The sequence below is a fragment of the Kitasatospora sp. NPDC001175 genome (genome assembly GCF_053598215.1).
On the sequence record NZ_JBSFJU010000042.1, the window covers coordinates 1 to 55,573 of the forward strand.

Consider the following 55,573-nt stretch of genomic DNA (forward strand, 5'->3'; position numbering starts at 1 on the left):
CTTCGGCGCTCTTGGAAATGATCTCCGAGAGCGCGGACTGAAGTATGCCGCCGATCCCGTCGTGGACGAGGCGTTCACCGCCGTCGAACACGAGCTGGGCACCACGGCCGCGTGTCGGCTGACCGGCCGCTCCCGCGCGACCCACTACCGCAGGCTGAAGCCGCCGCCCCCGCGTGGGCCCAGGTCCCCGCAGGTCCAGCCCTCCGCCCTGACGGCCGAAGAGCGTGATGCGGTACTGGCGTTGATGAACAGCCCCGAGTACGCCGAACTGCCGCCCGCGCAGATCTGGGCCCGCGAGCTGGACACCGGGCGCTACCACTGCTCGGTCTCCACGATGTACCGGATCCTGCGCGAGCGGGGCCAGTCGGGTGAGCGCCGCCGCCAGGCCACCCACCCGGCCAAGACGGTGCCCGAACTGGTCGCCGACGGCCCCTCCCAGGTGTTCACCTGGGACATCACCAAAGCGGCCGGCCCCCGCAAGGGCATCTGGTACCACGCCTACGTCATCATCGACATCTTCAGCCGCTACATCGTCGGCCACACCGTCGAACTGGCCGAATCAGCCGAACGGGCCGAGGAGTTGATCCGCGAAACCATCGCACGCAACGGCATCGTCCCCGAGACCGTGCACGCCGACCGGGGCACCTCGATGACCTCCAAGAAGGTCTCCCGGCTGCTGATCGATCTCGGCGTCACCAGGAGCCACTCGCGCCCCAAGGTAAGCAACGACAACCCCTACAGCGAGGCCCAGTTCAAGACCACCAAGTACATGGCCGACTTCCCGCAGCGGTTCGACTCCCTGACCCATGCACGGGAATGGTTCGACGCCTTCATCTCGTACTACAACCACGAGCACAGGCACTCGGGCATCGGACTTCACACGCCCGCCAGCGTCCACTTCGGCACCGCCGAGGAGATCCGCGATCAGCGGGCCGTCACCCTCGCCGAGGCCTACACGCGCCATCCCGAACGCTTCGGCCGCCGCCCCAGAGCACCCGAGATCCCGAAGACAGCGTGGATCAACGACCCCGCCAAGCGCAGGGAACCCGCACCACAAACCTCATAGCGTCACGACCGTCTCACTGGACTTGAAATCTTCCGGGCCGGGGTTCTCGGCCCCGCGGGGCGGGCTGTGCCGGACAGGACGGCTCGTCGTTGAGCAGGATCGAGCGCCAGACCCGTTCCTGGAGCTCGCGGATGCAGGGTCCGCAGGCGTACATGGGCGCCTGGGCGCCGGCGACGTGAGCGGGGCCGATCCACAGGACACGGGTCCACTGCTGGCCGCAGTACAGCCAGCAGAAGCCGTCGACCCAGGCGTTGCCGTCGTCGGTCGCCGGTGGGTCGGGCACGTCGCCGCGGGCGAACCCGGCGATGCCGGGGATCACGATGTGCGGCTCGGGCAGCATGGGATCACCTTCCCGGGCTGTGCTCGCCATCGGATTCAGCGGCCCCGTCCGCTTCCAACCCGTCGATTGGTGCCCACTCGTGCTCCAGGATCGAGTAGGTGATCGAGTCGCGCCACGCCCCGTGGACGAAGACGTGGTCGCGGATGCGACCGTCCTCGGTCATGCCGGCGCGGAGAAGCGTTCGCGCGGAGGCCTCGTTGAGCGGTGATCGGGCGGCCCAGATGCGGTGCAGGCCGAGGGTGTTGAAGCCGAGGGCGCACAGCAGGTGAACGGTCTCCGTGCCGAGGCCCTTGCCCCACGCGGTCGGGTGGAGGGCGAAGCCGATGGTGGCGGCCTGCTGCGGCTCGGTGGCCAGGCGCGCGTAGCCGATCAGCTGGTGCGCGCCGCGTCGGGTCACGGCCAGGCAGTACTCGGTGCGCGGGGTGGCGCGCGCGGAGTCGATGGAGCGGGTGGTGATCGCTTCGACCTGCTCGCGGGTGCGGGGTTCGAAGCTGAGGTGCCGGGTGGCCTCGGGGTCACCGTAGATCGCCAGCAGGTCGTCGGTGTCCTCGGGTTCGACTTCGCGCAGTGCCAGGTTGGGGCCGGTCAGGTGGAGTGGGGTCATGGCTGCGGAGCCTATCCGCGGGGTCACCGGACGAGGGCCGAGGTGGGGGTGGCGGTGAAGGCCTCGATCTCCTGGCGCAGACCGGCCGCCGCGCCGCCGCTGCTGCGACGGCCGGCGCCGTGCAGGGCGGCGTGGACGCGTTGGGCGCTGCTGACGATGCCGAAGTTCCGTTGTTCGACGGGGAGGTCGAGCACGGGGCGGACGGCTTCGGCGGCGCCCTCGATCTCGCCGCGGGCGATGCGGGCGAGGGCGAGGTCGGTCTGGGCGCCGGCCTGGTCGCCGAAGGCCCACTCGTCCTCGGTGGCGTCGCGGTAGGCGGAGACGGCGGCTTTGGACTGGCTCTCGCCGAGGGCCGCGTCTTCGCCGAGCTGCACGGTGGCCTCGGCGACGTAGTAGAGCTGTCGGGGGATCGGGAAGGTCATGATGCCGCCGAAGGCGTCGAGGTCGTCGGGTTCGACGGTCGCGCGGGCCTCCTCGGCCTGCTGGATGGCGGTGCGGGTGGCCTCGCCGTCGCCGAGGAGGGAGTGGGCGCGGGCGGAGAGGCAGGCCAGCCAGACGCTGGTGGTGCCGCGGACGTCGCCGATGGCGCCCTGTCCGAGGGCGGCGTAGTCGGCGGCCTCGCCGGGGCGGCCGGCCCAGTAGGAGATCAGCGACTGGAGCGAGCGGACCCAGGCGCGCATGGCGTGGTGGTCGGCGTTGTCGGCGCAGACGAAGGCGGTGCGGGCCTGCATCATGGCGGCGCTCGGGTTGCCCAGGTCGTGGCTGGCCTTGGCGAGCATGCCGGAGGTGATTCCGGCGAGCAGGTACAGCTCCCGGGCCTGCGACGGCTTGGCCCGTCCGTGTTCCAGCAGTTGGAAGGTGAGGTCCTGGACCTCGACCAGGTCGCCGAGCAGGGTCGGCAGTGCCAGCTTCGGGTAGGCGACGGTCAGTCGCCGTACCTCGTCGTTGATCTGGCCCAGGGTCTCCGAGCCGATGCTGCTGCCCTCCGCCATCGCGGTGAATCGAAGTGCACGACGAGCCGCCATCGTGACCTGCCTTTCCAATTCCGTGGTGCCCGCGTCGAAGCGGGGCTCGCTGCTGAACGGGCCACCGACAGGCAGTGCCGCTGCCTGCTCGGGTGGGAGGAGGACAGGGACCGGCCGTGGTGGCGGGACGGCGAACGAGGCGGTGGTGGCGGGCACGGATACGGGGCCGGCCGGTGCGGGCGCGAGGAGTTGGTCCACGCCGACGCCGAACATGGCCTCCAGCACCCGGCACTGGTCCGGGTAGGGGCGGGTCTTCACCGCGCCGCCGTACCAGCGCTCGAACTGCCGCTTGGAGACCGACAGGCCCCGAAGTCGGGGGTCGCGCTCCTGCTCGGCGGCCGAGTTCGCCGTCGCCTCGAACCGGAGACGGAAGGTCTCGTAGACCTGCCAGTGTCGCTGAAGCGTCAAAACCCTTAGGAGTGTGGGAGTTTCAGCCACCGCGGATCATCTCCGTCCCCGTTCGTCTGTTCTGACGATAGCCATGGTCGCTCGACAGGAAACCCGTTCGAGGTCGTCTCAGCCCAGATGACGGCGGCCGTGACGGCAGTCATGACGCGTACCGACATGGTTCGCCTTTCGGGACGGCGGGACGGTGACGGCAGCCGCGTCGTATCGGTGCCGCACCTGGCGCCGCCATCCTGAACGCCACCTCGCTGTCCGTGCATCACCGACAGCGAAGCGTGAGATCAAGGGCGCTGGGATCCGCGCCTGATCGACCCCATCCAGCACCACGTGCATTCCGGTTCGCCATGCCGCGAGCCGGCAACGGGAGGGAACCGATGGACAACACCCTGACCGCTCTGGCCGGGCAGATCGCCCAGCTGGACGCCGTGGACTCCGCCCACCTGGAGCGGATGCGCCACGAAGCCCTGACCGCCCAGGCCCCCTGGAAGGCGGAGTACGGCGCCTACCAGTCCGGCGGCTGGTGGACCACCTCGCTGATGAACGCCTCCGGCGACGCCGCCGACGTGACGATCGGCGACTGCGCCGCCCGGCCTACCGACCTGCTGGGCCGGATGCCGGCCACCGCCGCATTCCTGGCCGACCTCGGCCTGGACTTCATGTGGGTGCGGCTCGCCCGGCTGGAGGGCAACGCCTTCCTCTGGGAGCACCGCGACTACGACGACCTCGACCAGGTCGAGCGGCACCGGCTGCACGTCCCGCTGCACACCAACAGGTCCGCCTTCCTGGTCACCGGCGGCACCAAGGTGCACATGACGGGCGGGCGGATCTGGCGGCTGACGCCGACCTACGCCCACGGGGTGTGCAACCTGCTCGGCCCGGACCGGATCCACCTGATCGCCGACGTGTACGCCGACGACGCCTACCGCCACCTGGCCCGCCGTCCCGCGCTCAGCCCGGTGGTCGCGGAGCCGTTGCCCGTCGCCGACCAGACGGTCCTCGCCGCGCGGCTGGAGAGCGCCCGCAACATGGCCACCCTCGGCTACACGGAGGCGGCCGAGCGGATGCTGCTGCGGCTCTTCTACACCTACGCCCTGCCGGAAGGCACGGTCTACGACCTGATCGCCGAACTGCACACCTCCCTCGGCGACATGGAGGCCGCGACCCGCTGGGACACCGCCAAGCGCCGCCTCCTCGCCATCCCCGCCTGATCCCAGCCCGCACCCACGCCCGGAAGGAAGAAGCGCATGCCCACCCTGCAACTGGCGGCGATCACCCAGGCCAACCGGCCCGCGCAGCTGCCGCTGCTGTCGAAGCTCGCCGACATCCTGGCCACCTCCCCGGCGGTGACCCACCTGATGGTCCGCGGGTCGCTGGCCCACGGCACCGCCGACCGCCTGTCCGACGTCGACTTCGTCGCCGGCGTCCACGATGCCCACTTCCCGTCGTTCGTCGAGGCCCTGGACACCCTGATGCCGGTCGAGGCCGGCGCCCTGCTGCCCGGCTGGCGCGACACGATCGTCGCCGACCTCGGCGGCGTCGGGATGGTCTTCCTCGTCCCGGACGAGGGCAAGCTCCACCAGATCGACCTCTACGTCGCACCGGCCTCCCGGATCCCGCGGCTGCAGGAGACGGTCAGCACCGCCGTCCTCCTCGACCGCCGGCCCGGACCGGTCACCGCGCCGGACGTCGCGGCGGCCGAGAGCTTCGCCGCCGCCTTCCTCGCCCGGCCGCGCTCCTGCGCCGAGCTGCTGATCGAACACCTGGTGCTGGCCGTTCTCCTGCACAAGCGGATCAAGCGCGGCCAGCGGTTCGTGGCGTACTCCGAGTGGCACCGGCTGCACACGGCCACGAAGGACCTGATCAAGACCGCCCTGGCCCCCGCCTCGCGGTTCTGGGGCTGGTACCAGCTGCGCGAGGAGATCGCCGTCACCCCGATCGGCCGCGCCTGCCTGGGCGACCTGGACGCCGCGATCAGCGGCCCGGCCATCCCGGAGGCGGCCGACGTCACCGAGGCGATCGAGCGGGTGCTCGCCCTGGCCGAGCGGGCCTGCCCGCAGGCGCTCGACGGCCTGCACGACGCCGTCGCCGCCTACCGCACCTACCAGGAGCTGGTGTGAACGCACTCCACCTCGCGGGCCCGGCCGCCAGCCGGGCCCGCGAGGGCCTGACCGCCGTCTTCTTTGGCGGCGTCGTCCCCGCCTCCGCCCAGGAGGAGACGCTGGCTGAGGAGATCGGCCGGGCCCTCGCCCAGGCCGGCTACCAGCTCCTGCACGGCGGCTACAACGGGCTCATGGAGGCCGCCGCCCGCGGAGCCGGAGGCCAGGGAGCCACGGTCACCGCCGTCACCCTGACCGGCAAGCACGACGAGTGGGGCGCGTTCAACCCCCACACCACCCTGTCCGTCCACCTGCCCGACCCCGGCGCCCGCCTCAACCACTACCTGGAGAACGCCGACCTGGTCGTCGCCATGGGCGGCGGAGTCGGCACCCTCCACGAGCTGACCGCCGCCCTCTACTACGCGACCACCATCCGGCCCGTGTCGGTCTGTCTCGCGGGCGCGTCGGCCCTGCGCCTGCTCGCCTTCCTGCGCGAGGAGCGGTGGCTGTACGAGACCCCGACCCGGCCGCTCGGCTTCCTCGCCACCGCCGAGTCCGCCGACGCCTTCCGCGCCCACCTGGCCTCGCTCGACACCACCTCGATCGGAGGAGCATGACCACCCGCACCCCGTCGGCCGGCCTCGCCGCCCGACTCGCCGAAACCGCGTGCGTCAACGCCCCGTTCAAGCTCGCCGACGGCGGCCGGCTCGACGTGTACTTCGACGAGTACCGGCTCGCCTCCGACCCCGCGCTCCTGCGCGACACCGCCACCGCCATGGCCGACCTCGTCCCCGACGACGCCCAGGTGCTCGCCGGCATCGAACTCGGCGGCGTCCCCCTCGTCGTGGCGCTGTCCGCCGCCACCGGCCTGCCCGCCGTCTTCGTGCGCCGCAAGCCCAAGAGCTACGGCTCGCGCCACCAGGTCGAAGGCCTTCCCATCGACGGCCGCCGCATCGTCCTGGTCGACGACGTGGTCCGCTCCGGCGGCCAACTGCTCCACATGGCACGCATCCTGCGGATGGTGGGCGGACCGGTCACCCACGCGCTCTGTGTCCTGGAGCGCCCGCTCGGCGGCCGGACGCTGCTGGCCGAGCACCGTGTCACCCTGAACTCGCTGTTCACCGAAGCCGACCTGCCGTCACCCCGGGCGGGCGGTGCCGCGTGAAGCGAGCCGTGCTCTTCGACCTCGACGGCGTCCTCGTCGACAGCCGGGACGCCCAACTCGCCACCCTGGCAGGCTATGCGACCGCCGCGCTCGGAAGGCGCGTCACCGTCGCCGATCTCCCGCCCGCCGCCGCGACCACCCCGCGCGAGTACGTCCTGTCCGACCTCGGACTGGACGGATCGATCAGCGAGGCAGGCTGGGCCGCGGCGAGCGCCACGGCCACCCTGACCGCCGAGGTGTTTCCGTACGTCGCCGAGACCCTTGCGGCGCTCCGCGAGGCCGGAGTCGGCACCGGTGTCGTCACCCTGCGAAGCCGCGAACGGGTCAACTGGCTGCTGCCGCAGGACATCCTCGACCAGCTGGACACCGTCGTCTGCTACGAGGACGCCCAGCCCAAGCCCGCCCCCGACGGCGTCCTGCTCGCCCTCGAACGGCTCGACGTCACCCCGAGAGCGGGCATCTTCGTCGGCGACACCGAGACCGACATCCACGCCGCCCACGCCGCGGGCGTCACCGCCGTCGGCGCCGGCTGGGGCTTCGCCGGCCCCGAAGCGCTCACCCGGGCCGGAGCCCACCTCGTGATGCCCCGTGCCGACCACGCCGCCTTCGTCCTCCCTCTCCTGGTCGGCATCGGCCGACAGGAGGACAACTCCAAGCGATCTTGACTCCCGACCCGCTACTGTTGGTGGCGCAGTCGCAGCGCACCGTTGCGTCGCTGTCGGCTGCGCCACCTCAGAGCGACGGATACCGGAGTCATGGTCTACACCGTGGGGGCGCGAGCTATCTGCGCCGAGCTGGAGAACTGAGAACCACTCAGTCCTCGTTCTCGGCCCGGCTCGGCGTGTGATCACCCCCCCACCTCTCCGCGACTCTTCCGTGAGGGCCCTACCGCCATGCGCTCGACGCAGATCCGCTCCACCTTCCTGGACTTCTTCACTTCGCGCGGCCACCGCCACGTCCCGTCCAGCCCGCTCATCCCCTCCGACCCGACCCTGCTGCTGGCCAACGCCGGCATGAACCAGTTCAAGCCCTACTTCCTGGGCGAGGTCACCCCGGAGTACCCCCGCGCCACCACTATCCAGAAGTGCGCCCGCACCTCCGACATCGACAACGTCGGCCGCACCAACCGGCACGCCACGTTCTTCGAGATGATGGGCAACTTCTCCTTCGGCGACTACTTCAAGGCCGACGCCATCGCCTACGCCTGGGAACTCCTTACCCATGGCTACAACCTGGAGAAGGACCGCCTCTGGATCACCGTCCACCAGAGCGACGACGAGGCCGAACAGCTCTGGCGCAAGATCGGCGTCCCCGCCGAGCGCATCCAGCGCCTCGGCGCGGACAACTTCTGGGACATGGGCGTCCCCGGCCCCTGCGGTCCCTGCTCCGAGGTCAACTACGACCGGGGCCCGGCCTTCGGACGCGAGGGCGGACCGGCCGTCGACGGCGAGCGCTACGTCGAGATCTGGAACCTCGTCTTCATGCAGTCCATGCGCGGCGAGGACGACGACAACGGCACCTTCCCGATTCTCGGCGACCTCGCCCAGCAGAGCATCGACACCGGCCTCGGCCTCGACCGCCTCGCCGCGATCCTCCAGGACGTCGAGAACGTCTGCAGCACCGACCTCCTCCTGCCCACCCTGACCACCGTCCAGGAACTCGCCGGCCGTGACTACCCGGGCAGCGGTTCCGGTGGTGAGGAGAAAGTCTCGTTCCAGGTCGTCTCCGAGCACGCCCGTTCCATCGCCTACCTCATCGCGGACGGCGTGCTGCCCGCCAAGGACGGCCGCGGCTACGTCCTGCGCCGTCTGATGCGCCGGGCGATCCGGCACGCCCGCATGCTCGGCATCGACCAGCCCGTCCTCGCCCCGGCCACCGCCAGCGTCATCGCCAACCTCGGCGACGTCTGGCCCGAACTCACCGGCCAGGCCAGCCTCATCGAGCAGGTCGTCACCGCCGAAGAGGAGTCCTTCACCCGCACCCTCACCCAGGGCACCCGGTTGCTCAACGCCGCCATCACCCGCAGCCGCTCCAGCCGCTCCACCGCCCTCACCGGAGACACCGCCTTCGAACTGCACGACACCTACGGCTTCCCCGTCGAGCTGACCATCGAGGCCGCCCGCGACGCCGGGCTGACCGTCGACGAGGACCGCTTCACCGACCTGCTCGCCGAACAGCAGCAGCGCGCCAAGGCCGGCGGCAGGGCCAAGACCGCCGAGGCCCTGCGCCGCCAGGACGCCTACCGCGAACTCTCCGCCCGCCACGGCCGAACCGACTTCACCGGCTACGACCGCCTCGACGCCGAAGCCACCGTCCTCGGCCTCATCTCCAACGGCACCGCCGTGTCCGGCGCCGATCAGGGCAGCACCCTCGAACTCGTCCTGGACCGCAGCCCGTTCTACGCTGAGTCCGGCGGCCAGGTCGGCGACACCGGCACCATCCGCACCGCCGGTGGCGCGCTCCTGGAAGTCCTGGACACCCGGCTCGGCCTGGAAGGCTTCCACGTCCACACCGTCCGCGTCCTCGAAGGCGAGATCCGCACCGGCGAGCAGGCCGAAGCCCTCGTCGACGGCCGCCGCCGCGACGCTGTCGCCCGCTCCCACTCCGCCACCCACGTCCTGCACGCCATGCTCCGCCGCACCCTCGGCGACCACGCCCGCCAGCACGGCTCCCTCGTCGGCGCCGGCCGCCTCCGCTTCGACTTCGCCCACTTCTCGGCCGTCGACCGCACCCAGCTCGCCGCCATCGAGGCCCTCGTCAACGACCACCTCCTCGACGACCCCGAGGTCCGCATCTGGCACGCCACCCGCTCCGAGGCCGAAGCCGCCGGAGCCACCGCCCTGTTCGGCGAGAAGTACGGCGACCACGTCCGCATCGTCGACATCGGCGACTTCTCCCGCGAACTCTGCGGCGGCACCCACGTCCCCCACGGCTCGAACGCCAGCCCCGTCCGCATCCTCGGCGAAGCCTCCATCGGCTCCAACCTCCGCCGCATCGAAGCCCTCACCGGCCGCGACGCCCTCACCTACCACGACACCGAACGCCGCCTCCTCGAAGAACTCTCCACCCTCCTCGGCACCCGCCCCCAGGACGCCCCCGACACCCTCCGCAAGCGCCTCGACGCCCTCACCACCGCCCAACAGGAACTCGCCCGCCTTCGCGACGCCGAGCTCCGCACCCGCGCCCAGCAACTCGCTGCCACCGCCCGCACCGTCCCCGGCGGCCGGATCGTCACCGAGAAGGTCACCGGCCTCGGCCCCGACGAACTCCGCACCCTCGCCACCAACACCGCCGACCTCCTGGGCAACGGCCACGCTGTCGTCGTCTTCGGCACCGAACACGATGGCAAGGCCCTCCTCGCCGCCGCCATCACCCGCAGCCTTCTCACTGCTGGCACTCAGGCCAGTCAGCTTCTCGCCTCCGCCGCCCGCACCGTCGGCGGCGGAGCCGGTGGCAAGGGCCCAGTTGCCAGTGCCGGCGGACGCCGCCCCGAGGCCCTCGACGAGGCCCTCACCATCGCCGCGCAGGACGCTGCCCGAGCCCTCGACCAGTAGCGTCGGCCGCCAGCGCGTGCGGTCGGTGCCTTCCAGTTGGGGAGGCACCGACCGCACGTTTTCACCGTTCCCGGCCAGCTGCGGCAAGGTCTTTCAGCAGGACCACGCTCTCGTAGTTGGTCACGTCCCACCGCCACGTCCCAACGGGGACGTACCCCCGTCGGCGATACCAAGCGACCAGCTCAGTGGCCTCGGCCGACGTATCGATGACCGCTTCCGCGGCCCCGAGAGCGACGATGCGGTCCTCCGCCATGGTCAACAGCCGTTGTCCGAGGCCCGTCCCCTGACACGCGGGATCCACCGCGAGCTGCCAGAATGAGCCCGCATCGGCTGGTGCCGGATACCCCACGGGCACCGTGTACGGTGCCGCTACCGTCACCGACCCGACCAGCTCAGCGCCTTGGAAGGCGAGCCAGCACTCCCCCCTCCCCATCCGGGTAGCCGTGTCCTGCACGGACTGGTACGACGCGAAGAAGACCCTGCCAGCCGCTGCATGAGCGGCGTATGCGCGGTGCAGGAGCAGGGTGAGTTCCTCGGCTGAATCACCATCGGTGAATCGCCGTATCGAGATGTCTCTTTCAGGGCCAGCCGACCGGCCGTGAACGTTGCGCAAGATCACAACGAACAGTTTCGCTCCGATGCAGCTGGAGGGCCTCCGGGAACGCCTACCTGCCGGCCGGTGAGTGGTTGGCACGTAGCGACGGGACACCAGCAGGGCATGGCCGCGAAGGCCTCCTGCACGTCCTCTCGCCGCTCCGTTCACCAGTCCAGGAAGTGTTCAGCGGGCAGGAATAGGTGGTCGCAGGGGTTGTTGTCGCGGTCGCAGTGGAAGACCAGCTGCCAGGAGTCTGCCATGCGCTTCCACCACAGCCGCTCCATCGCGTCCGCCAGGGCTGGCATCGGGATCGGCACCACCGGCCAGTAGCCAGCCATGAACGCCGAGGTCCGCTCCAGGTCGAGGCGGCGTCCACGGCCACCCCGAGTAAGCTCTGCAGCTTAGACTCGCCTGGTCACAAAGAATCCGCTGTTCTCAACCTGCTAGATCGGAATTTCGAGCTCGACCAATTGGTATAGGTGGTCTCCATTTTTCGACCATTCGATCAGGATGTCGCGGTCGATCAGTTGAATACCGTATTCGGTGCCCCATTCGAGGGCGTCTCGCGTGAAGAAGCCGTTGGTCACGATGATCGAGTCTTTTGCCCCGTAGACTGTTTCGGATGTTCCTTTCACCTCGTACAGGACCCGACTGGGGACCTTGGCGCCGATGGTCGTATGCTTGCACTGGACTGCGATTGGCTGGCCATTGGCGCTGTGCGCCAGAATATCAACTGCTTGATCTCCGCGTCCTCCGATAACCTCGCCCGTTAGGCCATCGCGCACCATTAGCTGTAGAACTGCCCTCTCGAATTCGGCGGGCGAGAGTTTGTCGATTTCATCGATTGTTGGACTGTAGGAAGCCTTCCTCGCTGCTCGACCCGATTCTATTCCTGCAACCCAGGCTTCTCTTCTCTCCGCCTCCTGCTGGGCCTGAAGTAGGAGCATCTTCTGCCTTTCTTCCTTGAGCGACTGAACTTCTCGCTCATACTGCTTCAGCTGGCGGCGATGAGAGTTGGAGACAATGATCTCGACCGGAAGTGCCAGCAAGAGGCCAATGGTTAGGGCAATGGATATGTCCTGGATTCTCATGAATCCGTCACCGGGGTCTGCTACTGCTGGCGGAAAGCCTTTCGCCAGATTGTTAATGATGGGAAGTCCGAGGGAGCCAATTATTACTAGGAGAAGCTTCCAGGAGGTAACCTTGCGGTGCGGGAATTCTGGCTTCTTTGGCAAATTTCAACCGCCCTAATTGATTTGCCGAGTTGGCGTCGACGGGGCCTGATCCGGCGAGTGGTCGGTTCGACGTGGGGACCTACTGCTCATCCGAGCTCAGGGATCGTCTCCTTCGTTCTCTCGCGAATCCAACAAAGGAGACGAAGATGAACTTAACTCCGAGGGACGGACCAAATGCCCCGGCGAAGATCCATACCGTCCCCCACCAATCCCGCTGGTCGCCATGGTCCCAAACTGGAACAGAGAGGAAGTTTCCGGCGAAGAGTGCCAGCCATCGCCCCGTCTCCTTGGGGATCCGGCCGGCCCGGAACTCGAAATACATGGCTAGGGCGGCGAAGGAGATGAAAGTGTAGATATTCATCACCCAGGGGAGTGGACTTATGTCAGAGTATCTTTCGACGAATCTGATCTGGTAGGGCCATTCCCACGCCATGATGATTGCCAGGATCATCAGAGGAATGGCTCGTCGCACGTCTCGAGCCAGGGTGTCGATTTTTTCCTCGTGGCGGAGTGCAAAATCTGCAAACCCTTCAAAGAGGGGATTGGGTGCCGTTTCCGGATCCAAGCCCCTCCTTGCCCTGGCCGCCCCGCTAAAGCCCTCTTCTTGAGTTCTTCCGCGCACGCGCATCCCGGCGCTATCGACGTATGCTTCAACTTCGGCGGCGAATCCGCGCATGCTGTCGTTGGATAGCTTCGAATCTTCTGGGATCTGAATCCAGGAAGGGGCTTTAGGGGCCTCCCTCAACTTCTTGGTCAGGTTCGTCCAGAAAATCTCACCAGTGTCGGGATCGTAGACGAAGCCCAAAACCGGAATCCTGCTCTGCTTCCAGTCATCGTAGTGGTCGTCGATCGGGATGGCATAGCCGCGGGCGCGCTTGTATTTTTTTCCACTCTTGACTTGGACCGCGATGTAGTGGCCCGTTCGCTTGCCTCCGCGAGTGAGGTTCACGATGAGGTCTTCACCGTGGTCGTTGCCGCCATCAATTTCTTGCACGATGTGCTCGTGATCTTCAAGCAGGGTGCGAACGGCGTTGACGCCGGCCCGTTCGATGCGGCGGCTAGGACGAATGGTCGCCACGACTCTCTCCCCCTTACGCTCTGTTCGCCGCACCATACCGAAGGTCACTGACATGTCGGAGAGGTTTGCGGGGATCTGTGCAGGGTGGGCGGCTCGCGACCGACCGTCTGAGGTTGTGTCTGTGGGCTTCCTTCAAGTGGCCAAGGGGGCCCATCTGGCTGGCGATTGAGCTGAGGATCTGAGACGAGCCGGTGCCCGACTCGCGAGCTGGTCGGCAAGGGCGGCAGCGGGCCCCTGTCGGGGGCTGTGCCAGATCCGTGCCAGAACGGGTGGTGAACGGGGGACAGCAGCGGTCTGCGCCGGGTGTCCGGCGGCCTGGTTGCGCTGGTATCGGTGCAGGTCAGGGTCACTTTTCGGCCCGGAGGCCCAAAGATTCCCAAGCTTAGAGCGCGAGTTCGATTCTCGTCGCCCGCTCCAACGCTCGAGGCCCAGGTCAGGGACATGATCCCCGATCTGGGCCGTTGCTGTTGGTGTGCTGCTTTCGGCTGTCGTGCCCCTCGGGCGCCCTATTGATCGGGCGTGCCTGTTCCGAGCTTCCGGGTGAGGGCCACGGCCATGCCATGGCTCACCTACCCCTGAGGGCAGGTGACTTGTCGGCGGTCGAAGTCGATGCGGACGTTGTCCCGGTCGAAGCCTTCGTTCCTGCGGGCGAAAGCCCGGGACGGCCGTCGCGCGGGTGCCAGCCGACGACGTCCTCGCCGTGCCACAGTCCGTCGAGCCGGTCCCGCACCGGCGTCGCTGTCGGCTCCTCGGGCTGCTCGCCCGGGCGATCTGCGCGGTCAGAGGGGGGCCTTGCTCGCAGGGACGGGGGCGAACAGGCAACGCACACCTCGTCGGCCGGGTCGGCCTGAGCCGCAGCCGCGAGCCTGCCTGCTGATCATGCTGCTCTGCCGGGGATTTTGAGGGTCCCCGACAGGGTCGAGCTGAACCGGTGAGTGGTCGGGAGCGTCGGCTCAGTGGGTGGGCGGGGTCCAGTCGGCGGGCAGGCCGGACTGGGTGAGGACGGAGTTGAGGCTGTAGTAGTCCTGCTCGGAGGCGATCCGGTGGTGCTCACCGAGGTCGAGGAGGGTGGCCATCGGCACGGCGAACGGCTTGGGCGCACCCTTGAGGTGGCCGGAGTAGACGGCTTCGACGGTGATGTGGGAACCGTCCTGGTGGGTGGCCTTCACCGTGACGTGGACGTCGTCGATGAGGCTGTCGGTGCGGGCCTTCCACCCCGCGATCTCCTGTCGGCCGTGGAAGGTGACGCCCACGCCCTGGTCGGTGTAGGTGCTGTCCGCGGTGAACAGGGTGCCGAGCGCCTGGGGGTCGGCGCCGTTCCAGGCGGCGGCCCATGCGGCGACGGCCTTCGGCAGGGGCTGCGCGGCGGGCTGCGCGGCGGCGGCGGTGGTGCCGAGTACGGCGCAGACGGCCGTGGCGCTGATCAGTGCGGTCAGGGTTCGGCGCGGGCTGGACTTCATGGTGGGGCCCCTTCAGGTGGTGGTGGGTCGAGAGGTGGGTCCGTGGGATGGGTGCGCGTCAGGGGATCAGGACGACCTTGCCGGAGACGGTGCCGGACTCGGCCAGGCGCAGGGCCTCGGCAGCCTCGGCGAGCGGCAGTTGGGCGGCGATGCGGGCGGTGACCTCGCCACGGTGGACGGCGGCGAAGACCTCGGTGAGGTCGGCGCGCAGCCGGGCTCGGAAGCGGTCCTTGTTCAGCGGGCGGCCGGCCCAGATGTTGTAGAAGTGGGCGCGGCGTCCGTTGGGCAGGGCGTTCCAGAGCCAGGTCCGGGCGAGGATCTTCAGGACGGGCCACTGCTTGGAGCCGGTGTCGTCGCGGGTGGAGGCGCTGCCGTAGGAGATGAGGGTGCCGCCGGGGGCGAGCAGGTGCCAGGAGTCGACGACGCTCCGGCCGCCGACGTGGTCGAAGACGGCGTCCACCCCGCCGGGTGCCAGTTCGCGGACCTGGGCGGGCACGTCGCCTGCTCGGTAGTCGACAGGGAGGACGCCCAGGTCCCGCAGGGCGTCGTGGTGCCGGGCGGAGGCCGTGCCGATCACCTTCACGCCCGCCGCGCGGGCGAGTTGGACCAGGACCGAGCCGACGCCGCCGGCGGCGCCGTGCACCAGGACGGTCTGTCCGGCGCGCACCCGGGCCTTGCGGTGCAGCATCTGCCAGGCCGTGATGCCGTTGACCACGACGGTCTCGGCCTCCGCCGCCGTGAGGCCCTCCGGGACTCGGACCGCGTCGTCGGCGTCGACGACGACGTGGCTGGCCCACCCGCCGACCTTCACCAGCGCGGCCACCCGTCGACCGACCAGGCTCGGGTCGACGCCCTGGCCGGTCGCCAGCACCCGGCCCACCAGGTCGTAGCCGGGCACGAACGGGAAGGCCGGCTGGTCGTAGTACCGCCCGCGGCGCATCTGCTGCTCGGCGAACGAGACGCCGGTCGCCTCCATGGCGACCACGATCTGCCCCCGGCCCGCCTCCGGAACGGCGCTCTCGCGGATTTCCAGGCCCTCCGGCGCCACGATGCCCGGCAGGACGACCTCGATGCGACGTTCGGCGCTCATGATCGCCTCTTTCTCGTAGATGTTTTCGCGTTCGTTAGAAGTTATAACTCCATTGATTCGTGAGAGTCAAGAGCGACAGTGATAGCCTCTAACTAACGCTTCGGCTGGAGAGAGGAAGACGGGTCATGGGCGAACCGGCTGCGAGGACACCGAGGGAGCGCTACCGGGCGCAGGTGCGGGAGGAGATCAAGCAGCGCGCCTGGGGGCAGATCGCCATCGCCGGAGCCTCCGCGCTGTCCCTCAACGCCATCGCCAAGCAGATGGGCATGAGCGGGCCGGCCCTCTACCGGTACTTCGCCAACCGCGACGAGCTGATCACCGCGCTCGTCAAGGACGCCTACCGCAGCTTGGCCGACACCTTCGCCGCCCGCACCGAGGCCGGCACCGACCTCGGTGGCCTGGCGGACGCGCTGCGCCGGTGGGCCTTGGACGACCCCCAGCGGTACTTCCTCGTCTACGGCACTCCCGTGCCCGGGTACGAAGCACCCGAGGACACCACGCGCATCGCCGCCGAGATCATGGCGCACCTCCTCGACGCCTGCGCCGCCGAGCAGCCGCCCGCCACGCCCCGCCCGGTCGACAGCCACCTCGCGGAGTACCGCGCCTGGGCCGGAGAACACCCGGCCCCGTCATCGGCGCTCCGCCGGGCCCTCACCTTCTGGACTCGCCTGCACGGCGTCCTCTCGCTCGAACTCGCCGGACACTTCACCGGCATGGGATTCGACCCCGCCGAGCTCTACGCCGACGAGGTGCGAGCACTCGGGGTCAGTGGGGCTGACGCCGCGATGCTGGCTGAGGAGAAGTAGCACCACGCCAGCATGAATCCACGAGCGAGCGCGGATCCGGGGGGACCTGACCAGGCCGTGCCAGATCCGTGCCAGAAGGCCGCTGGTACGGCGCCGGAGCAACGGATTTCGGCTCGCCGACCCGGCTCCCGGAGCGCGTGAGCGGCGGTCCTTCCAAAAGGCGAAGTCCAATTCCTGCGGCCATCGTCATGTGGTCTGCCCGGGTCGGCTGCTGATCACCGCGGCGTGTGGCTGCTCGTCGAGCGCGGTGAGCAGCGGGCCCTCTTGTCAGTGCCCGACAACTCGTGCGTACGGCCGGGCTGTCAGGGGCCGTCGTCAGCCGGCGGTGCCGAGGGCTTCGGCGAGGCGGGCGTCCTGGTCGGGCGAGAGGCCGAAGCGGACGGTGCGGGGGCTGTAGGCGCCACCGCAGAGCAGAACGCGGCCGGCGTGGGTGGCGGTGCTGGCACCGCTGAGAGGCGAGCCGGCTCCCTCGAAGTACCAGGTCTCGCCGTCCCAGAAGGGGTGGTCGAGCAGGGCCTCGGCGAGGGCGGCCGTGGCCTCGGACGGAGTGCCGATGGCGGCGAGGGCGCCTGTGACGGCCGCGGTGGCGTCGGCCGGCAGGTCGGCGTCGCCGAGGACGGGCAGTAGGAGCAGCAGGCGGGCGTGCGGGTCAGTGATCCCCGGTCCGTCCCCAGGGTGCTGGGCGACGTGGAGCAGCTCGCGCCAGGCGAGCCCGGGGCCGGCGAAGTGGCCCTCGATGCTGGCGAGTGAGCGTGGCCGGTCCCAGTCGGGGTGGGCGACGTAGTAGTCGGTCCCTGCGTCCTCGGTGAAGTTGCGGTGGACGATCAGGATGCTGTGGCCGTGTTGCATGGGCAGCCGGATGACGGGCCAGGCGGCCGGATCGGAGAGCCGCCCGTAGGCGGCGTCCGCGTCCGCGCCATCGGCCCCGAACAGGGCGGGCTCGGGCTCGAAGTCCTCGCCCTCGGCGAGCCACAGCAGGTACGCGGCCCAGAACCCGGGCAGGGCAAGCAACTCCTCGCCCGGGATCAGAGGGTCGTTCTCGTGTCCCGCGATCAGCACGGGTGCATTTTGCCAGTCCGTGATGACAGCCGCGGCCCGGTGAGTGGCGGAAAGGTCTGCAGACCGTCCCGTCCGGCGAACCGCCCCCAGTGGGGGGAAACGCACCGCGGATCTCGTGCCCGGGGCGAGGCTCCTGTTGATCCCCGATATGGGTCACGACCGTCCTCGCGAACTCTGGCCCGAGATCATCGACGCCGTCGAGGCGCACGCCGGCTGAGCGTTGCTTGCCCCGCGTTCGCGCGGACCTGGTAGACGCGGTCGGAGTCCTCGGACACTCGGGCCGTTCGGTTCCTCTTCTCCCGATGGGTAGTTGGGGTGTCGCCGCTACCTCGGGCTGTGGAACTGGACGACGGCGTGTCGGCCGCTGGTGCGCCAGTCCCCCGCGGATCGGTCGAGTTCGGCGACCAGCGGAGCATTGAGGCCGACGATGACGTCGGATTTCAGGGTGCGCAGGGCTGCGACGGGTGAGGGGAAGCGGGCGGCGGCTGTCGCGAAGGCTGTGGTCGGGGGCCAGAGTTGGTCGCCGACCAGGCGGCGGTAATTGAGGTCGCCCTTGACGATGGTGACCGTCGCGCTGCTGAACTCGGCGCGGAGGTCGGCAGGCATGTCGCGGTACGGCAGGGGTGCGCAGAAGAACGGGTGCGTTCGGACCGCGAGGGTGTCGCTTTTCATCGCCTGCCACAGGCGTCGGCCGATGAGCTCCGCCTGCGCCCCGGGCGCGGCGCGCAGACGCGCGACGGTGGCGAGGACGTCGGCCATGGTCGCGTCCGACATGAAGTAGGGCTGGGGCTTCACGTGGAGGACCACCCGTGTCGCGAGGCCGCTGACCAGCAGGTGGTCGATGAGGACGAGGTCGGGCAGGAGTTCTCGGCCGGCGTTGTCCGCGACCAGGCAGACCTGACCGCCTCGGGATCGTTCCAGCTCGGTCCAGAGGAGGTCGCTGTCATCGGCGAGCAGGGCCGTTGCGGCCTGGGTGTCCGATGGCGCGGTGAGCTGGAAGCTGAGGTCGGCGCGGTTGCCCCAGAGGGCGGACGAGAGCAGCGCCTTGGCCCGGTCTTGTGGTGGCAGGGTGCCGAGGCGGTCGAGGGCCGTCAGCTCGTCGTCGACGGCCGTGCTCGCCAACTCGGCGTTCTTGAACGGGGCGAAGGGGTCGATCCCCTGCCAGGCACCCGGCCGGAAGTAGCCGGTGGCGTCGAGGAGCCGGCGGTAGAAGTAGCTCTCGGCCCACAGGAAGGGAGCCTCGCCCCACGGTCGGCCCCAGAGGCCCCGGCCCCACTCCAACCACTGGGCGTGATCGTGGACTTCGGGGCCCAACGGTTCCAGAGCGCCGGTGGTGCTATCAGCGAGCAGTCGCTCGATCTTCTCCCGTTCGGTAGGACCGTAGGGGAGCGCGGCGAGCACCTGCTCGATGAGCTTGGGGTGGCGTTCGTGGAAGACGCCCCAGGCGAAGGAGCCGCGAGCGTTGCTGAGAATCACGGGTGCGATTGCCACGTACGGGCTCGCCTTCCTCGTCGTTGGCAGGGGGCGGGGCCAGCGATGGTCTCGCCACGGGGTCCGGTGGAGCAGTGGTCGATCTGCTTCCAGCCGGGGTGATTGCCCGGCTGCCGACGCCGCGCAGTACGCGACCGGTGGCGGCATCAGCGGCACACCAGTCTCGCACCCAACGATGGCGGTGGGCGTGCGGGCGGTGTCACGCGCTGTTGGGGAGGATGTGGGTTCCGCCATGGCCCGGCCGCCGTGGGTTCCTGCATGATCGCCTCCGAGGGACTCCATGGCCGCTGTCCGTCACATCGGCCGGGTTCCGCGGGTCAGTGCTTCGACACGAGGCGACGGAGGAATGGACCGATGGACCGACACGACTTTCTGGCGGAGCAGTTCGAGGCTCACCGCTCCCACCTGCGGGCGGTGGCGTACCGGATGCTCGGCTCGCTCAGCGAGGCTGACGATGCCGTCCAGGAGACCTGGCTCCGGCTCGACCGCGCCGACAGCAGCGGTGTGGAGAACATGGGCGGCTGGCTGACCACGGTGGTCGGCCGGGTCTGCCTGAACATGCTGCGCTCGCGCACCTCGCGGCGCGAGGACCCGCTGGACGTCCACGTGCCCGACCCGATCGTGAGCAGCGTGGACGGCGGGGACCCCGAGCAGGAGGCGCTGCTGGCCGACTCGGTGGGTCTGGCGCTGCTGGTGGTCCTCGAAACCCTGGCGCCGGCCGAGCGGTTGTCCTTCGTCCTGCACGACATGTTCGCGGTGCCCTTCGAGGAGATCGCCCCGATCGTCGGGCGGACCCCGGCCGCCGCTCGCCAGCTCGCCAGCCGCGCCCGCCGCCGGGTCCAGGGCACCCCGGCCCCCGATGCCGACCTGGCCCGCCAGCGCGAGGTCGTCGACGCCTTCCTCACCGCGGCGCGCGGCGGGGACTTCGAGGCGCTGGTCGCGGTCCTCGATCCGGACATCGTGCTGCGGACCGACAGTGGTGCACTGCGTCCGGGCGCTGTGCTGCGCGGTGCACGGGCCGTGGCCGGCGGGGCGATCACCTTCGCACAGATCGTCCAGCTCACCCATCCGGTCCTGGTCAACGGAGCCCCGGGAGCAGTCGCGATCGTGGACGGCGGGCCGGTCTCGGTCGCGGCCTTCACGGTCGCGCACGGGAAGGTGGTCGCGATGGACATCCTCGCCGATCCGGAGCGGGTGGCCCGGCTCGATCTGACGTTCCTCGGTGACTGAGGGGATCGGAGGTCGACGGTGAGTGACGGCTGGCGCTACGCCGCCTCGTGGGGCGGCGTAGCGCCGGGCGCCGTGCCCAGCAGTGGCGCGGAGCAGTCCAGTTACCCGGAATTGGATCGGGACGGCGCGGGGGCGGCGAGGGTAGCGTCGGGCCGCAATGGAGCGTGACCGACCGAAGGGGGTAGCCGTGCACCCACAACTCGCCGAGGACCTGGCCCAGTTGCCCGACCTGCTGGAGGACACCCGGCGGCGCGCCGTGGCCTTCCTCGACGGGCTGGGCGAGCGTCCGGTCGTCCCCGTGCCGTGGGAACCGGAGGTGGAGCCGCTGCCAGGGCGGGGAGTCGGACTGCGGGCCGCGCTGGAGGAGTTCGCGGTGCGTTGGGAGCCGAACCTGTCGGCGAGTGCCGGGCCGCGCTACCTCGGGTTCGTCACGGGTGGCGCGACCCCGGCAGCGCTGGCCGGCGACTGGCTGACCGCGGCCGCGGACCAGAACTCCAACTCCTCGCTGGACCCGGCCGGACAGCGGATCGAGCGGGAGACGGTCGGCTGGCTGCGCGAGCTGTTCGGCCTCTCCGACGCGCACAGCGGCACCTTCGTCAGCGGCGCGACCATGTCCAACACCGTCGGGCTGGCGATCGCCCGCGAGTGGCTCGGGGAGCGGCGCGGAGTCAGTCCGGCCGAGGACGGGCTGGCCGCGCTGGGTCCGGTGCGGGTGCTCTCGGGCAGTGCGCACTCCAGCGTCGCCAAGGGGCTGTCCGTGCTCGGCCTCGGCCGCCGTGCCCTGGTCGGGGTGGAGACCCTGGCCGGACGGGAAGCGGTCGACCCGGTCGCCCTGGAGCGCGCGCTGCGGGAGACGGACGGGCCCTGCGTGGTTGTCGCCAATGCCGGCACCGTCAACACGGTCGACTTCGACGACCTGCACGCCATCGCCGCCCTGCGCGAGCGCCACGACTTCTGGCTGCACGTGGACGCGGCCTTCGGCGCCTTCGCCGCCCTCTCCCCGGACCACGCCCACCTGGTCGAGGCCCTCGACCTGGCCGACTCGGTCTGCGTGGACCTGCACAAGTGGCTGAACGTGCCGTACGACAGCGCGGTGCAGTTCACCCGCCGCCCGGACCTGCAGGCCCGGGTCTTCCAGAACTCCGCCGCGTACCTCGGCTCGGTGGGCGACCACCCCGACCTGGTGCACCTCACGCCGGAGAACTCGCACCGGCTGCGCGCCCTGGCCGCCTGGTTCACCCTGCGTGCCTACGGGCGGGACGGCTACCGCGAGATCGTCGAGCGCGATGTCTCCTGCGCCCGTGCGATGGGCGAGGCGGTGGCCGCCGTACCGGGTCTGCGGCTGCTGGCACCGGTCCGCCTGAACGTGGTCTGCTTCACCCTCGCCGAGGAGCCCACGGCCGAACGGCTCGCCGCCCTGGCCGCCGAGCTGAACGAGGAGGTCTTCCTCACCCCGACCCGCTACGCGGGCGTGCCCGCGCTGCGAGCCGCGTTCAGCAACTGGCGGACGACCGACGCCGACGTCCGGCGGGCCGCTGACGCGCTGGCGCGAGCCGTCCGCAAGCTGCTCTGACGGGGTGGGGAGCGCGGAGGGGAACCGGGGGAGCGCGGGGCGGGGAGTGGTGGAGAGCCGGCTGCAGCGGAAGTTGCGGGAGCGCCGGGAGGCGGCGGTGCTGGCGGAGCTCGGCCGGCAGCTGTCCGGGCTGCTCACCGGCCGGGGGATGGCGCAGGAGGAGGCACCGCCTTGGATCGGTGAGACCGTTTCGGGGTTCTGGGACGTCTTCGTCGAGCCGTACGGCACGCTGCCGGACGATGTCGAGCCGGCGGCCGTGGACGCCTGGATCGAGCGGCTGCTGACGCGGCACGGCGTGACGGGCAGGGTCTACGTCCGCAGTCCGCTGACCGGCCTGCACTGGCTGGAGTGCCGGGTGCCGGACGGCGGGTGGGTGTCGCGGGTCCGGCAGGCGGTCGAGGATCCCTGGGTGTTCGTGTCGGGGGACTTGGACGTGGTCGTCGCGGTGCTCGAGGGCGAGTACTACTACCAGGCCCATGTCGGCCGGAAGCTACCCGGCGCCGGGTAGCGCCTCCGGCGCCCGTCCCCGCGCGAGGGGAGACCGCCGCCGCGCGGGGGACCGGCGGGTCCGGCCTCAGCCGCGTTCGGCCAGCCGGGCGGCGTGCTCCCGCTGCTGCTCGGTGGTGAAGCGCAGGAACTCGGTGATCCGGTGGATGTCCTCGACGCCGAGGTTGCGCAGGTAGGCCTCGCCCTCGGTGACGATCGGCCCGTAGATCTCCCAGACCAGCGTCCTGGCCTTCTCGGTGGGCTGGACGATCACCCGGCGGCGGTCGGCCGTGTCCCGGGTGCGGGCCGCGTAGCCGGAGCGCTCCAGCCGGTCGATGGCCGTGGTGACGCCGCCGGTGGTCAGACCGGCGGCCGAGGCCAGCTCGCCGGGGCTCATCGGGGTCGAGCCGAAGAGCAGGTCCAGGCAGTGCATGTCGGTCCGGTTCAGCCCGAGGCGGTCGGCGGCCTGCTGGTCGAGCGTGTCGTTCGAGCGCTGGAAGTCCTGCATGGCCTGGCCGAGTTCCTCGATCAGGCACTCCAGGACCTCGTCCGGCTGCTCCCGTTCCTCCGCCATGGCGGCCTCCCCTCGCTTATTCCCTTGACTTTCTAGCGATCTGATTTCTAAAGTTACCTCATCGCTAGTCGCTAGAAAATCTAGTGACTAGATAAATGGCTCTGCAGCTTCGCTAGAGATACCTGGGGGAACCATGACCGCCGCTCCGCTCCACGTCCTGGTCATCGGCGCAGGCTTCGGCGGACTGACGCTGGCCCACGGCCTGTGCCGGGCCGGCGTCTCGGTGGCGGTGTACGAGAAGCACCGCACCCGCACCGACGGTCTCTACGGATACCGGGTGGGCATCGACCCGACCGGGAACCGGGCGCTCAAGGAGTGCCTGCCGCCGCAGCTCTTCGACACCTTCGTGGCGACCTGCGCCCGCACGCCCCGGTACTTCAACGTGCTGACGGAGAAGAAGAAGCGCACCGCCGCCATCCCGCTGCGCGGCGACTCGGACGAGATCAACTCCGAGCGCTCGGTGTCCCGCCAGACCCTGCGGCAGCTGCTGCTGACCGGACTTGAGGACGTGGTGCACTTCGACAAGCGGTTCACCCACTACGAGCAGCAACCGGACGGCACCGTGACGGCGTACTTCGCCGACGGCACCAGCGCCACCGGCGACGTCCTGGTCGCCGCGGACGGCGCGCACTCGGCGGTGCGCAAGCAGTACCTGCCGCAGGCCGTACTGCGACCCGCCGGGATCATCAGCATCGGCGCCAAGATCCCGATGAGCCCCGAGGCGCTGTCCCTGCTCAGCAGGGAGGCGCAGCAGGGACTCTCGCTGGTCTTCGCGCCGAAGGGCTTCATGTGCATCTGGCACGTCATGGAGTTCGGCTGGGACGCCCGCGGCGGGGTGAAGGAGGGCGTGGCGGGCAACGACGCCGAGCTCATCAGGGCCTGGCCGGGCCTGCTGTTCGACAACACCAGGGACTACATCTCCTTCGGCCTGTGGGCCTCGGAGGACAAGTTCCCCGCCGACGTGCTGTCACTGCGCGGACCGGACCTGATCGACCTGGTGCTGCGGCTGACCCCGAACTGGCACCCGGACTTCCGCCGGCTGTTCGCGATGGCGGACCCGTCCACGGCCTTCCCGCTGCAGATCGCCACCTCCGAGGCCGTGCCGGCCTGGCCCACCAGCACGGTCACCCTGCTCGGCGACGCCATCCACACCATGACTCCCGGCCAGGGGGTCGGCGCCAACACCTCGCTGCGGGACGCGATGCTGCTCTGCCGCGCCCTCTCCTCGGTCCAGGCCAAGGGGCGGGACCTGCTGGCGGCCATCTGCGAGTACGAGGCCGAGATGATCCCGTACGGCTTCGCCCGGGTCGCCGACTCCCTTGTGCAGAACGGAACTTCCGGCAGTGATCCGCTGCACAGGCCGGTCGTCGGCCGGGCCGTGCTTGCGGCCAACCGGGCCTACTTCCGGGCGGTGGACGCCATCCCGCCGCTGCGCCGCAAGTTCCTCGACGACCTCTACACCTATCGAGGCGCCGAACTCGCCGCCGCCGAGTGAGGCCTGACGGGGCGGCTCCCCGGCACCCCGGCCCCTGCCCGTGCGTTGTCGGGAGGGCGACTTCAGGGGGTGGGCGTGAACATCTTCATCTGGGCGGTCGCAGCGGTGGCGGGACTCCTCCTGCTGGACCAGGTGCTGCTGTGGCTGGAACGGCGGGGCTGGATCTACTGGCGGAAGCGGCGGGCCGGCATCGGCGCTGCCTCCACCGCCGGCCTGATGGACGAGCTGCACGCCTTCCTCTCGCCGGGCCGGCAGCACGTGGCGGAGGAGAAGGAGCGCCGGCTCGTCCTGCGCGACGACGACGCCGAGTCGGGCGAGCCCCTGGATCGCCGGATCGACCTGGACTCGGGCCGCGCGGTGGTCCGGGTGCGGAGGCGCCGCGAGGGCGGTGGTGCGTGACGGGCCGTGAGCGGCAGCGGGGAGGATGGCGGGTGCGAGTCGCCCGGTTGACGGCCCGCCAGGTCCGCCGGGGCCGTCAGGTCCGTCAGGTCCGCCAGGTGTACCGGGTCTGCCAGGTGCAGGCGCGGGGCCGATTGACGGTTCATGCGGCTTCGGGGTCGGCGTGCGGTGAAACCCATGGCCCGTAAGGGAGTTGGGGCCAGATCCGCGGCCCGGATCGGCATGTCTTCGACAAGAAGATAACTCGTCAGTAACATCGCTTAAGCGGCTGTCCCACGCCGCCTGTGTCTACTGATCTCGCGCGGTCGTGTCCTCGTCCGCCGCGCCAAAGGGGACTTGTTGAACAGCTCCGCTCGCAAAGCCGTCCTGCCTGCCATCGCGGCGGCGATCGTCCTCGGCGGTTCCGCCTGTGCGGCACCCGGGGGCGGGCCGCAGGCCGCCGGGACGCCGGGGACACCGAGTGTCGCCGATGCCTCGACCATCGCGGCCGCCCGCGCCGGCTCGGAGGCCCTCGTGGTGGCCGCCGCCCAGCCGGGAGCGGAGCAGACCGCGGTCAGCACCCCAGCCGCGGGGGGCGGACGTCCCGCCGCTGCCTCCGCCGCGCGGGGCGTCCAGCTCGCCGCCTACGACCCGGCCACCGGAACCGCCGTGCTCAAAGCCGGTACGACCGGGGTGAACGGCGCGGCGTCGAGCGCCTCGCCCGCGGCCAAGTCGTCGGGTACGCCCGCCGCGAAGCCCTCGGCCGGGAGCTCGTCCGCCGGGAACCCGCCCGCTGGGAAGCCGTCGGCGTCCGCCGCGGCCTCCCAGCCGGCCTCGGCCGCTCCGGCCGACACCGTGCGGCCCGGCCAGCTGATAGCCAGCCCGCCGACCGCGGCCGCGCCGAAGGGGGCGCTGCTGGCCGTCACCGCGGTGCAGCCGGGCAAGGACGGTTCGGTCACCGCCGCCACCCGCCCCGCGACCCTGTCCGAGTTGCTCGGTTCCGCCGAGGCGGACGGGAAGATCGCCGTCGACCCGCACGCGATCACGGTGAAGCCGCTGGTGAAGGACCTGAAGCTGACGTTCGGCAAGGACGGCGGCACGTCGAAGGCCGACGCGTCCGGCACGCTCCAGCTGGACCTGAACGCGCCGGTCGCCCTGCCGGGCGGCAGCGCCTCGGCCTCCGGCTCCCTGCAGCTGCGGCCCGCCGTGCACTTCGCGTACCACGGTGCCGCCCAGGGCAGCCCGCGTACCGCGTCGGTCGGGTTCGACCTCGGCGCGCACGCGCAGTGGAAGGTCAGCGGCGAACTGGCGAAGACCACCGGCAACCCGGTCCGCGTCCCCTTCGCCGAGCTGCACGCCAACCCCGTGCTCACGGTCGGCGGCCTGCCGGTCGTGGTCAACCTCGGCCTGACCTGCTTCCTGGAGGTCAACGCCGACGGCAAGGTGACCATGGACGCCGAGCAGCAGTTCGACGGCGCCTGGGCGGTGCAGGCCCAGTACACCGGCGGCCGGGGCTGGAGCCCGGTGACCGACACCGGTGACACCAAGATCTCGCCGGTCAAGGCGCAGCTCTCCGGCAAGGCCGCCGTCCGCGCGGGCCTCGGCGCCGAGGTGAACGTCGGTCTGTTCAACGCGGTCGGCGTGGACGCCACGCTGGAGCCGTACGTCCGGGCCCAGGGCGAGGGCTCGCTCACCCTGGACACCTCGAAGGGCATCACCCCGCAGGTGCGCGGCAACCTCGCGCTGTACGGCGGCGTCGATCTGACGGGCGCGCTGTCGGCGCACCTGAAGATCTTCGGCACGCCGGTGGTGGACAAGGAGCTCCCGCTGCCCGGCTACCACAAGGAGTGGCTGCTGAAGTCGGTCGGCTCGGCCCCGGCGCCGTCGGCCGGCTGACCACGGAGGACGCCCGCGGCCCGCTTCCGTGCGGCTGACCGCGGAGGGCGCCCGCTGCCGTTCGACTGGCGGTGGAGGGCGCCCGCTGCCGCCCGCTCCCGTCCGGTACGGAATGATCACCGTGCGGACGGGAGAAGGGGCGCGGGGGCGATGCGTATCGGGATACTGGGACCGCTTCAGGTCCTGGGCGGCGCGGACGGGCCGCCGATCGGGATCGGCGGAGCCCGGCTGCGCGCACTGCTGATCCGGCTGGCGCTCGACCCCGGCCGACTGGTCGTCAGCGAGCGGCTGGTCCAGGACCTCTGGGAGGACCGGCCGCCGTCCGATCCGGCCGGCGCGCTGCAGTCCCTGGTCTCCCGGCTGCGGCGGGCCCTGGACGCCGACCCCGGGACCGGCCGGGCCGCGATCGGCTCGCACCCCTCGGGCTACCGGCTCGACCTGCCGCCGGACGCCGTCGACGCCTGGGCCTTCGAACGGGCGGCGGCCGAAGGGCGGGCCGCGCTCGGCGCCGGCGAGTTCGAGCGGGCCGTGCGGGTGCTCCGCGAGGCGCTGTCGCTCTGGCGCGGGGACCCGCTGGCGGACGCCGGTGCCGCCGCCTTCGCCGCGGCGCCGGCGGCCCGGCTGCGCGAGGTACGGCTGGCGGCCGTCGAGGACCGGGTGGACGCCGAACTCGCGCTGGCCGGCACCGGCGTCCCGGGGATGCTGCCCGGGCTGATCGCCGAGCTGACCGAGCTGTGCACGGCCGACCCGCTGCGGGAGCGGTTCGCGGCCCGGCTGATGCGGGCGCTGCAGGCGGACGGGCAGCAGGCCGCCGCGTTGGAAGCCTACGACCGCACCCGCCGGGCACTGGCGGAAGAGCTCGGCACGGACCCGGGCCCCGAGCTGCGGGACGTCCACCTGCGGGTACTGCGCGGCGATGCCCCGGCCGGCAAGGACACGCACTCCGCCGTGCACTCCGCGGCCCGGAGCAGCGGCCCCGGCGCCCGGGCCGGCAGCGGACCCGGTGGGCTGCCGGCCCGGTCGACCAGCTTCGTCGGCCGGACGGAGGAACTGGCCGAAGTCCGTCGGCTGCTCGGCGAGCACCGGCTGGTGACCCTGACCGGGCCCGGCGGTGTGGGCAAGACCAGGCTGGCGGTGGAAACCGGAGCGGCCTTCGAGGTGCGGCGGCCCGGCGAGGAGCGGCGGCTCGGCGAGGTGCGGATGGTCGAGCTGGCGTCCGCCGCCGGCCCGGGCGCCGTCGTCGCCGCCGTCCTGACGGCCGTCTGCCGACCGGCGGTCGGGGTACTGGCCGGCGGACTGCCGGCCGGACCGGCGGCCGCGGGCTCCGCCGGTGACCCGGTCGACCGGATCGTTCAGGAGCTGACCGCTCGCCCGGTGGTGCTCCTCCTGGACAACTGCGAACACGTCGTCGACGAGGCCGCACTCGTCGTCGGCCGCCTGCTGGCCGCCGCGCCGCAGGTCCGGGTACTGGCCACCAGCCGGGAGCCGCTGGGCGTACCGGGGGAGGCCCTGCACCCGGTGCGGCCGCTCGCAGTTCCCGGGCCAGGCGCCGACCCCGAGGAAGCCCGCACGCATTCCGCCGTGGCGCTGTTCGCCGACCGCGCGGCAGCGGTCAGCCCCGGCTTCACGGTCGACGCCGCGAGCGCTCCGCACGTGGTCCGGCTCTGCCGCGAGCTGGACGGCATCCCGCTCGCCATCGAGCTGGCGGCGGCCCGGCTGCGCTCGCTGACGCCGGCCCAGCTGGCGGGCCGGCTCGACGACCGCCTGCGGCTGCTGGCCCAGGGCAGCCGCACCGCGCTGCCCAGGCACCGTACGCTCCGTGCCGTCATCGACTGGAGCTGGGCGCTGCTGGTGGAGGACGAGCGGGTGCTGCTGCGGCGGCTGTCCGTGTTCTCCGGCGGGGCAGGGCTCGCCGACGCGCACCGGGTGTGCGCCGGCCACTGGCCGGGCGGCGAGCGGCCCGACGAGACCGCCGTGCAGGACCTGCTGGCCGCACTGGTGGACAAGTCGCTGGTGGTGCTCCTCCCGGCGGCGGATTCGGCCGGCGCCGAGCGGTACCGGCTGCTGGAGACCGTCCGGGAGTACGCCGCCGGGAGACTCGCCGAGGCCGGGGAGACGGAGACCGTCGGCGCGGCGCACACCGAGTGCTTCCTCGAACTCGCCGAGACCGCCGAGCCCCTGCTGCGCACCGCCGACCAACTGGCCTGGCTCGCCCGGATCGACGCCGAGCAGGGCAACCTGGACGCCGCGCTGCGCCGGGAGATCCGGGCGGCGGGCAACGGGCCCGGGTCGGCCGAGCGGGGGCTGAGGCTGGCCGCCGCAAGGGTGTGGCCGTGGCTGATGCGCGGCCAGGGGCACCAGGCCGGGGAGCGGACGGCCGAGGTCCTGCGGGTCTTCGGAGCCACGCCGCCGCCCGGTGCCGAACAGGCCCACGGCATCTGCGTGATCGTCGCGCAGCTCACCCTGTCGCTGCGCGGTGACGGCGACGCCGCCGTGGCCGAGGCCTTCACCGGTGCGCTGGTGACGGCGCAGCAGGCCGACCATCCCATCGCCCTGGCCGCCGCCCTGATCCCCGCCATGGGCGGCTCGTCGCGCGGCGCGGCCCAGGTGGCGGAACGGTTCTCGACCCACGCCAACCCGTGGATCGCGGCCCTCGCGCCGCTGGTCCTCGGCCGGATGGAGCTCAGTAGCGGTCGGGTGCGGCGCGCCGAGGAGTGCCTGCGCACCTCGCTGCTCCGGTTCCGGCGCCTTCGCGACCGGTGGGGCCTGGCCCTGGCACTGATCACGCTGGCCGGCCTGCTGTCCGTCACCGGGGAGGTGGCCGAGGCGATGGCCGCGCTGGACGAGGCCCGCCGCTACGACGCCGAGGTCGGCGGTGCGGGCGAGTCCCCGATGCTGCTGGTGCTGTCCGGCCAACTGCTGGCGCGCGGCGGCGACCTGAGCGCCGCCAGGGCCGAGCTCGAGCAGGCGCACGACATCGCCCTGCGCAACCGCGACCCGCAGTTGCAGTTGGCGTCGCGGTACGCGATCGGCGAACTGGCCCGCCGGACAGGGGAGTTCGAGGAGGCGCTGAACTGCCAGCAGCAGGTGGCGAGTTCCCTCCAGGACCGGATCGCGGCCGGGACCGGCAGCCCGGACCAGGTCCAGCTGCTGGCGCTGCTGCACACCAGCCTGGGGCGGATCCGCCTGCGCCTGGGCAGCCCGGAACAGGCCGCCGAGGCACACCGGCGGGCCCTGGAACTGGCCGCCGACTGCGGCGACCACCCGGTCCGGGCCGCGGCCCTGGAGGGCTTCGCCGAGTACTGCCTCGCGCACGGCGACGCCGGACGGAGTGCGGCGGCCCTGGGCGCCGCACACGCGCTGCGCGGAACGCACGACGCGGGTGACCCGGAACTGCGCGAGCTCCGGGACGGCTGCCGCGCCGCGCTCGGTGCGGACGGCTTCGCCGCCGCCTGGCGGCACGGCCGGAGGCTGCCCAGGCCCGAGACGCTTTCCCTGCCGCCCGGGTGAGGCCGCATCGGCCCGCCGAAGCCCCTGTGCGGGGCCGCGGCGGGCCGACAGTGTCTCGTCGCCTCTGCCGGATCCCGTCAGCCGACGGTGTCGAAGGGCTGGTGGTCGGGCCGGCAGACCGTGTCGGACGGCGGCAGGACGCTGTCCACGAGGTAGCGGGCCTCGTGCGCGGCGGCGCAGCCGCTGGGGTTGGCGAGAACGGTGTGGCCGTAGCCGTCCACGGTCAACAGGCGGGCGCGGGAGAGGGTCTGGGCCATGGCCCGGGAGCCCTGGTAGGGCCAGGCCGGGTCACCGGTGTTGGCCACGACGAGGACCGGATTGGCGGTCGGGCGGTTCCACGGTCCGTCGTAGCGGTCGCGGTCCGTGGCCGGCCAGGTGGCGCAGGGCTCCGCGGCCCAGGCGAAGTACGCGCCGAGCGGGCCGGACCTGGCCCGGGCGAGGGCGGCCTGCGCCGGATAGGCGGACGGGGAGCGCGGGTTGGCGCTGTCCGCGCACACCACACCGAGGGCCTGCTCCTTCCCCTGGTAGACGGCGGGGGCTGGGGCGTCTGCGGCGGTGGTGGCGGCGGTGGTGGTGGCGGTGGAGCCGGTCCAGAGCTGCTGGAGCTGCGACCCGAGGCCCGTCCAGCCGGCCGCCAGGTACGGTATCGGCCTGGTGGCGTCGAGTTGCAACGCGATGCTCTCCAGCGCGGACGCGTAGCTGAAGGGCATCGCCCCCATCGGGGTGTCGATGGTGACCGGCCGCTGCTGCAGGCGCTGGAGCAGGGTGGCGAACTTGGCCCGGGTCGCGGCGGCGTCACCGGCGGCGAAGGCGCAGGTCTTGGGCCCGGCCTGGCCGCACTGGTCGAGGAAGGCGTTCAGGACGTGATCGGCGGCCAGGTCGGTACCGGTCCGCAGGAAGGCACCGAGCCGCCCGGCCTGAGCACTGTCTTTGGTGGACCAGGCCACCGGGTCCACGGCGCTGTCCAGGATCATCGACCGCACCCTGCCGGGGAACAGGTTGGCGTAGGTTGCGCCGAGGTAGGTGCCGTAGGAGACGCCGTAGTAGGTGAGCTGGCGGTCCCCGACGGCCTGGCGGAGCAGGTCCATGTCCCTGGCGACGTTCGCCGTGGACAGGTGCGGCAGCAGCGCCGGGTTGTTCCGGAGGCACTCCTGGCCGAAGCGCGCATAGGCGTCGGTCCAGGTCCGCTCCTGCTGCCGTCCCACCGGGAAACCGGCGGGGACACCGGCGAAGAACCTCTGCTCGGCCGCGATGTCCGGGAAGCAGTGCGTCGCGGTGCTCGTGCCGACGCCCCTCGGGTCGAAGCTGATGATGTCGAAGCGCTTCTGCACCTGCTCGGGGAAGAGCGAGGTCATCGCCCGAAGTGCCAGGGTGCCCGGTGCGCCGGGACCGCCCGGGTTGTAGAACAGCGACCCGATCCGGTGTGCCGGTTCGGCCGCCGGGTGCTTGATCACCTTGATGTCGATGGTGGCGCCGTGCGGTGCGCGGTAGTCGAGCGGCACGTGGGCGGTGGCGCACTCGAAGCCGTCGGCGCACGACTGCCAGACGAGCCTGGGGACCGGGGCGGCGGCGGTCGAGGCGGTCGCGGCGCTCGCCGTTGCGGTGACGGCCGGGAGGGCCGTCGCGATCAGTCCGGCGATGGCTGTCGCGGCGCGTGCCCGGCGTGCGGCCGCGGTCGGGCGCTTGGCGCGGGGGAGGGGACGGCGGAGGCTTGCGGTCAGACCTCCGGGCCGGAGTGCGGGAGTCATCGGGTGCCCTTTCGGTGTCCTTGCCGGGACGGCCGCGGCGTCGTCGGCCACGACCCGCCCTTCCGGCGTGGCACACCCTGCCGGTGCGTGCTGTCAGACCGCTGGCAGCGCGCTGGCACCGTCGCGGCAGGCGGGCCGGACCCCTGGCGGCCGTCGCTCCGCCCCGGGACGCGGGCGCGCCGGCCGCCATCCGGGGCGGTGCATCACGGTGCGTCAGGCATGTCGCGGTGGATCAGGCGCGGGGCGGGGGCCAGTGGGGGGTGCCGTCGCCGGGGTCGAGGCGGGCGACCACTTCGGCGAGGCCGATGCAGGCCTGTTCGATCTTGCGGTAGGTGCTCTTCCGTTCGGCGATGACGGCTGACAGCAGCAGTCCGGTCAGGGCGGCGGAGCCGTTGAGGGCTTGGAGGGTGATCATGGTCCCGAGCAGGCTGCGGTGGGTGAAGGGTCCGTTGTGGTCGGTGGCGGCCACCACGGTCAGGACGGAGACCAGCAGGACGCACGGTGCGGCCCCCGCCAGCTGGAAACGCAGCACGGCCCAGATGAGCAGCGGGAAGACCAGGAACAGCAGATCGAGCGTGGTGTTGGTGACCAGCAGTGTCACCCCGGCGGTGGCGGCCAGCAGCGCCGCCGGTTCGATCCACCGGTACAAGGCGATGTCCCGGGGCATCCGGGCGCTGCGCAGGACGAGCAGCACCGGGGTGACCACGAGTACGCCCATCGCGTCGCCGGTGTACCAGGCCGACCAGGTGGGCCAGAAGCCGCTCGGCGGCAGGCTGCCGTACAGGACCAGCGAGCCGGTGCCCACGGTCGAGCTGATCAGCATCCCGGTGAGCGCGCCCAGGAAGACCAGCGCGAGACCGTCGCGCAGCCGGTCCAGTTCGACCCGGAAGCCGACGCGGCGCAGCATCAGGTAGGCGCAGATCGGGGCGAGGGTGTCACCGGGGACGACGCCGAGGGCGGAGAGGTTGAGGTCGATCGTCCCGGTCACCAGCAGGGTGCCCAGGGCGATCCCCGGCCAGATCCGCAGGCCCAGGAGGAGTAAGGCGGTCAGGGCGATGCCGGTGGGCGGCCAGAGCGGGGTGACCTCCGCCCCCGCGATGTTCACTTTCTGCAGCAGGCCGAGCCGTCCGGCCGCGAAGTAGAGGGCGGCGATGACGATGATCTGGAGGCCTGTCGCGGAGAAACGCCGGAGTCGCTCGTTTCGCAGCACAGCAGCCATCACACAACGTCCGGCAGCCGTGCCCGTACGTGACACGCGCGCACGGGCCCACCGGACCGCGTCAGCCGTACTGGGTCGCGGCGGCCGTACCGGGCCGCCGGGGCCGCTGCCGGAGTGGCTGCCCGGAGGCTGGGCTTTCAGTCGGGCAGGTCGGCCGGCTTCTCGTGGCAGAGGACCAGGACGGCGGCGTCGTCGGAGTGGCCGGTGAGGTCGGCGACCTTGAGGACCTCGGCTGCGAGGATGCCGGGGTCGACACCGGTCTGGCCGGTGACCTGGGCCCCTAGCGCCTCCATCACCCGGTCGAGCCCCGCCTCGATCGGGAAGGACGGGCCCTCGACCACCCCGTCCGTGAACAGGGCGATCGCCCCGGCCTGCGACAGCCGTCGGGCGGACACCGGGTACACCTCGCCGGGCAGGATGCCGAGCGGTAGTCCGCCCTCGTCCTGGGCGATGCCGCTGCGGCCGTCGGCGGTGGCCCAGACGGCCGGGACGTGGCCGGCCCGGGCACCGGCCAGCTCCCAGGTGAGCGGGTCGAAGCGGAGGAAGGTGCAGGTGGCGAAGAGCCGGGTGTCCATCGACAGCAGCAGGTCGTTCGCCCGGCTGAGCACCTCGCCGGGGTCGGTGGAGGCGGCGGCGACCGCGCGCAGCCCGATCCTGACCTGGCCCATGAAGGCGGCCGCTTCCACGTCGTGGCCCTGGACGTCGCCGATGGAGAACCCGAGCGTTCCGTCGGGCAGCCAGAAGCCGTCGTACCAGTCACCGCCGATGTCCAGGCCGTTTCGGGCGGGCGTGTACCGGGCGGCGGTCCGCAGGCCCGGCAGCTCGGGCAGGACGCCCGGGAGCAGCTCGCGCTGCAGGGCCTCGGCGAGTTCCACCCGGGCCTGCTGGAACTCGGCCCGCTCCAGTGCCTGGGCGGTCAGCCGCCCGAGCTCGTCGAGCAGGTCGTCGGCGCTGGCGGGCCGGGGGGAACGGTGTCGGGGCATGGACCCTCCGAGGTGCCTCAGCGGCGGGCCCAGCCCGAGCTGGGCTCATGGCGAAACCCCGGATTCATCATATTTCCGCGACGGGGGTACCGCCGGACGGAGCAACGGCCGAAGGGCATCGGGGCCGCGAGCCGGGCAGCGCCGTGCGGTCCCGGTTCCGTCATCCCGTCATGCCCCGCGCCCGCTCCACAGCGTGTCGAAGTCGTGGACGGCCCGCTGGGCGGCCGGGGCGAGGGCGGTGGTGCCGGCCTGGGCGCGGGCGGGCCGGAGGAGGTGGTCGACGTCGGGGAGGGTGACCAGGCCGGGGCCGGTGGTGCCGGCGGCGGCCAGGGCGGCGACCAGCGGGCCGGTGGTCGAGCAGGGGAGGTCGGCGTCGGCGGTGCCGCAGGTGACCATGGCCCTGGCGCCGGCGGGCACCTGGCCGGCCGGGTCGGGCGGGTGGACGGCGTCGGCGGTGCGGACGTACGCGGCGCTGGAGTTGAAGTCCTCGAAGACGGCGGCCGTCTGCGCGGGCATGTCGGTGGTGTCGGCCGTCCCGCCCGCGCGCAGGTCGGCCACGCCCTGGGCGATGGACTCCTTGACGGCGGCGGCCTGGTCGGCGTCGATCCGTCCGGCGGCGACGTCGGTGTCCAGCTGCCGGTCCAGCCTGAGGGTGACGAGGTCCAGCAGGCGTTCGTCCTGGGGCTGGAGCAGGGCCAGACCGGCGGGGGCGGGCCGGGCGGTCCGGACGGCCTCAAGGGCGATCACGGCGCCCTCGTCGTGCCCGGCGAGCAGCAGCCGGTGCGGGTCGGTGGTGCTGCGGGAGGCGAGGAACCGGTACGCGGCCTCGGCCTGTCGGACGTATGCGCCGAGGTCGAGTGTGGCGGCCTTGTCGGTGTACGCGCCGAGCCCGGTCAGCCCGGTGCCGTACTTGTCGTAGCGCAGGGTCGCGATGCCGTCGTCGCCCATCAGCCGGGCCAGTTCGGCGAGGGTGCCGGGGCTGAGCCGGGGCTGGTTGCCGTCGCGGTCGGTGGGGCCGCTGCCGGGGAGCAGCAGGGCGGCCGGGAGCCGGCTGCCGGGGGCGTGGGCGGGGATGTGCAGGGTGCCGTACGTGGTGGTGCCGTCCACCGTGAACGAGATGTTGTGGTCCCCGGACGCCAGGTCGGTGCTGAGGACGGTGGTGGCCGAGGGGGTCAGCGGGGCGGGAGCGGTCGGGACGGCGGGCGGAGCGGCCCGGCCGCTGCCGCAGCCCGTCAGCACCCCCGCGCTCAGCACCAGGACGGCCAGGATCGCCGCGACGCGGTACGGCTGCCTGGGTGGGCGCATGGGCTGCTCCGGGGTAGAGCGGCGACCGCTCCCGGCGGACCGGTGGTGGAGCACTTCGCGTCGGGGGCTCAGCACCCAGGTATAGGCCATGGCATGACGTTCCGCTCGGTGGCGGCGGTCGCCCGGATGTCGGGGTCCGGACCGGGGCCGGGGGCGGTCGCGGTGCGGTGCCGGGGCGGCAGCGCCACCGCTGTGGCTGTCGCTCGTTGCACGTAGGCGAGTGGTGGAGCCGTTACACCCCTGCGGGTGACTTCGAGGGAGCGCCTTTGTATGCTTCGGTCATTCTCTACACGTCTGTAGAAGTAAATGGGAGGCCCGTCCGGGCGGCTCGAACGTCGGAACCGGCGCTCGGGCGCCGCATGTCCCAGTAGGTGGCGAGGACGCACTCGCGTCCCCGCGCCGCCCGTCCGCCGGTGTCCGCACCGGCCTGGGTCGAGGCGGGACGTGGCGGTTCAGCAGCCGAGCGAACGAGGGGTGTGGGCATGACGGGACAACGGGCGCGTGCGCCCTACGGCGAGGCGGAAGCGCGGCGTCAGCGCCCGGTCCCGCCCGCGCGGCGCTCGGACGAGGGCCTCGCGCAGAGCACCGGCGCCATCGCGCAGCGGCGTCCCGGCGCGGCCGCCGGGCAGGTCCCGGGCAGCCGGCGGTCCATCGAGGACGCCGACGGCCGGGGCCGCCGGGACGCCCGTGCGGCGAACGCCGGACGCGGTGCCGGAGAGCGGCTGCCCGCGGTCTACCCGGCGCTCGGACTGCCGGTGTTCGGCGCCGTGGTCGACGCGGTGACCGGGTCCGGGGTCGGAGTGGTCTTCGCGGTCTGCGCGGTGCTGGGTGCGGCGCTGGCCACGCTGGTCAGCAGCCGGGCCGGCTGGTGGTGGGTGGTCACCTCCGCGCCGGTGGTGGTGCTGACGGTGGCCGTCGGGACCGAGTACCTCGTCAACGGGGACAAGTACCAGGGCAAGGCGCTGGCCAGTGGGGCGCTGCGCTGGGTGACCCACGCCTTCCCGGTGATGTCGGCGGCCGTGCTGGCCGCACTGCTGATGATCGTGGTCCGCAGGCTGCGGGAGGAGAGGGGCCGTCGTGGCTGAGGGCAGGCAGGGTCAGATGCGGTCGCGCAAGCCGGGCGGCGCCCGTGGTGGACGGCGGATCTCGCCGCTGCTGATGGCCGGCCGGACCGTGGCCTGCGTCGTCTCGGTGGCGGTGCTCGGCTCCAGCGGCTTCACCTGGTACACCCTGAAGGACCTCCAGGACGGGCTGACCACCTCCAGTGCGCTGGACGAGGCCAAGCGCAACGCGCCGCCGCACCTGGACAAGTCCGTCAACCTGCTGCTGATCGGCCTGGACAGCCGCAAGGACATGGACGGCAACGACCTGCCGCCGCAGGTGGTCGAGGACGACCTGCACGCCGGCAGCAGCAGCGACATCGGCGGCTACAACACCAACTCCCTGATCGTGCTGCACATCCCGGCCAACGGCGGCAAGGTGACGGCGCTGTCCGTCCCGCGCGACGACTACGTCCAGACGTACGGTGCGGACGGGAGGATGCACAAGATCAAGGAGGCGTACGGGATAGCCAAGGACGCCGCCGAGAGCAAGCTGCAGGGCAAGGGGCTGTCCAAGTCGGAGTTGGAGCGGCAGAGCCGGGAGGCCGGGCGCTCGGCGACCATCCAGACGGTGCAGAAGTTCCTCGACATCCCGATCGACCACTTCGCCGAGGTCAACCTGATCGGCTTCTACGACATCGCCAAGGCGTTGGAGCCGATCCGGGTCTGCCTCAACCACCCGGTCAGCGACCCGATCATCTCCCGTACCGCCACCCATGAGGGCGGCGGCACCGGCCTCAAGCTCCCCGCCGGCTACAGCGACCTGAACGCGGCGGACGCCCTCTCCTTCGTCCGCCAGCGGCACAACCTTCCCGGCGGCGACCTCGACCGCACCCACCGCCAGCAGGCCTTCATCGCCTCCGTCGAGTACAAGCTGAAGCAGCAGGGGGTGATAGGCGACCTCGGGCAGATGCAGAAGCTGTTCAACGTGGTGAAGAAGGACGTGGTCATCGACAACCAGTGGGACATCCTGGACTTCGCCCAGCAGGCACCCAACCTCACCGGTGGCAACGTCGAGTTCAACACCCTCCCGATCAGCGGCTTCAAGACCATCGGCGGCGAGGCCGTCAACACCGTCAACCCCGACCTGATCAAGAGGATCGTGCAGCAGCTGTTCGGCCACGATTCGGCACCGGTGCCCGCCCCCTCCGACACCGCGGGCGGGGACTCGGGGCCCTCCACCGCTCCGGCGGACGACTCCGGAGGCGGTTCGCTGAAGGGCACGGTGGAGGTGTACAACGCGTCCAAGGTCAGCAAGGCGGCGGCGAACGAGTCCAAGGCGCTCACCGACATGGGCCTCAAGGCCGGCAGGTACGGCGAGGCGACCAGTCACCCGAGGACCACCACCGTGGTGTACGGCTCCGGGGAGAAGGGCGCCGCCGAGAAGGTGGCGGCCCGCTACGGGGTCACCGCAACCGCCTCCTCGTCCGTGCCCGCGGGCCGCATCGTGGTGACCCTGGGCACCGGGTACACCCCGCCGTCCGACAGCACCGGCCTCGACTCGGCCCCCAGCGGCGGTTCGGACGACTCCGCCTCCCCGTCCAGCAGTGACACCCCGGACCCGGCCTCCACCCTCCCGATGCAGGGACCCGCCGTGAAGGCGGGCGGCATCCCCTGCGTCGACTGAGCGGACGGGCCGCCGCCTCCGGGTCTCCCGGATCCCGCCCCCGGGCTTTCCCTGACACTCAGTCAGGGAGAGCCCGGGGGCGGGTCGGGGTGATTCCCGATGCGCCGTCGACCGGTCGGCCGACACCATGATCGAGGGCGTTCGACCGGCGCCCCGACGCGATCACCCGGAGTCGACCGATGAACGCCCTCAAACGACACCTCGCCCCGTTAGCAATCGCGGCCGCCGCGCTGGTCGCCACCACCGCCGCTCCGGCCCTGGCCGCAGCAGCCCCGGCCGCCGCCGTGCGGAGCGCGGCGCCGACCGGTGCGTCCGGGCTGAACACGGCGGCCCTCGACGCGGCGGTCGCCCTGCACCCCGGTGACCGGGCGGGTGGTCAGCTGGCCCGGGTCAGCACCCCGGACCAGACCTGGCGGGGCAGTTCCTCGGACGCCTTCACGGGCCGGCCGATCTCACCGGACGCGCACTTCCACGTCGGCAGCATCTCCAAGGCCTTCGAGGCCACGGTGGTCCTGCAGCTGGCCGCCGAGCGGAAGCTCGACCTCGACCGGACCGTCCAGTACTACCTGCCCAACCTCCTGCCCGACGGCTACTGGCCCATCACCGTACGGCAGTTGCTCAACCACACCAGTGGCCTGCCGGACATGCGGGTGGGCATCCCCAACCCCACGCCCGACCAGCTGATCGACGAACACCTCCACTACTTCACCCTCGACGACGTCATCCGCTCCAGCCTGCACCTGCCGGGCGGATCGACTCCGCCCATGCACTTCACCCCGGGCACCGAGCAGGAGTACAGCAACCTCGGCTACCGCATCGCCGCCAAGATCATCGAGCAGGTGACCGGCAACTCCTTCGGCCACGAGGTGACCAGCCGGGTGATCCGGCCGCTCCACCTGGACCACACGTCCGTCCCCGAGGGCGACACCCGGATGCCCCGGCCGACCCTGCACGGCTATGTCACCGACTCCACCGGCCGGGCCGTGGACGTCAGCGAACAGGGCGACGACACCACCGCCGTCATCTCCACCGCACCCGACCTCGACCGCTTCATCAGCGGCCTGTTCAGCGGCCGACTGCTCGCCCCCGAGCAGCTGAACGAGATGTTCGCCCTCCCGAAGGACGGCGCGGGCAACCCCCTTCGCTACGCGGACGGCAGCGACTGCGACAGCGGACCCGCCAAGGGTGCGGCCTGCTACGGCGCCGGTCTGAAGAACGTCACGCTGCCCGACGGCACCGTCCTGTGGGGCAAGACCGGCCACGACCTCGGCTACGCCGGCGGCGTCTTCGCCACCCGCGACCTGCGGCTGCGCATCGTCTACGGCGTCGGCACCGCCACCGCCGACAACGGCGGCGCCCCCGCCGTCGCCAACCGTCTGGTCGCCGCCGTGCTCACCCCGCCCCAGGGCGGCACTGCCGCCCGCTGAGCCGTCGCGGCGGTGCGGGCGGAGTTACTTCGCGTTCGGCAGCAGCCGGGTGCCCGTGGGCAGGGAGCCCTGGGCTGCCGCGGTGCGGAGGTGGTCGAGGAGGGTGGCGCGCAGCTGGGCCGCGGCGCGGGTGAGGGGGAGGTCGCGACCGTGGGCCAGGGCGATGGTGCGGCCCAGGCCGGGCCCGGCGAAGGTGGCCAGGTGGAGGCCGGAGCGGTCGGCCACCATGCCGGGGACCACAGCGGGGCCGAGCCCGGCCCGTACGAAGCCGAGCACCGCGTCCAACTCCCCGCCCTCGACGGCGAACCGCGGCTCGAACCCGGCCGCCCGGCAGGCCGCCAGCGCGCTCTCGCGCAGCGCGTACCCCTTGCGGAACATCACCAGCGGCCGCTCCCGCAGCTCCTCCACCCGGATCCGCCTGCGCGGCAGCCGCGTCGAGGAGACCAGCACCAACTGCTCGTGCAGCAGCTCGGTGACCGCGAGCTGGGCCGGCCACGTCTCGCCCGCCTGCGGGGCGATGACCAGCGCGAGGTCCAGCTCGCCGGCGCCCAGCGCGGCGACCAGGTCCTGCGAACCGCCCTCCTGCACCTCCAGCTCCACCCCGGGGTGATTGCGCCGGAAGGCGGTGAGCACATCCGGCACCAGGCTCCCGCACAGACTCGGCGGCGCCCCCAGCCGCACCCGCCCGCGCCGCAGCTGGACCACCTCCTGCACGGCGAGCCGGGCGCTGTCCGCGTCGGCGAGGATCCGCCGGGCGAGCGGCAGCAGCGTGGCGCCCGCGTCGGTGAGGGCGATGTTGCCACGGGTGCGGTGGAACAGCTCAGCACCCAACTCCCGTTCCAGCGACCGGATCTGCTGCGAGAGCGACGGCTGGGAGACATGGGTCTGGTCGGCCGCCCGGGTGAAGTTGCGGGTCTCGGCCACGGCGGCGAAGTAGCGGAGCTGCTGCAGCTGCATGCCCCGACTATAGGCAGCCACGATAGGCCCTGCCTATGGTGACCAGCTTCAGCATGTCTTGGACGTACCGTGGGCGGGATTCCTACCGTCGTGGGCATGGCATTGGCGACTGGGACGGGCCGGAGGCGTCCGTCCACTCTGACGACCCTGTGGCGCTCGACCGTCGGCAAGAAAGCGGTCATGGCCGTCAGCGGCGGCATCCTGCTGCTCTATTTGGTCGGGCACCTGCTCGGCAACCTGAAGGTCTTCTTCGGCCCCGACGAACTCAACGGCTACGCGGCCTGGCTGCGCACGATCGGCGAGCCGTTCCTGCGGCACGGCTGGTTCGTCTGGCTGGCCCGGCTGGTGCTGCTGGTCGCCGTCCTGGCGCACGGCACGGCCGCTTACCAGCTCAGCAAGCGCGACCGGGCGGCCCGGCCGCAGGGCTACGTCCACCGCCGGCGGCAGACCAGCTACGCGACCAGGACGATGCGCTGGGGCGGGGTGATCCTGGCGCTGTTCATCGTCTGGCACCTGCTGGACCTGACCACCCTCACCGTGAACCCGAAGGCCGAGGCCGGCCACCCGTACCAGAACCTGGTGGCCTCCTTCTCCACCTGGTACGGCGGCGGGATCTACATCGTGGCGATGCTCGCGCTGGGCCTGCACATCAGGCACGGCTTCTGGAGCGCCGCGCAGACCCTCGGCGTCAACAACCCGCGCCGCGACCGGGCGTTGAAGCTCACCGCGAACCTGCTCGCCCTGGTGCTGACGGCGGGCTTCGTCTCCATCCCCGTGGCCGTCATGACCGGAGTCGTGCAATGAGCTCGTACCTCAACTACACCGTGGGCACGCCGATCCGCGACACCAAGGCACCGGACGGGCCGATCGAGGGCCGCTGGGACCGCCGCCGGTTCGAGGCGAAGCTGGTCAACCCGGCCAACCGGCGCAAGTACCGCGTGATCGTGGTCGGCACCGGTCTTGCGGGCGGCGCGGCCGGTGCGACGCTGGCCGAACAGGGCTACCACGTCGAGCAGTTCTGCTTCCAGGACTCACCGCGCCGGGCGCACTCGATCGCCGCCCAGGGCGGGATCAACGCCGCCAAGAACTACCGCAACGACGGCGACAGCATCCGCCGGCTGTTCTACGACACCGTCAAGGGCGGGGACTTCCGGGCGCGCGAGTCAGGCGTCCACCGCCTGGCGGAGATCTCGGTGGAGATCATCGACCAGTGCGTCGCCCAGGGCGTGCCCTTCGCCCGTGAGTACGGCGGACTGCTGGACACCCGATCCTTCGGCGGCGTCCAGGTCTCCCGCACCTTCTACGCCCGGGGCCAGACCGGGCAGCAGCTGCTGCTCGGCGCCTACCAGGCGCTCTCCCGGCAGATCGCGGCCGGCAACGTGGCGATGCACCCGCGCACCGAGATGCTGGACCTGATCGTGGTCGACGGCCGGGCCCGGGGCATCGTCGCCCGCGACCTGGTCACCGGCGAGATCACCGCCCACCTCGCCGACGCCGTGGTGCTGGCGACCGGCGGCTACGGCAACGTGTTCTACCTCTCCACCAACGCCAAGAACTCCAACGCGACGGCGATCTGGCGCGCCCACCGCCGGGGCGCCTACTTCGCCAACCCCTGCTTCACCCAGATCCACCCGACCTGCATCCCGCGCTCCGGCGACCACCAGTCCAAGCTCACCCTGATGAGCGAGTCGCTGCGCAACGACGGCCGGATCTGGGTGCCCAAGGCCGCCGGGGACACCCGTGCGCCGCAGGACATCCCCGAGCAGGACCGCGACTACTACCTGGAGCGGATCTACCCCTCCTTCGGCAACCTCGTCCCGCGCGACATCGCCTCCCGGGCCGCCAAGGTCGTCTGCGACGAGGGCCGCGGCGTCGGCCCCGGCGGACAGGGCGTCTACCTCGACTTCGCCGACGCGATAGGCCGGTTGGGCCGGGCGGCCGTCGAGGAGAGGTACGGCAACCTGTTCGAGATGTACGAGCGGATCACCGCCGAGGACCCGTACCGGGTCCCGATGCGGATCTACCCCGCGATCCACTACACCATGGGCGGCCTGTGGGTGGACTACGACCTGCAGACCACGGTCCCCGGCCTGTTCGCGATCGGCGAGGCCAACTTCTCCGACCACGGCGCCAACCGGCTCGGCGCCAGCGCGCTGATGCAGGGCCTCGCCGACGGCTACTTCGTCCTTCCGGCCACCCTGCCCGACTACCTGGCGCGGCAGGACGGTCCACCGGTACCGGCCGACCACCCGGCGGTCGAGGAGGCCGTCGCCGACGCCACCGACCGGCTCAACCTGCTGCTGGCGATCGACGGCGACCGCACCCCGGACTCCTTCCACCGCGAACTCGGCGAACTCCTCTGGGACGAGTGCGGAATGGCCCGCGACGAGGCCGGTCTCCGCAAGGCGCTGGAGCGGATCCCCCAGCTGCGCGACGAGTTCTGGCGGCGGATCAAGGTGCCCGGCGCCGGCGAACAGCTCAACCAGTCGCTGGAGAAGGCCAACCGGCTGGTCGACTATTTCGAACTCGCCGAGCTGATGTGCCTGGACGCCCTGCACCGCACCGAGTCCTGCGGCGGCCACTTCCGTACCGAGAGCGCCACCCCGGACGGCGAAGCGGCCCGCATGGACGAGGAGTTCACCTACGTGGCGGCCTGGGAGTTCCGGGGATCCGAGGCCCTGGGAGAGCACGGCGCGGGCGGCGCCCCCGTGCTCCACCGCGAACAGCTCACCTTCGAGTACGTCCACCCCACCCAGCGGAGCTACACATGAACCTCACCCTGCGGATCTGGCGGCAGGCCGGTCCCGACGCACCGGGCGCGCTCACCACCTACCAGGTCGGCGGAATCAGCCCGGACATGTCCTTCCTGGAGATGCTGGACACCCTCAACGAGGAGCTGATCCTGCGCGGCGAGGAACCGGTCGCCTTCGACCACGACTGCCGCGAGGGCATCTGCGGCGCCTGCGGCATGGTCATCAACGGCCAGGCGCACGGCCCGGAACGCACCACCACCTGCCAGCTGCACATGCGGCACTTCGACGACGGCGACACCATCGACGTCGAACCCTGGCGCGCCGCCGCCTTCCCGGTGGTCCGTGACCTGGTGGTGGACCGCTCCGCCTTCGACCGCGTCATCGGCTCCGGCGGCTACATCACTGCCCCCACCGGCAGCGCCCCCGAGGCCCACGCCACCCCCGTTCCCAAGGAGACCGCCGACCTCGCCTTCGAGCACGCCGAGTGCATCGGCTGCGGCGCCTGCGTGGCCGCCTGCCCCAACGGCTCGGCGATGCTCTTCACCGCGGCCAAGGTGGTCCACCTCAACCTCCTGCCGCAGGGCGCCCCCGAACGCGGCAGCCGGGTGCGGAACATGGTCGCCGCGATGGACGCCGAGGGCTTCGGCGGCTGCACCAACACCGGTGAGTGCGCCACCGCCTGCCCCAAGGGCATCCCGCTCTCCGGCATCGCCGCGCTCAACCGGGAGTACCTGCGCAGCCTGCGCTGACGGTGTGCCGGGGTTCCAGGCCCAGGAGGGCGCGGGCCTGGCCGTTCACCACCGGGTGACTCAAGTGCGCTGTCACGTCAGTTTGTTGATGTGCCTGAGCTTGCGCAGGAGTGCGGCCCGGTTGGCGTACTCCTCCGGGTTCAGCGGTCGGTCGGTGTGCTCTTCGGGCGTGAGGACCGGGCGGGGGTCCTGCTCCGGCGGCTGCGGGTCGGAGTCCTCGGGTGCCGGTTCCCCGTTCACGGGCCCGACTCCGCGGCCGCCACCCCGCGCCGGACGAGCGCCGCGAGCCGTGAGACCACGTCGGGCCGGGCTCTGCCGAGGTCCACCAGGACGATGCCGGTGAAGTAGCCGGCCTGGTGTTCCGTCGCCAGCGAGGGCAGTACGAGGCCCGCCTGCCGCAGGGCATCGGCGAGTTCGGCCTCCGCCGCGCGGGCGGCGGCCCGGCTCTCCGCCGCGATGCGCTGGAGGCGTGAACGTCCCGACTTCGCAGGGGTGTTCGGTCTCGGTCCGGTGCTTGCAGCCATGGTGCGCTCCTCGATGGGGGCCACAGCCCCGATTGTTACATTCCGTACTCCAATCGTCGCTCTCCGGCACTAGTCTGTGAAGTGGGAGGCTCCCAACAACGGGACTGTCGGAAGGGAAGGTGCCGCGCTGTGGCGAACCCCAAGGAACTCGACCCTGCCGAGTCCCCGCAGGCCTTCTACGGGGCCGAGCTCCGGCGGCTTCGGCTGGCTAAGGGGCTGTCCCAGGAGGCCCTGGGGGCACTGGTGTTCTGCTCGGGTGCATACATCGGGCAGATGGAGTCGGCGACCAGGCAGCCGCAGAAGGATCTGTCCGAGCGATTGGACGTTGCCCTGGGTACGGATGGGCACTTCACCCGGTTGTATCCGATGGTCACGCGTAGCCGGTTCGCTGACTACTTCACAGCTGTCCGAGAGCTGCAAGAGATGGCGCGGACGATCTATGAATACGACCCGGTTCTGGTTCCGGGGCTCCTGCAGACCGCCGAGTACGCGCGTGCGGTGTTCCGGGCATTTGATCCCTTGCGGCTGGCAGTAGAGACCGACGAGCTCGTGAGCATGCGTATGGAGCGAGCACACATCCTTCATTCCCCAACGAGGCCTCGGTACTGGGTTGTTCTTGACGAAGCCGTCATCCGCCGAGTCACGGGCAACGCGAGAGTGATGCATGGCCAGCTTGCCCATCTCGCCCAACTGGTGCGTAGCAACAGGATCGTGTTGCAGGTGTTGCCCTTCTCGGCAGGTGGGCACCCCCTGATGCAGGGATCTCTCACCCTCATGACCTTTGTTGACGCCCCTCCCGTGGCCTATGGCGAGGGGCCGTATCGCGGTCAACTCATCGACGATCCCGCCTATGTGGAGAATTGCAGGTGGGCCTACGATCTCGTACGGAGCGCCGCACTGTCCCATGAGGCGTCCCTGGCTCTGATTGAAGCGGCAGCAGAGGACTATGCAAGTGAGCAAGACTGATCACCAACCGCCGCAAGCGCACTGGTGCAAGAGCAGCTACAGCGGTGGCGACAACGGTAATTGCATCGAGTTCGCACCGGAGTTCGCCGCCACCCACGGTGTAGTCCCGGTTCGTGACTCGAAGGACCCCGAGGGTCCGCAGCTCCGCTTTTCAACAGAAGCCTGGTTGGCGTTCGCCGCCGCTACCGCTCGAGGCGAGTTCGGCGACGTCTGATCAGCTGAAACTACTAACAGCGTGTGTGCGGGAGGAGTGTGGTCATGCGACAAGAGCAACAGCCGATGTGGCGCAAGAGCAGCCACAGCGGTGGTGCTGGTGGCAACTGCATCGAGTTCGCACCGGAGTTCGCCGCCACCCACGGCGTCGTCCCCGTCCGTGACTCGAAGGACGCCGAGGGTCCGCAGCTCCGCTTCTCAACAGAGGCCTGGTTGGCGTTCGCCGCCGCCGCCGCCCGAGGCGAGTTCGGCGCTATCTGACGGACCGCCAGCACCATGCCCGAGGCCCCGGCCGGAACCCCGTTCCGGCCGGGGCCTCGCTTGTTGCTGCTTCCGGTCGATTCCCTGGTGTTCTACCGCAGTTGGGGGCGGCCGGGGTGGGAAGGTGGTCCGTACTCGACCGATGGCTGACGGGAGTGTGGCGGATGGCAGGCGGACGGATGCGGGGCAAGGCGGCCGTGGTGACCGGGGCGGCGTTCGGGATCGGGCGGGCGACGGCCCGGCTGTTCGCCGCCGAGGGCGCCCAGTTGGTGCTCACCGACGTGGACCGGGACGGCCTGGAGGTGCTGCGGGAGGAACTGGCCAAGACGGGGGCGGAGATCCGGACCGTGGTCGGGGACGTCTCGGTGGCCGAGGACGCCCGCGAGATGATCGCGGCTGCGGTCGAGGACTTCGGGCGGATCGACACCCTGGTCGCCAACGCCGGGATCATCCCGCTGCAGACCGTCCTGGAGACCACCCCGGAGGACTGGGACAAGGTGATGGCCGTTGACGGCCGGGGCATGTTTCTGACCTGCAAGTACGCGATCGAGGAGATGCTGCGGTCCGACGGCGGCGGCTCGATCGTCTGCCTCTCCTCCATCTCCGGCCTGGCCGGGCAGTCGGGACAGGCGGCTTACGGACCGGCGAAGTTCGTCGCCACCGGCCTGACCAAGCACCTGGCGGTCGAGTGGGCGGCCAGGGGCATCCGGATCAACGCGGTGGCCCCCGGGACGATCAGGACGGAACGGGTCCGGCAGCTGGCCGACGAGCCGGGCGGTCCCGAGTACCTGGAGGCGATCGAGAAGCTCCACCCGATGGCCAGGCTCGGCGAACCGGAGGAGGTGGCGGCGGCGATCCTGTTCCTGGCCTCCGACGACGCGAGCTTCATCACCGGGGCGGTGCTGCCGGTGGACGGCGGCTACCTCGCGCAGTAGGGCCGGCACCTCGCCCGGAGCCCGGCAGCGGCGTTGTCGGAATCCGGTCGTAAGGTGCGCGCAACGCCGTTCGCACCGGAGGACCATATGACCACGGCCGCCCGCCTCATCGCCACGCTCGACGCCTCGTTCGTGCTGCACTGGCCGGGGCGGCGGCTGCTCATGCGGCGCGACGACGCCGAGGCGGTGGCGTACGACCTGGACGAACTGCTCGCGGGAAGGGGCGAAGCGGTCCGCTTCCCGGCGCCCTGGCCCGGCGTCTGCACGGTGTCGCCGCAGCGCGACGTCGCCGTGTTCGCGGGCGTGCACGCGCTGCGGGCGGTGGAGCCGGACGGCACGGTGCGGTGGGAGGTCCGGCACGGCTGCTGGGACGCCGGCTGCCGGGAGATGCACACGTCCTACGAGGAGTACGCGGACGACCGCGGGCACCGGTACCCGGACAGCGGCTCGTTGGTCTTCTCCCCGGACGGCGCGCTCCTCTGGGCCCACATCCGCGGCCCGGTCGCGCACGCCGGCGAGCTGGACCCGGAGGCATGCGACGAGTGGCTGGTGCTGGACGCCGCCGACGGGCGGGTGCTCGGACGGGCGGACGCCATGACGGTGGCCGCCGGTTCGGATCACGTGCAGCACCCGGACCCGGGGCAGATGGGGCTGAGCGTCGGCGAGGGCCAGGACGGGGTCCTGCTGCGGTGGGGCCGCTGGGACGGCGAACAGCTCACCGTGGAGTGTGTGGGGGACGACGATCGCGTCCTGATCGCGGTGAGCCCGTCCGGTGACCGCATGCTGACCGTGACCCACTACCAGGAGGCCCTCGCCCTGCACCGGGTCGGGGACGGCGAGGTCCTGGCCGAACTGGAGGCCGAGGGAACGCTTCCCGCGCACCCCGACGCCGACCCGGAGGGCGAGCCCGACGAGCTGCGCTGGGACTACGAGTGCGGCTTCCTGGACGATGACACCGTCATCGCCGGGACGGCCGAGTACGACGAGGAGTTCGGCGCCGTCCGGCACTGGCTGGTTGACGCGGCGCGGATGCGGACGATCGGCCAGGTCGACTACCCGTTCCCGATATCCGCCGCTCCCAGGGCACTTGGCGACGGCACCTGGTACACCCTCACCGAGGACGGCGACGCGCTGCACCTCTGGACCCTGGGCTAGTCGAGCCTCCCCGCCCGGCGGACCCGGCCGGCCCGGAATCCGGACCCGAGCCGCCGGCCGCCCGCCGGTGGGGCGGTCAGGAATGCTGCTGAGCCTGTACCGGGCCGACATCCCCAACCTGTCGGCCGAGGAGGACTGACCGCGCTCCCGGCGGGGCCGCCTCAGGCCGTACGGGCGGCCCGGCCGTTCCGGACGGCCGGGGCGGACCGGTCCTGCCGATTCCGCTGGCCTTGACGCCGGGGTCAAGGTTTACCGTCGTCCCCATGCGGATCGGAGAACTGGCCGAGAAGGCGGGCACCACGACGCGGACGCTGCGCTACTACGAGTCGCGTGGCCTGCTGCCCGCGCGGCGCAGCGGCAACGGCTACCGGGCGTACGGCGAGGAGGACCTGCGGCTGCTGCGCCAGATCCGGCTGCTGCAGGACTTCGGTTTCGAACTGGAGGACACCAGGCCGTTCGTGGAGTGCCTGCGGGCCGGGCACCCGGCCGGCGACTCCTGTCCGGCCTCGCTGGAGGTCTACCGCAGCAAGCTGGCCGAGCTGGACCGGTGCATCGCCCGGCTCCAGGAGGTCCGCGACCAGGTGGGGGCCCAGCTCGCCAGGGCGGAGCTGGAGGCGCAGGCCGCGCGGCCGGGCGGTCCGCAACCGCGCTGCGAGCTCAGCGCGCATCCGAACGAGACGGAGGGGAACTGAACCATGGTGCAGATCACGGGAGTCGAGTCGGTCACCGACCAGAACTTCGCGGCCGAGGTGCTGAAGTCCGAACTGCCGGTGCTGGTGGACTTCACCGCCGACTGGTGCCCGCCCTGCCGGATGATCGCGCCGGTGCTGGCCGAGGTCGCCCGCGAGGAGGCGGGCCGGCTGAGGATCGTCCAGCTCGACGTGGACAAGAACCCGGAGACCCAGGCGGCGTACGGGGTGCTGTCGATGCCCACGCTGATGGTCTTCCAGGGCGGGCGGCCGGTGAGGAGCATGGTCGGTGCGCGGGCCAAGGCGAAGCTGCTGCGCGAACTGTCCGACGTGCTCTGAGCGGACACCGGCGGGCGGTCCGGGGCTCAACCGATCGGTCGACCCGGTGGGGGGTCAGGGCGGGTTGTCCCGGTTCGGCGGGGAGGCCTGGGCCAGCATGGGCCGCATGCCTCAGATGACCGAATCCCAGTGGCGGGCCTTTCTGTCCGCCGGTACCCGCACCGCCAAACTGGCCACCACCAAGGCCGACGGCAGCCCGCACGTGGCGCCGATCTGGTTCCTGCTGGACGGCGACGACCTCGTCTTCAACACCGGCCGGGACACCGTCAAGGGCCGCAACCTGGCCCGTGACCCCCGGGTGATGCTCTGTGTGGACGACGAGCAGCCGCCGTTCTCCTTCGTCGCGGTCCGGGGGACGGCGACGCTCGGCGACGACCTGCCCGAGGTGCGCGAGTGGGCCGGACGGATCGGCGCGCGGTACATGGGGGAGGACCGGCGGGAGGAGCTGGCGGCGCGCAACGGGGTGCCGGGCGAACTGCTGGTCCGGGTCAGGATCGACCACGTCGTCGCGGTGGCCGACCTGGCGGACTGAGCGCCGGCTTCCTTCCTTGCCGGGTAGGGTCGCTCGGCGCACGGCCCGCCCTCGTACCGGGTTGACCCTCACGCAACGTGAGGCGGCAGGCTGAAGCCATCGAGGAGGGAGCGGACCCGATGAGCACGTACTCGGTGGGACAGGTGGCGGCGATCGCCAAGGTGACCGTACGGACCCTGCACCACTACGACGAGATCGGACTGCTGTCGCCGAGCGGCCGCACCCCGGCCGGCTACCGCCGGTACGAGGACGCGGACCTCGACCGGCTGCAGCAGATCCTCTTCTACCGCGAACTCGGGTTCTCCCTCGAAGAGATCGCGTCCATCCTGGACGACGACTCGGTCAGCCCGACCGAGCACCTGCGCCGTCAGCACCAGCTGATCACCTCACGGATCGCGCAGCTCCAGGAAATGGCCGCAGCCGTCGAACAAGCCATGGAGGCGAGAAGGATGGGCATTCAACTGACGCCCGAGGAGAAGTTCGAGGTCTTCGGCGCCGACTACCAGGAGAGCTGGGAGACCGAGGCCGAGCAGCGCTGGGGGCACACCGAGGCCTGGAAGCAGTCCCAGCAGCGCACCGGCCAGTACAGCAAGGCCGACTGGCAGCGGATCCAGACGGAGACGGAGTCGCTCAACTCCCGTCTGGCGGAGGTGTTCCGGTCCGGCGCCGCCGCCGACAGCGCGGAGGCCATGGAGGCCGCCGAGGCCCACCGCCGGCACATCAGCGGCAACTTCTACGACTGCACCTACGAGATCCACCGCGGCATCGCCGGGATGTACGTCGCCGACCCCCGGTTCACCGCCACCTACGAGAAGCTCGCCGTCGGCCTGGCCCAGTGGCTCCACGACGCCATGGTCGCCAACGCCGACGCCCACCAGGCGTAGCCCCCGCCGCCCGCGGGGGAGGCGGCGGCCAGCGGTCGCCGGGACAGGGGCGTTGACCACGGCGGCAGACCCGCCGCCGCGGTCAACGCCGCCCGGGGGCTCAGCCGTTGCCGAACTCGTGGACGCCCCACCAGCCGCTCTCGTCGTGGTAGATGCCGACGCCGATCTCGGTGTACGCGGGGTTGATCTGGGCCAGGTAGTGCGGGAGGTGGTTGCGCCACATGTCCTGGAACTGCACCGCGGCCTGTTCGGCGGTCATCGAGGGGTCGCTCCACATCACTATGCACTCCCCGGTGAGGGTGCGGTGCGCGGTGCGGCTGGGGCCAGCGCCGGAGGCGTTGGCGGAGTGGGCGAAGCCGGTCTCGCGCATGTGCTTCGCCCACTGGGTGGCGAAGGCGGCGAGATCGGACGCGGGCTTCAGCGCCGGGACCCCGGCCATCGCCCGCTCCTTGTTGATCAGCTGCAGCGAGATGGCCTCGGCGTCGGCCACGGACTGCGAGGCGGGCCAGTCGCCGCTCACCGTGGGCGCCTTCGCGGGCGGACCGCCGGGCGTGGCGGACCGGCCTGACGTGCGGTCACCCGTCCGGTCCTGAGCCGATCCGCCCGCGGCGGCGGTCCGTTCGCCCGGGGAGGCGGCGCCGCCCTTCGCGGCCGCGGTGCCGGACTGCTTCGCGGAGTCCTGGGCGGCGGTCGAGGAGCCGGCGGGGCCGGGAGCCGCGACGGTGGGGCTGCTGGTCGGGCTCGCCGACGCGGCGGCGGTGGGCGACGCCGCGGCGGTCGTGTTCGAGGGAGCGGCCGAGGGCGTGCCGAGGACCGGTGCGGGGGCACCGAAGTCCGGGAGGGCGGCGGCGGTCTGCGGCCGCGGAGCACTGCCCGAGGCGGCCAGGATGCCGAAGCCGGCACCCGCGGCGGCGACGACGAGTGCGGCCGCCCCGGCCATGGTGGCGATCCTGCGAGCCCGTCCGGCGGTTCCCGAGGCCGCCCGGCGGCGGTCGCGCCTGCGGGCCTGGCCTCCGGCACGCCTGTGCCCCTCTCCGGAGGGCGCCGTCACCACGGTCTCGAAGTCGCTGCTCATGGCCTACCTAGCGTCGGGGTCGTGTACCAACGCTTGGGAGACCCGCCACCCGGCCCGGGATAACGGAAAACGGGCCGGATGTGCGCAGTGATCTGGGTCTCTCAGGCCCGCCGGACCGGGGACTACGCGACGCCGCGGCCGAAACCGCGCCGGTGGGCCGTCGGCGAGGTGTGCATCGTCCGCCCGAAGTGGTGGCGGAAGGTGGCGGCGCTCTCGAAGCCGACGGCGGCGGCGATCTCCTCGACCGTGCCGTCGGGGGATTCGAGCAGCGGCAGGCTGGCGGCGATGCGCTGGGTGATGACCCAGCGCATCGGGCTGGTCCCGTTGCGCGCGGTGAAGTGCCGCAGGTAGGACCGCTCCGACATCCCGGCCTGCCGGGCGAGCAGCGGCACCGTCAGCGGAGCGGACAGGTGGTCCAGTGCCCACTGCATGGAGCGGGCTATCCCGTCCTCGTCCTCCTCGACCGGTCGGACCGCCGCCTCGATGAACTGGGCCTGCCCGCCGTCCCGGTGGGGCGGTACGACGAAGCGGCGGGCGACGGTGTTGGCGACCTTGGCGCCGTGGTCGCGGCGGACCAGGTACAGGCAGAGATCGATCCCGGCGGCACTGCCCGCGCTGGTGAGCACATCGCCGTTGTCCACGTACAGCACGTCGGGGTCGACCCGGACCAACGGGTAGCGCTGCTGCAGGAGTTCGGCGTACCGCCAGTGGGTGGTGGCCGCCCGGTGGTCGAGCAGCCCGGCGGCCGCGAGGGCGAAGGCGCCGGAGCAGATGGAGACGATCCGGGCGCCGCGATCGTGGGCGGTGCGCAGGGCGGAGACCAGGCCGGGCGGGACGTCGCCCGCGAACGGGTTGGGTACGCCGACCACCACGACGGTGTCGGCGGCGGCCAGTTCGTCCAGCCCGTACCGGGCCGTGATCGAGAAGCCGCCGACCGCGCCGAGCGGTGTTCCCGGCCGGTCGGCGCAGACCCTGAGCCCGTACCAGGGCGCCGCCAGCAGCCCGCTGAGCTCCGGCCGGGCCAGGCCGAACACCTCGACGACCACGCCGAGTTCGAACGGTGCCATGCCGTCGAAGGCGTACACCGCGACGGTGTGGACGGGCTCTGGCCGGGACCCGATCGTCACGGCGACCGGGCCGCCCGTGGCCTGCTGAGCGGACATGTCTGCCCCATTCCTCGCTGGCGGGATCCTGGCGAGTGTAGTCGTCCCGCCACCGCCGGAGCGCGGTCTTGGCACCGGATGACCGGGGTGTCGCGGAAGACCGGGGAAGACCCCAACCGGCCGTCGGGAGAACGCCGGTGAGCGGACCATCGGACAGACCGACAGGGGCGCGGGGAACCGCGCGGCCGCCTGGTGCCGCGCGCGGGTCCCCGCGCCCCTGGTGCCCGGTGGCCGTCAGGCGGTGAGGCTCGCCATCCAGGCCTCGACCTCGTCGGAGCGGCGGGGCAGCCCGGCCGAGAGGTTCTCGTGACCGTCGGCGGTGACCAGGATGTCGTCCTCGATCCGGACGCCGATGCCGCGGTACTCCTCGGGGACGGTCAGGTCGTCCTGCTGGAAGTACAGGCCGGGCTCGACGGTCAGCACCATGCCGGGCTTCAGCAGCGCGTCCACGTGCTCCTCGCGGCGGGACACCGCGCAGTCGTGCACGTCCAGGCCGAGCATGTGCCCGGTGCCGTGCAGGGTCCAGCGGCGCTGCAGTCCGAGCTCGATGACCTTCTCGACGTCGTAGACCGTGGCGTCCAGCAGGCCCCAGGCGAGCAGGTGCTCAGCCAGGACGCGCTGCGAGGCCTCGTGGAAGTCACGGAACCGGGCGCCCGGCCGGACGGCCGCGATACCGGCCTCCTGGGCGGCGTACACGGCGTCGTAGATCTTCCGCTGCAGGTCGTCGAAGCGGCCGTTGATCGGGAGGGTGCGGGTGACGTCCGCGGTGTAGAGGGTGCGGGTCTCCACACCGGCGTCCAGCAGCAGGAGCTCGCCGGGGCGGACCTCACCGTCGTTGCGGACCCAGTGCAGGGTGGTGGCGTGCGGGCCGGCGGCGCAGATGGAGCCGTAGCCGACGTCGTTGCCCTCGACCCGGGCCCGGCGCCAGAAGGTGCCCTCGATCCAGCGCTCGGAGGTGGCCACGGCCTGGCCCAGCTCCCGTACCGCGTCGGTGAAGCCCTTGACGGTGGCGGCGCAGGCGGCGCGCAGCTGCTCGACCTCCCACTCGTCCTTGACCAGGCGCAGCCCGCTCAGGAAGACCTTCAGCTCGTCGTCCTTGTCGGCGTCCAGCACCTCGGACAGCGCGGCCTCGAGGCCGGCGTCGTAGCCGCGCACCATCCGGGTCGGGACACCGTCGGCGGCGGCTGCCGCCAGCTCCTCGGCGGCCTTGCGGACGTCCCGCGCGGGCAGTCCGAGCAGCGCCTCGGCCTCGGTGAGGCTGTGGCGGCGGCCGACCCAGAGCTCGCCGTTGCCGTCCAGCCAGAACTCGCCGTTCTCGCGGTTGGAGCGGGGCAGCAGGTAGAGGTGGAAGTCGTGGCCGCGCTCGCCGGCCGGCTCGGCGACCAGGACCGCGTCCTCGGTCTGGTCACCGGTGAGGTGCACGTACTCGGTGGCCGGGCGGAAGTTGTAGTCGGTGTCGTTGGAGCGGGTCTTCAGGTTGCCCGCCGGGATCACCAGACGCTCGCCGGGGTACGCGGCGGAGAGCGCGGCGCGGCGCTCGGCGGCGTACCGAGCCTGCTCGACCGGCTGCAGGTCGCGCAGCTCGGTGTCGGCCCAGCCGGACTTCATCGACGCGGCGAGCTCGTCGGAGATCTCACCGTAGAGGCCGTTCTTCCGGCCCTTGATGGGCTGCTCGGTGGCTTCCTGGCCGCCGTCGGCAGCGCCTTCGGGGTTCTCCGCTGCCGCCGGGGTACGGTCCTCGGTCACTTACGTCGCCTCCTCGCGAGTGGTACCGCCCCGGACGCGTCGGATCGCGACACGCGCGGGCGGTCGTGCGTCCCATGGTACGGATGCCCGGCCGAACGGCTGCGCGACCGGTGGAGCCCCATCCGTGCCCGGACCTGCGACTCAGTGGCAGTGGACGGCTCGCCGGGTTCCTGGCCGGCCCGTCCCCGGCCCCCCGGACGGCCGGCCCGGACGCCTCACTCGCATCACTCGAAGCGGACCGCCAGCAGCACCAGGTCGTCCACGGCGCCGGCATCCCCGGCCGCCGGGCAGATGTCGAGGAGGTGGCCGCAGAAGCGGTCCGGTTCGAGGCGGACGTCGCGCGGGGCGTCGGCCGCGGCCCGCCGCAGCGCCGCCTGCCCGGCGTGCAGGGTCGGCCCGAAGCGCCGGGCCAGCCCCTCGGTGTAGAGCAGCAGCAGGTCCCCGCGCTCCGCGTCGAGCTCGACCCCGGGCGCCTCCCAGCAGGCGAGCATGCCGAGCGGAGCGGAGAGCGAGGTCTCGACGAAGTTGGCGCCGTACCGGGTGACCAGGACCGGGGGGCAGTGGCCGGCCCCGGCCAGGGTGATCCGCCGCTCCCCGGGCTGGACCCAGGCGTAGGCGGCGGTGGCGGTGCGCGCGGGCTCGGTGGTCTTGAGCAGCAGTTCGAGGTCGCCGAGCACCGAGACCGGGTCCTCGCCCTCCAGCACCACGTACGCCCGCAGTGCGGCTCGCACCCTGCTCATCGCAGCCGCCGCGCCGGGGACGGAGGAGGGGCCGGCGCCCGGTCCGTCGCCGGAGACGCTGCCGACGGTGAGGCCGAGGGTGCCGTCCGTGAGTGCGATGGCGTCGTACCAGTCGCTGCTCGCGGCCGCACCGGCCGAGCCGCTGGCCCGGCCGCCGGTGCAGCGGTCGAGTGCGGCGGGGACGCAGCGGGCGGCGAGCCGCAGCCCGGGGACGGCGGGCAGCCGGTCGGGCAGCAGGCCGCGGCGCAGCGCCTCGGTGGCCCGGTGGGTGC

At 71.7% G+C, this 55,573-nt stretch carries 53 protein-coding genes and 1 pseudogene (1 of these 54 cut by a window edge); 31 read left to right on the top strand and 23 right to left on the bottom strand.

Annotation, left to right across the window (positions count from 1 at the left end; genetic code table 11):
• On the top strand, nt 1-1,066 hold a 1,066-nt coding region (locus ACWDAK_RS26205; RefSeq protein WP_427394964.1), incomplete at its 5' end, for an IS3 family transposase.
• A 13-nt stretch (nt 1,067-1,079) separates the two neighbouring features.
• On the opposite strand, the gene ACWDAK_RS26210 is transcribed toward ACWDAK_RS26205, so the two are convergent.
• From ACWDAK_RS26210 to ACWDAK_RS26220, 3 genes are read right to left on the bottom strand one after another with little or no spacing between them, the layout of a single operon-like run.
• On the bottom strand, nt 1,080-1,406 hold the full coding sequence (locus tag ACWDAK_RS26210; RefSeq protein WP_427394963.1) for a hypothetical protein: 327 nt from the start codon (nt 1,404-1,406) through the stop codon (nt 1,080-1,082).
• Nucleotides 1,407-1,410: 4 nt separating this feature from the next.
• Complete coding sequence (locus ACWDAK_RS26215) at nt 1,411-2,010, bottom strand: GNAT family N-acetyltransferase (protein ID WP_427394962.1); 600 nt, start codon at nt 2,008-2,010, stop codon at nt 1,411-1,413.
• Between the two features lie 23 nt (nt 2,011-2,033).
• Nucleotides 2,034-3,443 carry a hypothetical protein gene (locus ACWDAK_RS26220; protein ID WP_427394961.1) on the bottom strand — a complete coding sequence of 470 codons (1,410 nt, stop codon included), beginning with the start codon at nt 3,441-3,443 and terminating at the stop codon, nt 2,034-2,036.
• Nucleotides 3,444-3,814: 371 nt separating this feature from the next.
• On the opposite strand from ACWDAK_RS26220, the gene ACWDAK_RS26225 reads away from it, so the two are divergent.
• The 6 genes from ACWDAK_RS26225 (at nt 3,815) to alaS (ending at nt 10,255) form a co-directional block, all read left to right on the top strand.
• Complete coding sequence (locus ACWDAK_RS26225) at nt 3,815-4,648, top strand: aspartyl/asparaginyl beta-hydroxylase domain-containing protein (protein ID WP_117489979.1); 834 nt, start codon at nt 3,815-3,817, stop codon at nt 4,646-4,648.
• 36 nt (nt 4,649-4,684) lie between these two features.
• Nucleotides 4,685-5,557 (top strand): nucleotidyltransferase domain-containing protein, encoded by an 873-nt coding sequence (locus tag ACWDAK_RS26230; RefSeq protein WP_427394960.1) that lies wholly within the window; start codon nt 4,685-4,687, stop codon nt 5,555-5,557.
• The gene (locus ACWDAK_RS26235; protein ID WP_427394959.1) at nt 5,554-6,153 is read left to right on the top strand and encodes an SLOG cluster 4 domain-containing protein; all 600 of its coding nucleotides are present in this window, start codon (nt 5,554-5,556) and stop codon (nt 6,151-6,153) included. The genes ACWDAK_RS26230 and ACWDAK_RS26235 overlap by 4 nt, the downstream gene beginning before the upstream one ends.
• The gene (locus tag ACWDAK_RS26240; RefSeq protein ID WP_427394958.1) at nt 6,150-6,701 is read left to right on the top strand and encodes an orotate phosphoribosyltransferase; all 552 of its coding nucleotides are present in this window, start codon (nt 6,150-6,152) and stop codon (nt 6,699-6,701) included. Before ACWDAK_RS26235 ends, ACWDAK_RS26240 begins: the two co-directional genes overlap by 4 nt.
• Complete coding sequence (locus ACWDAK_RS26245) at nt 6,698-7,366, top strand: HAD family hydrolase (protein ID WP_427394957.1); 669 nt, start codon at nt 6,698-6,700, stop codon at nt 7,364-7,366. The genes ACWDAK_RS26240 and ACWDAK_RS26245 overlap by 4 nt, the downstream gene beginning before the upstream one ends.
• Before the next feature lie 228 nt (nt 7,367-7,594).
• Complete coding sequence (gene alaS / locus ACWDAK_RS26250; protein ID WP_427394956.1) at nt 7,595-10,255, top strand: alanine--tRNA ligase; 2,661 nt, start codon at nt 7,595-7,597, stop codon at nt 10,253-10,255.
• 61 nt (nt 10,256-10,316) lie between these two features.
• Here the strand turns inward: alaS and ACWDAK_RS26255 are convergent, their stop codons facing one another.
• The 6 genes from ACWDAK_RS26255 to ACWDAK_RS26280 form a co-directional block, all read right to left on the bottom strand.
• Nucleotides 10,317-10,874 carry a GNAT family N-acetyltransferase gene (locus ACWDAK_RS26255; RefSeq protein WP_427394955.1) on the bottom strand — a complete coding sequence of 186 codons (558 nt, stop codon included), beginning with the start codon at nt 10,872-10,874 and terminating at the stop codon, nt 10,317-10,319.
• 140 nt (nt 10,875-11,014) lie between these two features.
• Nucleotides 11,015-11,188 carry a hypothetical protein gene (locus ACWDAK_RS26260; RefSeq protein WP_427394954.1) on the bottom strand — a complete coding sequence of 58 codons (174 nt, stop codon included), beginning with the start codon at nt 11,186-11,188 and terminating at the stop codon, nt 11,015-11,017.
• 105 nt (nt 11,189-11,293) lie between these two features.
• Entirely contained in the window at nt 11,294-11,941 is a 648-nt protein-coding gene (locus ACWDAK_RS26265) for a restriction endonuclease (protein ID WP_427394953.1), read from the bottom strand.
• Nucleotides 11,942-12,164: 223 nt separating this feature from the next.
• Nucleotides 12,165-13,163, bottom strand: coding sequence for a DUF4365 domain-containing protein (locus tag ACWDAK_RS26270; protein WP_427394952.1), 999 nt, complete (start codon nt 13,161-13,163; stop codon nt 12,165-12,167).
• 953 nt (nt 13,164-14,116) lie between these two features.
• Nucleotides 14,117-14,623 (bottom strand): nuclear transport factor 2 family protein, encoded by a 507-nt coding sequence (locus ACWDAK_RS26275; RefSeq protein ID WP_427394951.1) that lies wholly within the window; start codon nt 14,621-14,623, stop codon nt 14,117-14,119.
• A 58-nt stretch (nt 14,624-14,681) separates the two neighbouring features.
• Complete coding sequence (locus ACWDAK_RS26280; protein ID WP_427394950.1) at nt 14,682-15,713, bottom strand: medium chain dehydrogenase/reductase family protein; 1,032 nt, start codon at nt 15,711-15,713, stop codon at nt 14,682-14,684.
• 125 nt (nt 15,714-15,838) lie between these two features.
• Between ACWDAK_RS26280 and ACWDAK_RS26285 the strand changes: the two genes are divergently transcribed.
• Nucleotides 15,839-16,519 (top strand): TetR/AcrR family transcriptional regulator, encoded by a 681-nt coding sequence (locus tag ACWDAK_RS26285; protein WP_427394949.1) that lies wholly within the window; start codon nt 15,839-15,841, stop codon nt 16,517-16,519.
• Between the two features lie 315 nt (nt 16,520-16,834).
• Here the strand turns inward: ACWDAK_RS26285 and ACWDAK_RS26290 are convergent, their stop codons facing one another.
• Nucleotides 16,835-17,578, bottom strand: coding sequence for a hypothetical protein (locus tag ACWDAK_RS26290; protein WP_344636768.1), 744 nt, complete (start codon nt 17,576-17,578; stop codon nt 16,835-16,837).
• Nucleotides 17,579-17,663: 85 nt separating this feature from the next.
• Between ACWDAK_RS26290 and ACWDAK_RS26295 the strand changes: the two are divergent.
• Nucleotides 17,664-17,795, top strand: a pseudogene (locus tag ACWDAK_RS26295) (alpha/beta hydrolase); the annotation flags it as partial.
• A 107-nt stretch (nt 17,796-17,902) separates the two neighbouring features.
• Here the strand turns inward: ACWDAK_RS26295 and ACWDAK_RS26300 are convergent.
• On the bottom strand, nt 17,903-19,069 hold the full coding sequence (locus tag ACWDAK_RS26300) for a damage-control phosphatase ARMT1 family protein (RefSeq protein WP_427394948.1): 1,167 nt from the start codon (nt 19,067-19,069) through the stop codon (nt 17,903-17,905).
• A 354-nt stretch (nt 19,070-19,423) separates the two neighbouring features.
• On the opposite strand from ACWDAK_RS26300, the gene ACWDAK_RS26305 reads away from it, so the two are divergent.
• The 3 genes from ACWDAK_RS26305 (at nt 19,424) to ACWDAK_RS26315 (ending at nt 22,380) form a co-directional block, all read left to right on the top strand.
• A complete protein-coding gene (locus ACWDAK_RS26305; RefSeq protein WP_344636770.1) occupies nt 19,424-20,299 on the top strand; it encodes a sigma-70 family RNA polymerase sigma factor in 876 nt (291 codons plus the stop codon).
• 187 nt (nt 20,300-20,486) lie between these two features.
• A complete protein-coding gene (locus ACWDAK_RS26310) occupies nt 20,487-21,872 on the top strand; it encodes a pyridoxal phosphate-dependent decarboxylase family protein (protein WP_344636771.1) in 1,386 nt (461 codons plus the stop codon).
• Nucleotides 21,873-21,921: 49 nt separating this feature from the next.
• Nucleotides 21,922-22,380 (top strand): hypothetical protein, encoded by a 459-nt coding sequence (locus tag ACWDAK_RS26315; protein WP_344636772.1) that lies wholly within the window; start codon nt 21,922-21,924, stop codon nt 22,378-22,380.
• 66 nt (nt 22,381-22,446) lie between these two features.
• On the opposite strand, the gene ACWDAK_RS26320 is transcribed toward ACWDAK_RS26315, so the two are convergent.
• A complete protein-coding gene (locus ACWDAK_RS26320; RefSeq protein WP_344636773.1) occupies nt 22,447-22,932 on the bottom strand; it encodes a MarR family winged helix-turn-helix transcriptional regulator in 486 nt (161 codons plus the stop codon).
• Nucleotides 22,933-23,065: 133 nt separating this feature from the next.
• On the opposite strand from ACWDAK_RS26320, the gene ACWDAK_RS26325 reads away from it, so the two are divergent.
• The 4 genes from ACWDAK_RS26325 to ACWDAK_RS26340 all read left to right on the top strand — a co-directional run bounded on the left by ACWDAK_RS26325 (nt 23,066) and on the right by ACWDAK_RS26340 (nt 30,211).
• Nucleotides 23,066-24,427, top strand: a complete 1,362-nt coding sequence (locus tag ACWDAK_RS26325; protein ID WP_427394947.1) for an FAD-dependent oxidoreductase — start codon at nt 23,066-23,068, stop codon at nt 24,425-24,427.
• Nucleotides 24,428-24,502: 75 nt separating this feature from the next.
• Nucleotides 24,503-24,826: a DUF6191 domain-containing protein gene (locus tag ACWDAK_RS26330; protein ID WP_344636775.1), complete on the top strand. Its 324-nt coding sequence runs from the start codon at nt 24,503-24,505 to the stop codon at nt 24,824-24,826.
• Nucleotides 24,827-25,165: 339 nt separating this feature from the next.
• Nucleotides 25,166-26,701 (top strand): hypothetical protein, encoded by a 1,536-nt coding sequence (locus ACWDAK_RS26335; protein WP_344636776.1) that lies wholly within the window; start codon nt 25,166-25,168, stop codon nt 26,699-26,701.
• 150 nt (nt 26,702-26,851) lie between these two features.
• The gene (locus tag ACWDAK_RS26340) at nt 26,852-30,211 is read left to right on the top strand and encodes an AfsR/SARP family transcriptional regulator (protein WP_427394946.1); all 3,360 of its coding nucleotides are present in this window, start codon (nt 26,852-26,854) and stop codon (nt 30,209-30,211) included.
• A 77-nt stretch (nt 30,212-30,288) separates the two neighbouring features.
• Here the strand turns inward: ACWDAK_RS26340 and ACWDAK_RS26345 are convergent, their stop codons facing one another.
• The 4 genes from ACWDAK_RS26345 to ACWDAK_RS26360 form a co-directional block, all read right to left on the bottom strand.
• Entirely contained in the window at nt 30,289-31,959 is a 1,671-nt protein-coding gene (locus tag ACWDAK_RS26345; RefSeq protein ID WP_427394945.1) for an alpha/beta hydrolase, read from the bottom strand.
• Between the two features lie 232 nt (nt 31,960-32,191).
• Complete coding sequence (locus ACWDAK_RS26350) at nt 32,192-33,178, bottom strand: MASE1 domain-containing protein (protein WP_344636779.1); 987 nt, start codon at nt 33,176-33,178, stop codon at nt 32,192-32,194.
• Between the two features lie 137 nt (nt 33,179-33,315).
• Entirely contained in the window at nt 33,316-34,161 is an 846-nt protein-coding gene (locus ACWDAK_RS26355) for a PP2C family protein-serine/threonine phosphatase (protein ID WP_344636780.1), read from the bottom strand.
• Between the two features lie 168 nt (nt 34,162-34,329).
• The gene (locus tag ACWDAK_RS26360; protein ID WP_344636781.1) at nt 34,330-35,466 is read right to left on the bottom strand and encodes an alpha/beta hydrolase; all 1,137 of its coding nucleotides are present in this window, start codon (nt 35,464-35,466) and stop codon (nt 34,330-34,332) included.
• Between the two features lie 482 nt (nt 35,467-35,948).
• On the opposite strand from ACWDAK_RS26360, the gene ACWDAK_RS26365 reads away from it, so the two are divergent.
• The 3 genes from ACWDAK_RS26365 to ACWDAK_RS26375 all read left to right on the top strand — a co-directional run bounded on the left by ACWDAK_RS26365 (nt 35,949) and on the right by ACWDAK_RS26375 (nt 39,620).
• Nucleotides 35,949-36,551, top strand: a complete 603-nt coding sequence (locus tag ACWDAK_RS26365; protein ID WP_427394944.1) for a DUF6542 domain-containing protein — start codon at nt 35,949-35,951, stop codon at nt 36,549-36,551.
• Nucleotides 36,544-38,193 (top strand): LCP family protein, encoded by a 1,650-nt coding sequence (locus tag ACWDAK_RS26370; protein WP_427394943.1) that lies wholly within the window; start codon nt 36,544-36,546, stop codon nt 38,191-38,193. Before ACWDAK_RS26365 ends, ACWDAK_RS26370 begins: the two co-directional genes overlap by 8 nt.
• A 179-nt stretch (nt 38,194-38,372) precedes the next feature.
• Complete coding sequence (locus tag ACWDAK_RS26375) at nt 38,373-39,620, top strand: serine hydrolase domain-containing protein (protein ID WP_427394942.1); 1,248 nt, start codon at nt 38,373-38,375, stop codon at nt 39,618-39,620.
• A gap of 24 nt (nt 39,621-39,644) precedes the next feature.
• On the opposite strand, the gene ACWDAK_RS26380 is transcribed toward ACWDAK_RS26375, so the two are convergent.
• Entirely contained in the window at nt 39,645-40,577 is a 933-nt protein-coding gene (locus ACWDAK_RS26380) for a LysR family transcriptional regulator (protein WP_344636784.1), read from the bottom strand.
• A gap of 96 nt (nt 40,578-40,673) precedes the next feature.
• Here ACWDAK_RS26380 and ACWDAK_RS26385 point away from each other — a divergent pair, with 96 nt between their 5' ends.
• From ACWDAK_RS26385 to ACWDAK_RS26395, 3 genes are read left to right on the top strand one after another with little or no spacing between them, the layout of a single operon-like run.
• The gene (locus ACWDAK_RS26385) at nt 40,674-41,381 is read left to right on the top strand and encodes a succinate dehydrogenase cytochrome b subunit (protein ID WP_344636785.1); all 708 of its coding nucleotides are present in this window, start codon (nt 40,674-40,676) and stop codon (nt 41,379-41,381) included.
• Nucleotides 41,378-43,348, top strand: coding sequence for a fumarate reductase/succinate dehydrogenase flavoprotein subunit (locus tag ACWDAK_RS26390; RefSeq protein ID WP_344636786.1), 1,971 nt, complete (start codon nt 41,378-41,380; stop codon nt 43,346-43,348). Before ACWDAK_RS26385 ends, ACWDAK_RS26390 begins: the two co-directional genes overlap by 4 nt.
• Complete coding sequence (locus ACWDAK_RS26395) at nt 43,345-44,079, top strand: succinate dehydrogenase/fumarate reductase iron-sulfur subunit (RefSeq protein WP_427394941.1); 735 nt, start codon at nt 43,345-43,347, stop codon at nt 44,077-44,079. The genes ACWDAK_RS26390 and ACWDAK_RS26395 overlap by 4 nt, the downstream gene beginning before the upstream one ends.
• A 72-nt stretch (nt 44,080-44,151) precedes the next feature.
• Here the strand turns inward: ACWDAK_RS26395 and ACWDAK_RS26400 are convergent, their stop codons facing one another.
• Both ACWDAK_RS26400 and ACWDAK_RS26405 read right to left on the bottom strand, forming a co-directional pair.
• The gene (locus tag ACWDAK_RS26400; RefSeq protein ID WP_344636788.1) at nt 44,152-44,319 is read right to left on the bottom strand and encodes a hypothetical protein; all 168 of its coding nucleotides are present in this window, start codon (nt 44,317-44,319) and stop codon (nt 44,152-44,154) included.
• The gene (locus ACWDAK_RS26405; RefSeq protein ID WP_427394940.1) at nt 44,316-44,603 is read right to left on the bottom strand and encodes a hypothetical protein; all 288 of its coding nucleotides are present in this window, start codon (nt 44,601-44,603) and stop codon (nt 44,316-44,318) included. The genes ACWDAK_RS26400 and ACWDAK_RS26405 overlap by 4 nt, the downstream gene beginning before the upstream one ends.
• Nucleotides 44,604-44,732: 129 nt before the next feature.
• Between ACWDAK_RS26405 and ACWDAK_RS26410 the strand changes: the two genes are divergently transcribed.
• The 9 genes from ACWDAK_RS26410 (at nt 44,733) to ACWDAK_RS26450 (ending at nt 50,577) form a co-directional block, all read left to right on the top strand.
• On the top strand, nt 44,733-45,569 hold the full coding sequence (locus ACWDAK_RS26410; RefSeq protein ID WP_344636790.1) for a helix-turn-helix domain-containing protein: 837 nt from the start codon (nt 44,733-44,735) through the stop codon (nt 45,567-45,569).
• Nucleotides 45,550-45,783, top strand: a complete 234-nt coding sequence (locus tag ACWDAK_RS26415) for a DUF397 domain-containing protein (protein WP_425557619.1) — start codon at nt 45,550-45,552, stop codon at nt 45,781-45,783. Before ACWDAK_RS26410 ends, ACWDAK_RS26415 begins: the two co-directional genes overlap by 20 nt.
• A gap of 44 nt (nt 45,784-45,827) precedes the next feature.
• Nucleotides 45,828-46,043, top strand: coding sequence for a DUF397 domain-containing protein (locus tag ACWDAK_RS26420; RefSeq protein ID WP_344636792.1), 216 nt, complete (start codon nt 45,828-45,830; stop codon nt 46,041-46,043).
• A 164-nt stretch (nt 46,044-46,207) separates the two neighbouring features.
• Nucleotides 46,208-46,978, top strand: coding sequence for an SDR family NAD(P)-dependent oxidoreductase (locus tag ACWDAK_RS26425; protein WP_344636793.1), 771 nt, complete (start codon nt 46,208-46,210; stop codon nt 46,976-46,978).
• 87 nt (nt 46,979-47,065) lie between these two features.
• Nucleotides 47,066-48,133: a hypothetical protein gene (locus ACWDAK_RS26430; RefSeq protein WP_427394939.1), complete on the top strand. Its 1,068-nt coding sequence runs from the start codon at nt 47,066-47,068 to the stop codon at nt 48,131-48,133.
• Nucleotides 48,134-48,396: 263 nt separating this feature from the next.
• The gene (locus ACWDAK_RS26435) at nt 48,397-48,825 is read left to right on the top strand and encodes a MerR family transcriptional regulator (protein WP_344636796.1); all 429 of its coding nucleotides are present in this window, start codon (nt 48,397-48,399) and stop codon (nt 48,823-48,825) included.
• A 3-nt stretch (nt 48,826-48,828) separates the two neighbouring features.
• The gene (gene trxA, locus ACWDAK_RS26440; protein ID WP_344636797.1) at nt 48,829-49,161 is read left to right on the top strand and encodes a thioredoxin; all 333 of its coding nucleotides are present in this window, start codon (nt 48,829-48,831) and stop codon (nt 49,159-49,161) included.
• Between the two features lie 106 nt (nt 49,162-49,267).
• The gene (locus tag ACWDAK_RS26445; RefSeq protein ID WP_344636798.1) at nt 49,268-49,693 is read left to right on the top strand and encodes a PPOX class F420-dependent oxidoreductase; all 426 of its coding nucleotides are present in this window, start codon (nt 49,268-49,270) and stop codon (nt 49,691-49,693) included.
• A 119-nt stretch (nt 49,694-49,812) separates the two neighbouring features.
• Entirely contained in the window at nt 49,813-50,577 is a 765-nt protein-coding gene (locus ACWDAK_RS26450; RefSeq protein WP_427394938.1) for a MerR family transcriptional regulator, read from the top strand.
• 100 nt (nt 50,578-50,677) lie between these two features.
• Here ACWDAK_RS26450 and ACWDAK_RS26455 read toward each other — a convergent pair whose 3' ends face one another.
• From ACWDAK_RS26455 to ACWDAK_RS26470, 4 genes are all read right to left on the bottom strand, one after another.
• Complete coding sequence (locus ACWDAK_RS26455; RefSeq protein ID WP_427394937.1) at nt 50,678-51,652, bottom strand: CAP domain-containing protein; 975 nt, start codon at nt 51,650-51,652, stop codon at nt 50,678-50,680.
• Nucleotides 51,653-51,774: 122 nt separating this feature from the next.
• On the bottom strand, nt 51,775-52,815 hold the full coding sequence (locus tag ACWDAK_RS26460) for a helix-turn-helix domain-containing protein (RefSeq protein ID WP_344636801.1): 1,041 nt from the start codon (nt 52,813-52,815) through the stop codon (nt 51,775-51,777).
• Nucleotides 52,816-53,049: 234 nt separating this feature from the next.
• A complete protein-coding gene (locus ACWDAK_RS26465) occupies nt 53,050-54,561 on the bottom strand; it encodes an aminopeptidase P family protein (RefSeq protein ID WP_344636802.1) in 1,512 nt (503 codons plus the stop codon).
• Nucleotides 54,562-54,785: 224 nt separating this feature from the next.
• Nucleotides 54,786-55,573: the 3' portion of a PP2C family protein-serine/threonine phosphatase gene (locus ACWDAK_RS26470; RefSeq protein ID WP_344636803.1), read on the bottom strand. Its footprint extends 751 nt past the window's final position; the window shows 788 of its 1,539 coding nt (coding positions 752-1,539); its start codon lies beyond the right edge, outside the window; the stop codon is at nt 54,786-54,788.

Excerpts from the sequence above, each read along its gene's own strand:
- ACWDAK_RS26210 (WP_427394963.1), bottom strand. The coding sequence starts at position 1,406 with ATGCTGCCCGAGCCGCACATCGTGATCCCCGGCATCGCCGGGTTCGCC.
- ACWDAK_RS26215 (WP_427394962.1), bottom strand. The coding sequence starts at position 2,010 with ATGACCCCACTCCACCTGACCGGCCCCAACCTGGCACTGCGCGAAGTC.
- ACWDAK_RS26225 (WP_117489979.1), top strand. The coding sequence starts at position 3,815 with ATGGACAACACCCTGACCGCTCTGGCCGGGCAGATCGCCCAGCTGGAC.
- ACWDAK_RS26230 (WP_427394960.1), top strand. The coding sequence starts at position 4,685 with ATGCCCACCCTGCAACTGGCGGCGATCACCCAGGCCAACCGGCCCGCG.
- ACWDAK_RS26240 (WP_427394958.1), top strand. The coding sequence starts at position 6,150 with ATGACCACCCGCACCCCGTCGGCCGGCCTCGCCGCCCGACTCGCCGAA.
- alaS (WP_427394956.1), top strand. The coding sequence starts at position 7,595 with ATGCGCTCGACGCAGATCCGCTCCACCTTCCTGGACTTCTTCACTTCG.
- ACWDAK_RS26260 (WP_427394954.1), bottom strand. The coding sequence starts at position 11,188 with ATGGCTGGCTACTGGCCGGTGGTGCCGATCCCGATGCCAGCCCTGGCG.
- ACWDAK_RS26265 (WP_427394953.1), bottom strand. The coding sequence starts at position 11,941 with ATGAGAATCCAGGACATATCCATTGCCCTAACCATTGGCCTCTTGCTG.
- ACWDAK_RS26275 (WP_427394951.1), bottom strand. The coding sequence starts at position 14,623 with ATGAAGTCCAGCCCGCGCCGAACCCTGACCGCACTGATCAGCGCCACG.
- ACWDAK_RS26280 (WP_427394950.1), bottom strand. The coding sequence starts at position 15,713 with ATGAGCGCCGAACGTCGCATCGAGGTCGTCCTGCCGGGCATCGTGGCG.
- ACWDAK_RS26285 (WP_427394949.1), top strand. The coding sequence starts at position 15,839 with ATGGGCGAACCGGCTGCGAGGACACCGAGGGAGCGCTACCGGGCGCAG.
- ACWDAK_RS26305 (WP_344636770.1), top strand. The coding sequence starts at position 19,424 with ATGGACCGACACGACTTTCTGGCGGAGCAGTTCGAGGCTCACCGCTCC.
- ACWDAK_RS26320 (WP_344636773.1), bottom strand. The coding sequence starts at position 22,932 with ATGGCGGAGGAACGGGAGCAGCCGGACGAGGTCCTGGAGTGCCTGATC.
- ACWDAK_RS26325 (WP_427394947.1), top strand. The coding sequence starts at position 23,066 with ATGACCGCCGCTCCGCTCCACGTCCTGGTCATCGGCGCAGGCTTCGGC.
- ACWDAK_RS26340 (WP_427394946.1), top strand. The coding sequence starts at position 26,852 with ATGCGTATCGGGATACTGGGACCGCTTCAGGTCCTGGGCGGCGCGGAC.
- ACWDAK_RS26345 (WP_427394945.1), bottom strand. The coding sequence starts at position 31,959 with ATGACTCCCGCACTCCGGCCCGGAGGTCTGACCGCAAGCCTCCGCCGT.
- ACWDAK_RS26350 (WP_344636779.1), bottom strand. The coding sequence starts at position 33,178 with ATGGCTGCTGTGCTGCGAAACGAGCGACTCCGGCGTTTCTCCGCGACA.
- ACWDAK_RS26355 (WP_344636780.1), bottom strand. The coding sequence starts at position 34,161 with ATGCCCCGACACCGTTCCCCCCGGCCCGCCAGCGCCGACGACCTGCTC.
- ACWDAK_RS26360 (WP_344636781.1), bottom strand. The coding sequence starts at position 35,466 with ATGCGCCCACCCAGGCAGCCGTACCGCGTCGCGGCGATCCTGGCCGTC.
- ACWDAK_RS26365 (WP_427394944.1), top strand. The coding sequence starts at position 35,949 with ATGACGGGACAACGGGCGCGTGCGCCCTACGGCGAGGCGGAAGCGCGG.
- ACWDAK_RS26375 (WP_427394942.1), top strand. The coding sequence starts at position 38,373 with ATGAACGCCCTCAAACGACACCTCGCCCCGTTAGCAATCGCGGCCGCC.
- ACWDAK_RS26380 (WP_344636784.1), bottom strand. The coding sequence starts at position 40,577 with ATGCAGCTGCAGCAGCTCCGCTACTTCGCCGCCGTGGCCGAGACCCGC.
- ACWDAK_RS26385 (WP_344636785.1), top strand. The coding sequence starts at position 40,674 with ATGGCATTGGCGACTGGGACGGGCCGGAGGCGTCCGTCCACTCTGACG.
- ACWDAK_RS26390 (WP_344636786.1), top strand. The coding sequence starts at position 41,378 with ATGAGCTCGTACCTCAACTACACCGTGGGCACGCCGATCCGCGACACC.
- ACWDAK_RS26395 (WP_427394941.1), top strand. The coding sequence starts at position 43,345 with ATGAACCTCACCCTGCGGATCTGGCGGCAGGCCGGTCCCGACGCACCG.
- ACWDAK_RS26405 (WP_427394940.1), bottom strand. The coding sequence starts at position 44,603 with ATGGCTGCAAGCACCGGACCGAGACCGAACACCCCTGCGAAGTCGGGA.
- ACWDAK_RS26415 (WP_425557619.1), top strand. The coding sequence starts at position 45,550 with ATGCAAGTGAGCAAGACTGATCACCAACCGCCGCAAGCGCACTGGTGC.
- ACWDAK_RS26420 (WP_344636792.1), top strand. The coding sequence starts at position 45,828 with ATGCGACAAGAGCAACAGCCGATGTGGCGCAAGAGCAGCCACAGCGGT.
- ACWDAK_RS26425 (WP_344636793.1), top strand. The coding sequence starts at position 46,208 with ATGGCAGGCGGACGGATGCGGGGCAAGGCGGCCGTGGTGACCGGGGCG.
- ACWDAK_RS26430 (WP_427394939.1), top strand. The coding sequence starts at position 47,066 with ATGACCACGGCCGCCCGCCTCATCGCCACGCTCGACGCCTCGTTCGTG.
- ACWDAK_RS26435 (WP_344636796.1), top strand. The coding sequence starts at position 48,397 with ATGCGGATCGGAGAACTGGCCGAGAAGGCGGGCACCACGACGCGGACG.
- trxA (WP_344636797.1), top strand. The coding sequence starts at position 48,829 with ATGGTGCAGATCACGGGAGTCGAGTCGGTCACCGACCAGAACTTCGCG.
- ACWDAK_RS26445 (WP_344636798.1), top strand. The coding sequence starts at position 49,268 with ATGCCTCAGATGACCGAATCCCAGTGGCGGGCCTTTCTGTCCGCCGGT.
- ACWDAK_RS26450 (WP_427394938.1), top strand. The coding sequence starts at position 49,813 with ATGAGCACGTACTCGGTGGGACAGGTGGCGGCGATCGCCAAGGTGACC.
- ACWDAK_RS26455 (WP_427394937.1), bottom strand. The coding sequence starts at position 51,652 with ATGAGCAGCGACTTCGAGACCGTGGTGACGGCGCCCTCCGGAGAGGGG.
- ACWDAK_RS26460 (WP_344636801.1), bottom strand. The coding sequence starts at position 52,815 with ATGTCCGCTCAGCAGGCCACGGGCGGCCCGGTCGCCGTGACGATCGGG.